The following is a 57,671-nucleotide window of genomic DNA, read 5'->3' on the forward strand; positions in this document are numbered from 1 at the left end:
ATGTCTATCCAGTCCTTGGCCGATTGAGCTTCATTTATCGGCTCTTTTTTTAAAAGAGACAGACTTTTTTCTAAACAATGAAAGAACCAGCTGCACGGGCAGCTGGTTCTTTTTTTTTCTTGAGGTCTTTGTTAATTTTATTAATAAAATGTAAATAAACCCATTGAATTCCAATTAGGCTAATAGAAGGGGAAAAGCTTTTTCACTTTGAGAAAAGCATATTTATCTATTTCTTACTGTTTGATTATTTACCTTTTTAAGGAAAAATAATCATACTTTTGGCTATCAACCCAATCAAATTTATTTTATAAATAAAACGTTAAAGTTTTCGTTGAATTTTGTTAAAGCGGCTTTTTTGACTCCTTTTTATGTTTAAATGTCCTTGAGAAAAGGAGGAAACTGGAATGAGTCACATTGAGCTTTCAAAGGTATCCAAGTCGTACGACAAACAGCGCAGCGTGCTCGAAGCAATCGATGTTTCGATTGAAAAAGGAGAGTTTTTTGTGCTGGTTGGCCCGTCCGGCTCGGGTAAAAGCACGCTGCTTCGCATGATTGCCGGTTTAGAAGACATCACGAGCGGCACGATACATATGAATGGACAAGTAGTAAACCACCTGCTGCCGAAAGACCGTCACATATCGATGGTGTTCCAAAATTACGCGCTGTACCCGCATCTTACGGTTGAGCAAAACATTTTGTTTGGCCTCGATGCCAAAAAAGTAAGCAAGGACACCCAAAAAAAGCGCCTTCATGAAACGGCGAATATGATGGGACTGGAAGATCTTCTGAAACGAAAGCCACGGCAGCTTTCAGGCGGTCAGCGCCAGCGCGTCGCCCTAGCCCGGTCCGTTGTCAGTGAAGCACCGCTTTGCTTGATGGACGAGCCCCTGTCAAACCTGGATGCCAAGCTTCGGGCGCACATGCGGATGGAAATTCGCCGGCTTCAAAAAAAGCTCGGCCTGACGATGGTTTATGTTACGCATGACCAGGTAGAGGCAATGACAATGGGCGACCGCATTATGGTGCTGCACGATGGGAAGATTCAGCAGGTCGGAGAGCCCATTACCTTATATAACGAGCCAGCTAATTTGTTTGTCGCATCGTTTATCGGTTCACCGAAAATGAATATGGGCAATGCCGTCATTAAAAATCATCAGGTGATCATTGAAGAGTCGCTGTCGATCCCGATCGAAGCAGCCGATATTATGGAGCTGCCGAAAAACCGGCGCCTGACAGCCGGTATCAGGGCCGAGCACCTTTATCAGGGTAAAGCAGAGGCAGACGCAGACGCAGACACGCACACATTGCCTGTGATCAATGTAGAACAGCTCGGCAATGAAACGATGGTTACCTTTGAAGTGGGCCGTGAATTCTGGACAGCCAAATGGCTTGGCCAGCACCCTGTCCGCGTTGGTGATCGCGCAGCCATTCGTTTATCTGCTGAAAACATCCACTTTTTTGATGCGGAAACGGGCGAACTGCTCAAAGCAGCCTCCGCTTCAGCGGCAAAAGAAGGAGTGGCTATATGAGCGAAGCGGCCGTTTCCATTCAATCAGAGGCGGCAGAGCTGATCGGAAAAGCAAAGCGAAAGCGGCGCATACAAAACACGGTAAAAGGGCTGCTGTTTTTGCTGCCATCGATCATTCTTTTTTCCGTCTTCCTGTTTTATCCGATGATCCGTACAGTTTATTTGAGCTTTTTTCTGACCAATACAAGCGGTATGCCGACTGTGTTTGTTGGGTTTGATAATTTTATCAACATTTTCACGTCGCCTCTTTTTCAGGACAGCTTGAAAACGACCTTCTTATTTGTGCTTTACACCGTTCCGGGTACGATTCTCGTCAGCTTGTTTCTCGCGGTGCTGGCCAATGAAAAACTGCGCGGCATCGGCTTGTTCCGGACTATTTTTTCTTCAACGATGGGCATTTCTGTAGCGGCGGCATCCGTTTTCTGGATGTTTTTATTTCACCCGACGATGGGCTGGCTCAACCAGTTCCTGTCCGTTTTCGGAGTGGAAGCAATCGGCTGGCTGACGGACCCGAAATGGGCGCTTTTCTCTGTGGCTCTTTCAACCATCTGGATGAACATCGGGTTTACCTTTTTAATTCTGCTAGGCGGTCTTCAGTCGATTGACTCGTATTTGTATGAAAGTGCAGATATCGATGGTGCGGGTTATTTTTACAAGCTGCGCCGCATTACCGTGCCGATGCTGTCGCCGACGTTATTTTTTGTCGTGACGGTCACACTCATTAATGCGTTTCAAACGTTTGGCCAGGTGGACATGCTGACACGCGGCGGTCCGCAAAATGAAACGAGCGTCATTGTGTATTCCATTTACCGGGATGCGTTTGTGAACTATCAGTACGGTACCGCGAGTGCGCAGGCGGTTGTTCTATTCATCCTGATTCTTTTGCTGACGCTTTTACAGTTTAAATGGGGAGAAAGGAAGGTTCACTACCAATGAGCATGCCTCTGTCTCAAAAATTGTTTTTATACGTCCTGCTCACGGTAGCCGCCATTCTTGTGTTTGCCCCGGCACTTCTGGCCCTGCTGATGAGCTTTATGCCGAGCGAGCAGATTTTAACCGGTACGATCATTCCCGATTCGCTGACACTTGATCACTACCGCAAGGCATTTGAGCGATTTCCACTGATGAGCTACCTGCTCAACAGCTTAATCGTTTCGCTGCTCATTACGGCCGGGCAGCTTTTATTAAGCAGCCTGGCGGCGTATGCGTTTGTGTTTTTGGAGTTTAAAGGGCGCGACACACTGTTTTTTCTTTTTATTGCAACGATGATGATTCCCTTTGAAGCTTCTATTATCCCAAACTTTCAAACGATTCGCGATCTGAACTTTTTAAACACGTACACGGGGCTTTCACTGCCGTTTTTTGCGATGGCATTCGGGACTTTCTTGCTGCGGCAAAATTTCAAGCAGATTCCAAAGGAATTAAAGGAAGCCAGTGAAATTGCCGGAATTGGAGACTTGAAATTTTATTTAACTGTAGTGCTTCCGGTCGCCAAAACAAGCCTTGTAACACTTGGCGTATATGGATTTTTAAGCGCCTGGAACATGTACCTGTGGCCGCTTCTAGCCACAACGGATGATTCCGTCCGCACCGTACAGATCGGACTGAAGCAGCTTCAATCACAGGAGCAGCTGAATGAATGGGGTGTCATTATGGCCGGCGGCATTATTGTCGTGCTTCCCACACTCATTCTCTTGTTTTTAGGGCAGAAAAAATTGCAAAAAGGCTTAACAGAAGGCGCATTAAAATAACGAAAAGGCGGTTAGGGAACATGAAAAAAAGATTAGCTTATGGATTACTCGGTCTTTCCATTTTTGCAGCGGGCTGCAGTTCAGCCGGTACTGAAGCTGAAAGCGGCACTGCGCCGAAAACAGAGGACGGCAAAACGGTTGTGACCTTCTGGCATGCGATGGGCGGGCAGGCACAGGAAGCACTGAATGAGACGGTCGCTGACTACAATGCCTCTCAGGATGAGGTACAGGTCAATGCAGAGTTTCAAGGGACATATGAAGAATCGCTGCCGAAGTTTCACAGCGTAGCCGGGACGGACCAGGCGCCAACTGTAATTCAGGTGCAGGAAATCGGATCGATGTCGATGATTAACAGCGGCAACATTGAGCCGATCCAAAAGTTTATTGATGAAGAGGAGTACGATATGAGTATTCTGGAAGAAAACATCAGCAATTACTACAAGATTGACGGTCAGTTTTATTCGATGCCGTTCAACTCCTCTACACCGGTTATGTACTATAACAAGGACGCCTTTAAAGCGGCTGGCCTAGATCCGGAAGCGCCGCCGAAAACGTATGAAGAAGTGGAAGCGGCAGCCAAAGCGATTACCGAATCGAACCCGGAAATGAAAGGTTTTGCACTGCAGGCGTATGGCTGGCTGTATGAGGAGCTTTTGGCCAATCAGGGCGGCCTCTTAATGGATAACGACAACGGCCGGTCTGACACACCGACAGAAGTGGCTTTTAACAATGAAAAAGGAAAATCCACATTTGAGTGGGTCAAACGCATGATTGATGCCGGTACCTTTGCAAACTACGGCACAAATGGCGACAACATGGTGTCCGGATTTTTAGCCGGGGATACCGCTATGTTTTTGCAGTCATCCGCTTCATCACGTGATGTGATCGATAATGCACCGTTTGAAGTAGGCGTTGCGTTTATTCCGCATCCTGAAGCGGAAGAGCGTCAGGGTGTCGTCATCGGCGGAGCAAGTCTCTGGATGTCAAGCGGCAAATCAGAGGAAGAGCAGCAGGCAGCATGGGATTTTATGAAGTACGTTCAAACGCCTGAAGCGCAGGCGAAATGGCATGTTGGCACTGGCTACTTTGCTATTAATCCGGCTGCGTATGACGAGCAGATTGTCAAAGATGCCCATGAAAAAATGCCGCAGCTGAAAACAGCGATTGAGCAGCTGCAGGCAACGAAGCCGTCTCCTGCTACACAGGGCGCGCTGATGGATATGATCCCGGAGGAACGCAAAATCATGGAAACAGCACTCGAAACCGTTTATAACGGCGGCGATGTAGACGAGGCATTTAACACAGCAGTTGAACAAGTGAATGCGGCGATTGAACAAGCGAACGCAGCCCGCGGAAATTAACGAAATAAAAGGAGAATAAAGCGCCTGCTTTATTCCCTCAGGCTGTTGACAAACGCTCACTTTCGGCGTCACTGGCCGGCTGTGAACGCTCATGACTCCCAAAAGGTCACTCCGCTTCCCAGCCGGCCAGCGTTCCTTAAAAGCCAAACGTTTTCAATCAGTCTGCTTTATTTTCTTTTTAGGATGAAAGGAAGGAAACACGATGAAGACATTGATTTACGGGCACCGTGGAGCGAAAGGGTCTTTTCCGGAAAACACCTTACTTAGCTTTCAACAGGCAATTGAGCAGGGAGCGGACGGCCTTGAATTGGATGTGCATATCACAATGGACGGTGAAGTGGTCGTGATCCATGATGAGACCCTTGACCGGACAACCGATGGCAGCGGTGTGGTGAGCGAGAAAACAGCAGCGGACATACGCACATACAGTGCAGGTGTTCGTTTTGCACATTTACCCCAGTACAAGCCGTTTTGGGACGAGGAAAGGGTGCCGTCATTGCAGCAGGTGCTCCAATATCTCGCTCCTTATGATGTAGAGCTGAATATTGAGCTGAAAACGTATAGCGTGCCGTACGAAGGAATTGAGAAGCGGGTGCTGGATGTGGTCCGGCGCTACGGGGGCGGACGCAAAATCGTGTACTCTTCTTTTCATCTGCCAACTTTAATCCGGCTGAGCAATCAGGAGCCGGGTGCTGAGACGGCCTGGCTGTTGAATGCACCGATCTCACGGCCGGGTGACTATCTTGATACGTTCGGCTTTGAAGCTCTGCATATAGGAAAAGAAGTCTTTTTTTCAAACGAAGCGCATTTTGCACGATGGGCCGACCGTCTGCGGGTTTGGACTGTAAATGACCCGTACGACATACAGCGGCTAATCACCGCCGGGGTCGGTTCCATTATTACCGACGTGCCTGACGTGGCTCTGGCCATCCGATATGAGCAGGAAACGGTCAGGCAGTAGATGGGTAACAGACAGAGAAGATAGCAGAGCGGCAGCGGCCGGACGGTAAGCACTCTGCCTGCACGTGTCAAATAACACCGAAGCGGTCTGCCACGTGAGCAGGCCGCTTTTTAGGAAACGGTGTAACCAAACGAAATTTTCCCCGTTTTTTGCCTCCTTTTATGGTAAAATGAAGGAAAAAGGAGAGTGGAAAAGTGAAGAAAATGGTTCAAGCAGCCGGAATGCTGTCGTTTTTAGCAGGCGGTCTGTCTTTTAGTGGACAAGCCTCCGCTGATGCCGCGGCATGCGCTCAGTATGGAAGTATACAGCCGGGCGTTAATCCGTCCTTTCAGCACATTAACTGCCTGCTGACAGCAGAAGCACTCGAGCAGGATATCCCGCCGGAGGTTGTCAAAGCGGTCGCGATGGAAGAAAATGCGTGGAAACAGTTTGATGAAAACGGAGATCCGATCGTTTCAGATGATGGCGGTATTGGTTTGATGCAGCTGACAAATCAGGCCGCCTTTGACCAGGAACGTTTAAAAACCGATATCGTTTATAATATCGAAAAAGGCGTAACCGTGCTCGACGAGAAGTTTAAAAGCAATGTCCCGAAAATTGCCGGTGACAGACGCGACGTGATTGAAAACTGGTATTTTCCTGTGATGGCCTATAACGGCATCAAGCCGGTCAACAGTCCGTTAAAGCAGGAAACAGGCGAAGTAAACGTGGAGGCTTATCAAGAAAAGGTTTTTGCTGAGATCAAAGCATCGAGTTTTATAAATGATCGATCATTTGCTGACTTTGGCTTTCAAACCTCGGATTTTCAGTATGATCCAGATAAGACAGACAACATCGTATTTAAGAAAATGAGCTATACGCCGACGGGCAGCTTGACGCAGACTACTTATAGCCTGCAAAAAGGCGATCAGGCCGTTACGGTAAATAATACGCCGGCGCTGCGCAGTGTTCCAGGCGGCGGAGCGGAAGAGATTCTTGAGGAGCTTGCTGAAGGAACTCTTTTAACCTTGACCGGACCGTTTCAATTTGACCAAAATCCAAACAGCACCCGGCAATTTGTCTGGTATCCAGTAAAAACGGCCGATGGCAAAACAGGCTTTGTTTCGTCTGCTTACCTCCAAAAATCGGACAAGCCTGCTGCTTCGCTGTTTAAAGATGTATCAGCCAATTACCGCTTCTACAATGATATCGCAGCCCTCAGCAGCCAGGACATTATCGGTGGGTACAAAGACGGAACCTTTAAGCCTGGCAAGCAAGTGACGCGCGGAGAAGCAGCATCAATGGTTGTGCGGGCGCTTGGATTGCCGATCAACGGGATGAAGCCTATTGAAGTCGCGAAAAAGCATGGGATTATAAACGGAGACAGGAACGGCCGTTTAGCAGAAGGGGAGCCGGTTACAAGAGCACAGGTGGCCATTATCCTGACGAATGCGTTCCAGTTAAAGGAAAGCGCTCCGATTTCCTTTACAGATGTACATGAACGAATGGCCGCATATGATTCGATCCGTCGTATCGTGGCAGCAAAAATTACCTACGGAGATGAAAACAACAAGTTTAATCCGGACCGGCCTGTTACACGCGGCGAGATCGCGGCCTTTTTAAACCGGACGCTTGAGCGGTAACCCAAAAGACCTGCCGATGGGCAGGTCTATTTTTTATTGCCAATTGTGCAAAATTCAAAATAAATGTTTTCGAGCGAAACAGCAAGGGAACAGAGAAAAGATTGACTATACAGGAGGGCTGCGTATGTGGAATGCACTAATGTGGGGCGGTATCTCCGGCTCGGCGGTTTTATTAGGCGCGCTTGCTGCTCTGTTTCTGCCAATTCAAAAACGAATCATCGGCTATATTATGGCGTTTGGGACAGGCGTGCTGATCGGAGCCGCTGCCTATGAGCTGCTCGGTGAATCGATAAAAGAAGGGGGATTTTGGGCGACAGGAATCGGATTTTTAGCCGGCGCTCTTGTATTTACACTTTTAGACATTTGGATTTCCAGAAAAGGCGCCAGTGAGCGGAAACGGTCACACGGGCAGTCTTCTGGCGGAAATTCGGGAATGGCCATTTTTATCGGAACGGTCATGGACGCGATCCCCGAGTCGATTATGATCGGGGCAAGCCTGTTAGCTGGAAAAGGTGTTAGCTTTCTTCTTGTTATCGCTATTTTTATCAGTAACGTTCCAGAAGGGCTCTCGAGTACGACCGGTCTTTTAAAAGGCGGCTATTCCAGAAAAAAAGTAATGGGGCTATGGGTAACGGTTCTTCTTATTTCTGCTCTTAGCGCCTGGAGCGGCTACTTTTTCCTTGAAGATGCCAGCCCGGCAGTGATGGCGGGGATTGCTGCTTTTGCAGGCGGCGGCATTATCGCGATGGTCGGCTCCACCATGATGCCCGAGGCCTTTGAAGAAGGCGGTCCGGCTGTCGGCTTTATGGCGGCACTTGGTTTGTTTGTCTCGCTTTTATTAAACGAATTATAAAAAGAGGGGAAGCCCTCTTTTTTTTATGTCTGCGCTGCATAGAAACGCTGCATAGAAAATCTGCTACACTGATAATAAGAGGTGGAATATATATGATAGAAGCAGAACAGTGGATCGAAGGGCTGATTGAGCAGGCGGGCTGGCTTGGGCCGGTTTTATTTATTTTTTTACATCTTATCCGCCCGTTTTTGTTTCTGCCGGTTGTGGTTGTTTGTGTAGCTGGAGGATATTTATTTGGGTTTCTTGGGGGAGCAGTTTATTCGATTATCGGCTTATCGCTGATGAGTGCCGTTTTTTATAAATTGGTCAACCACTTTCCGCGTGTGGGCGAACGGATGCTGAAGCTGAAGCGGAAAGTGGCGGGAGAGCGAAAAATGACGATCGGGCAGGTGATGGTGCTGCGGGTCATGCCATTCGTTCATTTTCATCTGCTGTCTCTTTATTTAATGGATATGACCAAATCCTACCGGGAGTATATGCATTATTCAGTGCTGGGCGTCATCACACCGGCTCTTTTATACACAGCGTTTGGCGAGGTTATCGAGCGGATGCCCTGGTATGAATCGCTTACCTTTTTAACGGTCCTGCTGGTGCTTTATGCGTTTTTAGAACGGCGGAAAAAACAAAAGCAGGAACAAAGCGAAGATTGAGTACTTATTTCATTATGTGCAAAATTCAATATTATTCTTTTAAAAAGAACAGCGAACCAAAAAGGTTTATTCTTTGTCAGCGGGGGAATACTTTTTCTGTAAAATAAAACGGATGGAGTGGATACCATGACACAAGATAAGTTCGAAAAAATGGATGAACAAACACCTCCGCAAACACAAAGCGAGCAGCCGGGTATCGAGTCGGAAATGACCCCTGAGCCGCTGTACGATGATCCAAATTACAAAGGGTCCGGCAAGCTGGCCGGCAAAACAGCACTGATTACGGGCGGCGACTCCGGTATCGGCCGCGCTGTTGCGGTCGCTTTCGCAAAAGAAGGCGCAAACGTGGCGATTGCGTACTTAAATGAAGAAAGCGACGCGAAAAAAACGGTTGACATTGTAGAATCCTACGGAGTAAAAGCGATGCACAAAGCAACGGATATCAGCAAGGTGGAAAACTGCAGACAGCTTGTAGAAGACGTGGTCGCAGAGTTTGGCGGTTTAAATATTTTAGTAAACAATGCAGCCAAGCAATTCCCGACAAAGGACTTTTTGGAGATTTCACCTGAGCAGCTGCAGGAAACGTTCCAAACAAATATTTTCTCAATGTTTTACCTGTCACAGGCTGCCCTGCCACATTTAAAAGAGGGCGATGCGATTATTAATACATCGTCTGTAACAGCGTACCGCGGATCACCGGAATTGATCGATTACTCCTCTACAAAAGGAGCGATTACGACCTTTACCCGCTCACTGTCCGCGAATTTAGCGGAAAAAGGTATTCGGGTCAACTCGGTAGCACCTGGTCCGATCTGGACGCCGTTGATCCCGGCTACGTTTGATGCGAAAAAAGTAGAGAAGCACGGTGCGTCTACACCGATGAAGCGCCGCGGACAGCCGTCTGAAAATGCGCCGGCTTACGTGTATCTTGCTTCAAATGATTCCACGTATGTGACAGGACAGACGATCCATGTCAATGGTGGCGATTATATTACATCTTAACACCAAAGCCCCTGCCTAAAGCAGGGGCTTTTATGTAAGAAAAGTTCACATTTCTATTGTGCTTTCTGGGATAAGGCTTTATTCTAGTAAAGTAATCTATTTTAAAAATAGAAATGGAGAGATGGCATTTGGAAGCATTTGTGACCTGGTTAAATGGCATTTTATGGAGTACCCCTGTTATTTATATTTTACTTGGTGTTGGACTCGTTTTCTCAATTTTGACAAGGTTTTTACAAGTTCGTCATTTGAAAGAAATGGTAAAGCTCATGTTTCAGGGCAAAAGCTCAGAAGCAGGTGTATCTTCTTTCCAGGCATTAGCCATTGCCTTAAGCGGGCGGGTTGGTACAGGTAATATTGCCGGGGTAGCGTCCGCTATTTTCTACGGCGGTCCTGGAGCGGTTTTCTGGATGTGGGCGATTGCTTTTATTGGAGCGGCCAGTGCGTTTATTGAATCGACACTTGCACAGATTTACAAACAAAAAGAAGGTGGCCAATACCGTGGTGGTCCTGCTTACTACATTGAAAAGGGAATCGGTATTAAGTGGTTTGCTGTTTTGTTTGCGATTGCTGCCTTGATTGCGATGGCTGTTTTGATGCCTGGTGTTCAATCGAATTCGATCGCCTCGGGTATTGAAAATGCATTTGGTTTAAATCCTGTTATTACTGGTATTATTACAATATTGTTTCTTGGCTTTATTATTTTTGGCGGCGTTAAACGGATTGCTAATGCTGCACAGGTCATTGTACCTTTTATGGCGCTTGGCTATATTCTGATTTCTTTGATTATTGTGTTAATGAATATTACAGAGCTTCCTGGCGTTATTGCTCTTATTTTCCGCAGTGCGTTTGGCGCTGACCAGGTTTTTGGCGGTTTGCTTGGAATGGCGATTGCATGGGGTGTTAAACGCGGTGTTTATTCAAACGAAGCAGGACAGGGGACAGGTCCTCATCCGGCAGCAGCTGCTGAAGTGTCTCATCCGGCGAAACAGGGGCTTGTACAAGCATTTTCTGTTTACATTGATACGTTGTTCGTTTGCTCGGCAACAGCTTTTATGATTTTGTTTACAGGTATGTATAATACAACAGCTGAAAATGGCACAATGATTGTTGAAAATCTGGCAGGCGTTGAAGTAGGCCCTGGCTTTACACAAGCTGCTATTGATAGTGTTCTTCCAGGCTTCGGCGCTGGATTTGTAGCTGTTGCGCTGTTTTTCTTTGCCTTTACTACCATTATGGCGTACTACTATATTGCCGAAACAAATATTTCTTATTTAATGAGTGGCAGAACAAATCCAATTGCGATCAATACATTGCGCGTTGTATTGTTGATCACTACGTTTTATGGAGCAACAAATGAGGCTGCTCTTGCATGGGCACTTGGAGATACAGGCCTTGGCATCATGGTCTGGCTGAATGTTATTGCCATTGTTATTTTAGCAAAGCCGGCGCTCATTGCCTTAAAAGATTATGAGGCACAGAAAAAGCAGGGCAAAGACCCGGTTTTTGACCCGAGGCCGCTTGGCATTAAAAACGCTGATTTTTGGGAAAACGATTATAAGCCAAATAGGGATGATCAAACTGTCTCACCTCAACAAAAAACAAGCGGTCCGTAACAGGACTGCTTGTTTTTTGTTGAACAAATTATTCAAATAAAAAATAATCCTGCTTTATTTCAAATACGTTTCCGTTTCCGGGACAATTTGCTAAAATAAGCAAGGATGAAAAAAAGGAGGGTTTTACATGACTGGTGATCAGCGGAAAAAGTTAATGATTTTAATGATCAATATGTTTATTGCCATCGGCAGCTTCGGCATTATTATTCCCATTTTGCCTGCATATTTAGATTCGATCAACGAGGGGGGAATGGCTGCCGGACTGATGATCGCTATTTTTGCGGGTGCGCAGCTTGTTTTCTCACCGATTGCCGGTAAATGGGCGGACGATTATGGACGGCGGAAGATGATTATTTACGGCTTGTTCGGCCTTGCGCTCTCGATGTTCGTGTTTTATTTCTTTGATTCGATTTGGATGCTCTACGCCTCGCGTGTGATCGGCGGAATTGGAGCGGCTCTGTTGGTGCCGGCTATTTTCGCTTATGTCGCGGATATTACAACGTTTGACCAGCGCGCAAAAGGCAACAGCTTAATTTCAGCCGCGATGTCGTTCGGAATCGTTGTGGGTCCTGGTATTGGCGGCTTTCTCGCTGACTTTGGCTTAAAAGCACCGTTTTTGATTTCAGCGATTGTGGCGCTGTTCGCGGTTTTTTTCTCGATTGTGCTTTTGAAAGAACCGGATCGCCCGGAGCAGCCGGCTGCAGCAGGTCATCCGGCCGAGGAGCCAATGATGAAAAAGCTGGCCCGCTCAGTTACGATGCCGTATTTTATTCCCCTTGTGATTACGCTTGTGATGAGCTTTGGCTTGATGGCGTATGAGTCGGTGCTCGGCCTGTTTGTCGACGATGAATTTGGCGCCACACCGCAGGATATTGCCCTGATGGTGACCTCTACCGGCGTTGTCAGTGTTCTTGTTCAATTGTTTGTGGTTGACCGGATTGTAACGAAATATGGGGAAGGAAAAGTATTAAATCTATTCCTGGCGGTAGCCGCTCTTGGATTCTTTATTTCCCTGTTTGCCGGAAACTACTGGCTGTTTTTCGGTATTTCATTGCTTATTTTTTGTGCCACATCGATTTTGCGCCCGGTGCTCAATACGCTTATTTCTAAAATGGCGGGATCGGAGCAGGGATTTGCGATGGGGATGAACAATATGTATATGTCGATTGGAAATGTGCTCGGCCCGACCTGTGCCGGCCTTTTGTATGATGTGAATATCTTTTTCCCATTTATGCTTGGTCTGGTGCTGCTTGGCCTGACGCTTATCATTACAATGATCTGGCAAAAGCGGTCTGTGAAACAAAATGCGCTGTCTTCTTCATAAGAAGGCAGCTTTTTTTGTCGAAAAAAGGCGATGAAACATGGATTGACAATCCATCATTACTGTTGTAAAATCACTTCCATTGACTTTTAGAACTGTACACAATAAAATTACAGTATGTTTTCAGAAAGGGGAACGCACGGTTGAATAGTAATTTCACCATCGCGGTTCATAGCCTTGTATACCTCGCTTATTTGCCGGGACATATGGCATCCAGCGAGACCATCGCTCATAATGTGGCAACGAATCCTGCCCGCGTCCGCAAAGTGATGAGTGCGCTCCGCAATGAAGGTTTTGTGAAAACAAAAGAAGGTGTCCGGGGAGGATACATGCTTGATGAAGATCCGGGGAAGATTACATTAGGACATGTATATGAAGCGATCGCACGTGGTGCTCTGCAGCCCAGCTGGCAAACAGGAGATCCAAAGTGTGGCTGTCCGATTTCTTCGAATACACAAACGGTGATGGACTTTATCTTCAAAGAAGCAGAGGATTCGTACGCATCCTTTCTACACCAATTTACGGTTGCGGCTGTTTTACTTCAAATTAAAGCAGGTACATGACCGGTAGAAGCAGGGAAGTGGAAAAATGGGGAACAAAACACAATTTCGTGTCGGTGACTGGGTACAGGGCGAAACGTGGGATAAACAGAGAATCTACGGATATGTCGTAAAAATAGAGAACCCGGAAGACATCACAAAAGTATATATTGTAGAGTCCGTCAACAAAGAATTAGAAGGACGAATGATTCGGGTGCTGTCCAAGTCTCTTCAGCTTGTGCCGGAACAAGAACCCGCAGAAGCGGCGCTTGAACAGCTGATTGATATGGCTCTTTTAACAAAAGATGAAGAATGGTTTGGGCAGCTGCTTCAGCAGCTGCAGGAACTGCGAACACAATATTCATAAACAGCGTCAGCTCTCTGCTCAGCAGAGAGCTGATCTTGTAAAGGAGACGTTCACATGAAATCAAAGTATACTTCTTTATTTGAAAAAACCACCCTGCGCAGTGGTCTTGAGCTAAAAAACAAACTGGTTATGGCGCCGATGACCAATTTTTCATCAAATGAAGATGGAACGGTAACGGATGCGGAAGTCGCTTATTACGCACGTCGCTCTGAAGGCGTAGCAGCCGTTATTACAGCTTGTACATATGTAACACCGAATGGAAAAGGATTTGAAGGAGAATTTGCGGCTGACCGGGATGAAATGATTCCAAGTCTTGCGAGTCTTGCTTCTGCTATTAAAGAGAGCGGCGCAAAAGCCATTTTGCAAATTTTCCATGGCGGCCGCCAGGTGCCTCCGCATTTAGTCGATGGAGACGTGGTCAGTGCAAGCAGCGTACCGGCTGAAGCAGAGGGAAGCCCTGTGCCGCGTGAATTATCTGCCGCGGAAGTCGAAGAAATCATTACTGCTTTTGGCGAAACCACCCGCCGCGCCATCGAAGCGGGGTATGATGGTGTGGAAATTCATGGAGCGAACGGCTACTTAATTCAGCAGTTTTTCTCTCCTCACTCCAACCGCCGGGAAGACCGGTGGGGGGACCGTCTGGCGTTTCCGCTTGCCGTTGTGGATGCCGTAAAAAAAGCCGCTTCACAGGCAGACCGTCCTTTTGCGGTCGGCTACCGCTTTTCACCGGAAGAGCCGGAAACACCGGGTATTACTATGGCAGATACGCTTGAGCTGATCGATGCCCTGAAGGAAAAAGAGCTGGATTATCTGCATGTATCCTTGATGGAGTTCTGGTCCGAGCCAAGACGCGGGGTGGATGACACACGTACACGCCTGGAAATCATTAAAGAACGTGCAGGCGAGGCGGTACCGGTTATTGGTGTCGGCTCGATTTACACAGCGGATGATGCGGTAAAAGCACTGGCGACGGGCGTCGATTTGATCGCGATCGGCCGCGGGCTTATTATCGAACCGGATTGGGTACAAAAAGTAGAGAGCGGCCGGGAAGAAGCTATTGCCGTGAAGCTCGATAAAGACGCGCAGGAGCAGCTTGTCGTGCCAGACCCGCTCTGGCAGGCGATTGTGAACACACCGGGCTGGTTCCCGGGCGTATAAGAAAGGGTGCATGGTTATGCCTTTTATTACAGTGAAGGTGCTGGAAGGAAAAACACCTGAACAAAAACGGGAGCTTGTCCAGCGAATGACAGCAGCGGTACAAGAATCATTTGATGTGGATGCGGACAAGGTTTTTATCTTTTTTGAAGATTTAAAACCGGGTGACTACGGCAAGCAGGGTGAACTGCAATCCTTTAAAGAAGAAAAATAATCGGGCAGCCCGGAGTGATCCGGGCTGTTTTTCTGTATAATAAGCAAAAGGACACACCAAAAAGAGGAGTCGTTATGACCGATACATTTCAATCATTTTCATTACACAAAGATATTTTACGAGCACTTGATTCACTTGGCTATCAGCAGCCAACCCCTGTTCAGGCTGCGGTAATCCCTGAATCACTTAAAGGGTCCGATTTAATTGTCAAGTCACAGACCGGCAGCGGAAAAACAGCATCGTTTGCGATTCCGCTCGTGCAGCTGACCGATTGGGATGAAAACAAGCCGCAGGCACTTGTCCTGACACCGACGCGGGAGCTTGCGGTTCAGGTAAAAGAAGACATCACCAATATCGGCCGGTTCAAACGAACGAAAGCGGCTGCTGTATACGGGAAATCACCGTTTGCCCGTCAAAAGCTGGAGCTAAAACAAAAAACGCATATTGTCGTCGGCACACCGGGACGAGTGCTTGACCATATCGAAAAAGAAACGCTTGATACGAGCAAAATCCGCTTTCTTGTCATTGATGAAGCGGATGAAATGCTGAATATGGGCTTTATCGAACAGGTATCATCGATTATTGAGCGTCTGCCAAAAGAGCGGGTGACCATGCTGTTTTCCGCCACTTTCCCGGAAGACATTGCCCGTCTCGCAGACACGTATATGAAAGAACCGAAGCGGATTGAAATGGCGAAAGAAGCGGCGGCTCCATCGATTATCCATGAGCTGATTCATGTGGCGGAGGAAGCCAAAAACCGTGTGCTTAAAAACGTGTTAACAGTAGAAAATCCGGAAAGCGCCATCCTGTTTTGCCGGACACAGGAGCGGGTAGAAGCGCTGTTTGACATGCTCGATGCAGCCGGTATTTCATCTGGCATGCTTCACGGCGGCATGGTACAGGAAGACCGGTTTATGGTGATGAATAAATTTAAGCGGGCGGATTTCCGCTACCTGTGTGCAACCGACGTTGCGGCGCGCGGCATTGATGTGGAAAATATTCCGCTTGTCATCCACTTTGACGTACCGCTCGAGCGGGAAGCCTATGTGCACCGCACCGGCCGTACCGGGCGTGCCGGCCATACAGGCAAAGCGATTACGTTCATGGCCCCGTTTGAAGAAAAATTTATCGAACCGATAGAAGAATTGATCGGATTCGAGCTGAACCGGGTAGAACCGCCATCTGAGAAAGCAGTAGAAGCGGCAAAACCCGCATTTGAGGAAAAAATGGCCGTGCGTCCTGAGCGAAAAAGGGACAAAGGGGAACAGCTCAACAAGGACATTATGAAGCTGTACTTTAATGGCGGCAAAAAGAAAAAGCTGCGTGCGGTTGACTTTGTCGGTACCCTTTCTAACCTGCCGGGCGTAGAAGCAGCCGACATCGGCATTATTACCATTCAGGATAATGTTACCTATGTAGAGATTTTAAATGGGAAAGGGCCGGCTGTGCTCCGCGCGATGAAAACAACGACGGTAAAAGGAAAGCAGCTGAAAGTGCAAAAAGCAAGAGGCTGATCTCAGCATGTAAAGCATGTCCGGTACAATATACCGGGCGTGCTTTTTAAGTATGAGTGAATGGAGTTTAAAATTAAGATAATCGTTTTTAAAAAGAGTGAACATTTCGCACCGTTTTAAAAAGCTAGACCCCTCTATTGACTGGAGCAGCCAGGAGTCTAGCGCAGCTTGCACGTTGTACTAATACGGAAAAGGTATCCGTTTTGCATGTTACTTTCTCTACGTTTGATGTTTCGAAAGCCCGCGGAATGAGTGCGTTCATCGATTTTGTGGCATAGTCATTCGTCCGGTAGCTTTAAAAAACCATAGCCTGCTTCCACTGCGTTATGTTCATCTGGTTTTCCCTTAAAAGCGAGGTCTCGAAACAATAGTCATGGCCAAACAGCTTATTATATTCCTATTTCCCGCATTTTTGCGGTGATTGCTTTGATCCTGTCCTCCATACCGGTGCCATTGAATTTCTTAAACCGCAGTTCACTCACAATGCTTCCGTCGCACATAAACATAATACGCTCCGTCCTGGCTGCAACCTTTGCGTCGTGAGTGACAAGCATAACCGCAGTTCCTTCTGTATTTATGTCGGAAAGTATATCCATGATTTTTTGTGCGGATGTTGAGTTAAGCGCGCCAGTCGGCTCGTCACCGAAGATAATTTTCGGCTGGCTCATCACTGCGCGGCATATTCCTGCACGCTGAAGCTGCCCTCCCGAAACCTCGGTAATATCACGCTTTTCCAGTTCGCTAATCCCTACTTTTTTCATAAGCGCTCGTGCTTTTTCCATCGTCTTCGCAGCGTTTTTCTTGTTATCCCGCATGGCGGGGAGAATAATATTATCGAGAATATTCAGGTTTTTGAGCAAAGTCGGCTGCTGAAAAACAAACCCCATTTTTGTTCGGCGTATGTCGCTAAGCTCCTTTTCACTAAGTGCTGATAGATTTCTGCCATCAAACAAAACCGTTCCGCTGTCAATGCTGTCCATTCCACTCACCGCATACATCAGAGTTGTTTTTCCTGAGCCTGAAGGGCCCATAATTGAGATGAATTCTCCCTCATTAATTTTAAGAGATACGCCACCCAGAACAGGGTGTGTTTCATTTCCTGCGCTGAAAGATTTGACTATGTTTTCACCGATAATCATCTTCATCATCTACTCCTTCATATTGGCGGCTATTTTTATTTGTCCAGCACCCCATGTGCCAAGCATGGTGGCGATCAGCACCGTGCCTATCATCAACAGCAATGGATACATAGAAAGTGGATGATCCACAAATTGAAACGAAGATGCCCCGAACGATGAGATAACCGCGCCCGCAAGTACTTCTCCAAGAGTGTTGGCGAGCAGTGTCCCAAGAACCATTCCTGCCATCAGGACAAAGACCGAACGCGAAATGTACTGCATGGCAATATCCGAGTCCGTAAAACCCACCGATTTCATGACAGCAATGGAGTAGCTGTCCTTTGCGACAAGCATTTTCATAAACAAAAGAATAACCAATCCCGCGATCATCAGCGCAACAGCAATGGACGTATCGGAGGCCTTTCCAACGGAGCTTATGGTCGAGCCGAATGTCTGTGCAACATATTCATCAATGTGCGAAACCTTCGCGAAATGAAATCTGTCCGCATATTCTGAAGTCTTGGCTTCAGCCAGAGACGGATCAGAAAGCTTTGCGTAAATAACGGACCACATAATATCCGCCGAGTCGTCGGAGAAAACCGCTTTTGCGGTTTTGCCACCGTTCGTAACGTCGGAATACACCCCGCGCACCGTGAAATCTTTTTCCTTGCCATCAATCACCAGCGTCATGACATCGCCGACTTTTATCCCCAGATCATCAGCGTTCATCGTTGAAAGCGCAATTTCATCCTCTGCGACGGGCGCTCTGCCTTCGGAATATTGTACGGGGAGTACCGAATGGTCGCCAAGCTCAATTTTTATTCCTTGCTCCGTTCCGTCTGCCGCCTTTGCGTTGAAGGTTTTGGTCGTAAGCACCGCATACTTAGAGATAGAGCTGTCGCGCTCCATCACCTTTACAATTTCTGCTGCTTTTTCGGAAATATGGCTGGTTTGCTGAATATCAATGCGCATATCGCTGCTTCCTATCCCCATGTACGTAATAAAGCTTTTAGAGGAAATCGTATTGTACAGATTTTGTGGAACGATAATGATAAAGGTCGAAATGATGAGCACGGCAAGCATTGTGGCGTAGAGGCTTTTTCTTGCTAAAACATCTTTTACTCCCAGAAATGTATTCGTAGTAAGCAGCCTGTTTCTACTTAGGCGGAAATGTTTTGCGCCTGCGGCTTTTCCTTGTGAAGTGCCAAATCGTATTGCGTGTGCGGCCGATATTTTTCGAAATCGTTTCAGCACGTGGTTTACATAAGCAATCATGGCAAGGAAAACAATCAGTATACCGACTATTCCGAAAACGAAAGCGAAAGAAGCATGTTCACTTTCTCCCATATAAAGTCGTATATTTTCAAGAAGCAGGCCCCTGAAGACAAATGAAAGGGCAAATCCAAGCATACAGCCAGCTGCTGCAATCACCGCGTATTTCACTAGATAAATCTTTTTTAAGTCAGAAGCCTGCAGCCCAATTGCTTTCATGACACCTATTTCACGGTAGTCGTCTTCGATTTTTGCAAGGAGCGTAAAGTGTATGCACATAAAGGTGATGGCAACGATTAGTGTACTGACAAGAAGCAGAACCGCGATCATCAGCCCATCAGAAATAGCATTAAGCATTTTAAAAAGAGGGTAGGTGATGGTCGGTCCGTTTGCTTCAAGCCCTGCAGAGGTGTAAGCCGTTTCGAAGGTGCTTATTTCAGACATGTTCTTTAATCTGAATTCAATCAGATATTCCGTGCTCCCACTGTCCTTTATTGCTGCATAATCGTTTTCGCTTACAAGAAACCTCTTTGACGATGCAAGCAGCGAATTCATCTGTGAGTCACGGAGAAATCCCGCCACAGTCAATTTCTTTCCGTTTATCGAAATCGTATCACCGACTTTTCCAGTGCCGTCCTTCATGTAACTTACTGGAATATAAATTTCTCCATCGAAGACCGTTATAACGTTTCCGTCAAGATCAAGGAGGTAATCAAATTTTTCGCTTTGTGTGGTGAAGCCGTTATCCTGAACACTGTCCGCAAGGGAGTTTCCGTTAATGACAATCTGTGCACCGTCCACATTGAGAAATTCAAGCACCTGAAATTCATCGACAAGGCTGTTTTGCTCCGCAAAATCTGCAAGCCGTCTGGTATCAATAGCACCTGAATGCATCTGCATAAAATGCGGTGTTTTCGCTTGATCCATAAGCATATTTATCGAGCCTGAAAGATTGACGACAAGGATCGCCGAGAGAGAAACAAGCATAGCCGCTACGGCGACAAATATCATGGTTGTCATGGTTATCAGTTTGCTTTTTAACATGTCATTACGGATTATTCTGTAATACATACGCCACCCCTGTTTTTAAGGTTTTTAACCGATTTCAGGCTGTACAAAATGAAAGCAACATATCGCAAAATCCCGCTCATCATAATGAGTCATCTCGTTTTCTGCCATGAGATTTAAAAGGGTGGGGACATCAAAGCAAGAAAAGTGGCAAGTGCTATTGCTCTTTCCGTCTGCCCGAAAACATAAATCCTACATAAACGCCAAGGCGGCTTTTTGCAGGTGAAATAAGCTGTGCTGGCCGCAGAAGAAGTTTCTTGCATTACCCATTGCCGCTGTCAAACATCCTCATCATGTACGTAAGACTTCCGCTTTCAACACCGAGCAGTCTTTCTGCGTTGAAAATAAACGCCTGTATACGCGAAGCACGCTCTTCATTCGTTAAATTAACTAGTTCCTCATCAAAAATGGTATTCGTATACGCCACAACCATTTCCATGCATTCATACGGATAGGGCGTGCTGAACAGTCCCTGCTCAATGCCCTCCCGGATTATGTCCGTGAGGATCGGTGGAACTTCGTTGATGATGACCTTTTGTATTTTCTGATGCATAAGCGCGTTCTGAGGCTTGTGAATATGCTCCATAATTTCTTTGTCATTTCCGCCACTTATGTTCAATGCCATAACCACACGGATAATGCGTTCAGTCACGGGTATGTTCTTGTCTGCGGCAACCTCTTTCGCTGCTCCTAAAAGAAGGTCAGTGTGCCGCTCAATCAAGGCATTCATAATCTCCTCTTTTGATTTAAAGTGATAGTAAAGCGTTCCCCGTGCAACTCCGACTTTTTCGAGAATATCATTTGTCGTTGTGCCATCAAAGCCCTTCTGACCGAAAAGCTCAGCAGCAGCATCAAGGATTTCATTTCTGCGCTCCTCGGCTTTTTTTGTAACTCTCATTTTTACACCTCCTCTTTATAGACCGTCTGCCTGTCGGTTTTATGCTTTTATAATATCATACTACTGGTTGAAAATAAAATTCAAGTAAAATTTTTACAGATTATCCGTACGTGAAAACCCACCAGAGGCAATAGCCTGCCTTTAGGCGTGGGAGAAGTCAAGAAGCTGTCCTTTAATGGCGGCAAAAAGAAAAAACTGCGTGCCGTTGATTTTGTCGGCACTCTTTCCAATCTGCCAGGCATAGAAGCAGCCGACATTGGCATGATTAGCATTCAGGACAATGTAACCTATGGAGAGACTTTTTGTATTGCCCTGCAGCACCTTTGACAGCATAATCCGGTTGTAATTCGGATGCGGTTCCTCTCCAAAGACGGTCAGGTCAAAACGGTCCGTACCCAGTGCCAGCATTTCTTCTAAACAACGAATACCCGCCTTGCCATTACCGACCAGCACCACTTTTTCTTTCATGGAAACCTCTCCTTTATTTTTGTTAAGGTAATCATAAAAGAAAAGACCGGTATTGAATTTGAAAAAATCACAATCGATACGGAAATGTGTGGTAGCTTTGTGGACAAAAGAAAAAACCGGAACGAGCTGTCCGGTTTTTACGAATCGATTTTTTTTACGCCTTTTATAAGCAGCCATTGAAGAGGGAGGCGGCCCCACAGTAGCCAGGCGGGCAGCTTCCGGTCGCCGAGCGGAATTCTTTTCGCTGCCATGAACACATTCGCCGGAAACACCGCCGTTAAAAACGCCGGCATCGTTTTGGTCACAAAGGAGGTGCCGCGGTTGAGCAAAAGAAAAACACCATACAGCACTTCAATTACACCGGAGATGGCAACAATCGCTCGTTTAAAAGGCAAAAAGCCTGGCACGATCGCTTCAAAACCTTTCGAGCGGGTAAAGTGGGCGATTCCAGCAAACAGGAAGCCGGCGCCGTACAATAATCTGATGATCGTTTTCATAGGTTATTACACTCCTTTTCTCTTACGGTAAAAAAGGCGGGGAGGGTTGTCAAATAAAACGAAAAGAACTATTTTTACGAGAAATCATTCCAATCAGCTATGCTGCCGACTAATAGGCCTGCCACCGCACGTATACATATTCGCAAGGATAAGAAAAACACCGCCATGCACGGCCGCATGACGGTGTTTTTTTTGATTAAACGGTAAACTTACGGACCACCTGCTGTAGCTCCTCGGCCATGACAGACAGTGATTTCGATGCTAGATTTACTTCTTCTAAAGAAGCAAGCTGCTCCTGGGTCGCGGCGGCCACTTGTTCAGCGCTTGACGCGTTGTTCTGGGCCACCTCTGAAACAGAATGAACGGATGAAGTCAGCTGCTTCACAATCGCTTCTACCTGGGCGGCAATTGAAGAAACATCGTGCACGTGCGGGGTTATCTGCTCCATGCCGTTTAAAATGCCGGTGAATTTCTCAGACGTATCATCCGACAGGGAAATGCCTGTTTTCACACTTTCAGACGCCTGGCTCATCAATTCAACCGAACGCTGCGTGTCTTTTTGAATAACATTAATCAATTCGGCAATCTGGCCGGCCGATGCTTGCGACTGCTCGGCCAGCTTTCTAACTTCACCGGCTACAACGGAAAACCCTTTTCCATGCTCGCCGGCGCGTGCTGCTTCAATCGCTGCGTTTAAAGCAAGCAAATTGGTCTGATCAGCAATCGAAGAAATCACGTCAATAATGGTATTGATCTGAGCTGAACGGCTGTTTAATGATTGAATCATTTCATCCGATGCTTGCACATGAGATTGAATGTCGTTCATTTGGGCAACGGTGCGGCGGACAGATTCTTCTCCTTCAGACGCATGCGCCATCGCCTCCGCTGCTGAAGCGGCCATCACACTGGTGCTGTTTACAATTTTGCCGGCACCGGTACGAAGCTCGTTCATATCCTCTACAATCATGGCGAGCGCGCTTGTTTGCTGGTCGGCGCCTGCGGCAACCTTTTGAATCGAATCGGCTACATGTCCGGTTGCAGCGGTTGTTTCATCTGCCGAGGCCGTCAGCTCCTCGGAAGCGGCCGCCACCTGCTCGGTATTGCTGTCTACCTGGCCAATGAGCTCACGCAAATTTTGCGACATCCGGCTAAAGGCCCGTGATAAATCACCGATTTCATCCCTGCGGTCGTTCGCTTCGATCGATTGAGTTAAATCTCCCTCGCTCAATGTTTCAGCGCTTTCTTTAAGAGACAGGAGCGGGCGCGTAATCGAACGGATAATCAGCCAGACAAGGGCCGCGCCCACAAGCAGTGACAGCAGGATCGTGGCGGCTGTTTTCCATAAAATCGGCTGGGCCGCTTCCGTGATTTCACTAGAAACCATCGTTCCGCCAATTTTCCAGCCGGTTGTTTCATTGGTTAAAAACGTCATAAATTTGTCCTGGCCGTTGAATGTGTAATCAAACGAGCCGGATTCGCTGTCGTACATCCGGCCATACAACGCGTCGGTCGCTTCCGCACCGAATTCTTCCGTCGGATGAACGATAAAGTGGCGCGCTCCATCAAGCAAAATTGGATAGCCTTCTTTACCGACTTTAATAGGACTCGTCATATTCGTCAGCGCCTCCATCGTCAGGTTAATCCCAATGACGCCGCCCTTGTCAGCGGTCTGCCGGGCAATGGTCACAACCGGCGAGCCGGAGGAAGAAACGTATGGCGGGGTAATGATGGTGTCACCACCAGCGTCAAGAGCCTGTTGATACCACGGACGCTCCCGCGGGTCATAATCTGCTGCAAGCTCCTGGCGCGGCTCCTGCACCATGACACCATCGGCCGTGCCAACGTAAATGCTGACTACTTCGGGATGAAGCTTTGCGTATTGGTCGAGACGAAGGCGCAAGGCCGGACTGTCTTCACCCTGTATCGATTTTGCGGTAACCAGTTCACTGTAAACTTCCGCATCGTGGGTTTTCATTCCAACATAATCGGTAATAAGCCGGTCCAGTGTTAAAATATTTTCATTTGCTGAAGCCAGCATTTGCTTTTTTATTTCATTTTTTGCACTGTTATAAGCGGAAAAGCCAATTAAAAAAGAGGGAATTAAAAGAATAGCTAAAAAAGAAAGGATAAGTTTTTTGCGTATGGTCCACTTCATGATGTTGCTCCTTTTTGTATGATGATTTTATTTTAGCGTTTAAATGGAAGGAAGCAATGATTTTTTATGAAAAAAACGTGACTTTTTTAATAAATAAAAACCCGGACCTAAGGCATGGGTCCGGTAAAAGTCGTTACGTTATTTTTTTGTAGAATGAATCGTCGTACACCTGTAAATGAACATCTGCTTCAATGTCTTCATTTTGAAAAGCGGCCGTTTTCATGCCGGCTGCCCGGGCCGGGATCAAGTCAAGTGAGCGGTCGCCAATGGCCCAGTCCAGTCCGTATTTTTCCTGCAGATACAAATAAGCGGCGGCATCCGGCTTGCGCGGAAATCCATCTTCCTCCGGACTGATAATTTCAGTGAAATAATGGAGCAGTCCAAATTTGGTTAACAAGTTTTTGGTGGATGCTTTTGTCCGATGTGTCACGATCACATTCACGTCCGCCCGGGCAAGCACGCGGTCAATGCCATCGAAGGGGAGGCAGGCTGACTCCGATTGTTTATGATCCAGCTCTGCAAACATCGCCCGAAAATCTTCTGAAATGCCATAATGTGCAAAAGCAAGCTTTGAATTTTTTTTCAGCCAGCGAAGCGCTTCAGCCTGGTCGACCGGCGTACCGTGTGCGGCTTCGTGCACCGCGGCAAAGCTCGCTAAAATGGCCGGGTATGTATCAAAAATCGTTCCGTCTAAATCCCAAAGTAGTCTCATGTAGTGGTTCTCCTTTTTTATTCATATAAAACTGATAGGCGCCTTTACCGCTTTGCTTCACTTCGTACATCGCCGCGTCTGCTTTTTTCAAAAGCTCATCCACGTCTTCACCATCCTGCGGGTACAGAGCGATGCCGATGCTTGGTGTTACAACAAGCTTTCTGCCATCTATGTAATAGGGCTTACTGACGGAGCGCAGCAGCCGCTCCGCAATTCTCTCTACTTCTTCCCGGTCCGTAAATCCGCTCACTAGGGCTGTAAATTCGTCACCTCCCTGGCGTGCAGCCATATCGCTGGAGCGGAGGGAAGCAGACAGCCGCTTGCTGACCGAGACAAGCAGCGCATCACCTGCATCGTGGCCCAGTGTGTCGTTGATCGCTTTAAAGCCGTCCAGATCCATGTACAAAACGGCAAAGGCTTTTTCTTTTTCCAGAACAAGACTTGCTATCTTCTGGTTAAAGAACAGCCGGTTCGGCAGGCCGGTCAGCGCATCGTGATACGCCATATGCGTCATTTTACGATGCTGCTTTTTTTGATCTGTCACATCTTTACCAATACCGTAAATCCCGATTACTTTTCCGTCAACGATAATGGGGATATTGGTTATACTCATAATCAGCTCATCGCCGGTCCGGCTGCAAAGCGTCATTTCATATTGACGGGCACTGCCTTTTAAAAGAAAAGAAAAATGCTCCAGCACCTTTTTCTGATCTTTGCTTGCAATAAACGACTTACTGTGCAGGCCAATCACATCTTTTTCGTTTGAAAAGCCAAGCAGGTTTGCAGCGGCCTGATTCACGGATTGAAAACAGCCGTCAAGCTCAATTGAAAAAGCGGCCTCTGGATAATAATCAAACAGGGAACGGTACCGCTGTTCATTGGCGGACAGCTCCCGGGAGCGCTGGAGCAGCTGATCATACAGCCGCTGGTTTTCTACCAGTGTCACCGCCTGGCGAATCATCAGCAGCACAATGGAAATCGAAGCGCCAATTGTCAGGGCATTAAAGCCAGAATAAAAGAGCATAAACGCAAACAGAACGATTACCCCGATATAAGGCAGGGAAAAGCGCACGATGCCCATCTGTTTAGACATCGTGTGTGATTCAGACGGTGCCCCGCCATACAAATGACCGGCCAGTGCGATCAATAAAGTAGATAGAATATACATTGGATCGGTAATGTTGCCGGACTCGTAGCCGTTATGGAAAATCATGCTTAAATACAGAATGTCAGCTGTAATTTGGACGAGCAGCCCCAGCAAAATAAGCCCCATTTCCTTTTTAGCATGCGACTCGTTCAATCCGAAAAAGAAAGTGGCGGCGGCCAGCAGCATACCGATATCTGAAACAGGGTAACACAAGTTCACCAGCAGATCAAAGAGTGACGCCTCTAGCTCTCCTACCATATTCCGAATAATAAAATGCCAGATAAAGCTGACAGCGACCGTCATCGTAATGAGCATATCAAATACCATGCGGACAGTCTGAGCCGCTTTGTGCTCCTGCTTAAAGCGGACAACAAGAGCGAGAATGTAGCAAAAAGCCTGCGCTACATAAAAAAAGTCTAAAAAGCCGGCAATCGGGATTTCCTGCCCCAGAATGGTTTCATACCAAAACCATAAGCATTCTGACAGGAAATAAAAGGACAGGCCGGTGAAAATTAATTTCCAAAAAAGCGGCTGTTTCATAGCGTTAGCCAAAAGAGCTCGTAAAAGCCAGTAGCCGGCAATACCAGGGGCGACAATTGACAGCACATTGCCACCGAGTGTTTTTGCCCAGTCATCGTTTTCAAACGAAAAAAGCCATACATAATAAATGGCTGTGATAAACAAAATAAAAACAAGGTACCGCTTATTCAAAAAGCCATCCTCCGTCTCAAGCAACATATTTTATCATTTTAACATAAAAAAGAACTGCTTCGGCAGGCCGTTCTTTGATTTTTAAAAAGATTCTGTCACGCTGTTTAATGTAGCGGCTGAACCGGCTCTCGTTCAATTTCCTGAATGACGCTAAAAAAACGGCTACAAACTGCAGTTAATTCTGACAGTTTGTTTCTCTGTATCGCTGAACAGGGAAAGAAGCGTCGCAAAATCCTGATCGGTTAGCCCCATCATAAAGATTGGGGGCGCAGAAATAGAACCGAGTGCAATTGGGATATGTGAACTGCCTTATTGTGCTATTTTGTAGGGAAATAGTGTAAATGTTCCAGCGTAAACCAGCTATTTTTTTTAACATAATTTTAGGTGTTTTTTGACTGGAAGAACATAGAGGACAAAAAGAATACAGGAAAAAGCGGATTTGAAACACGAAGCAGATTTGTCGGAAAATACTTATTTTTTTATGTAAACGGTTTATCCGAGAAGAATACTTGCTATTTTGTTCGGAACGCGTTATCTCTATATAGAGAGATAAATTGTTCGACCACAAGGAGGAAATAATGTCTAAAGTAATTGCGATTAACGCAGGAAGTTCATCATTAAAATTTCAGCTTTTTGAAATGCCTGAAGAAACGGTACTTACAAAAGGCCTTGTTGAAAGAATCGGCTTAACAGATTCTGTTTTTTCTATCACAAAACCGGACGGTACAACGGATACGGAAGTAACCGATATTCCCGATCATGCGGTTGCCGTTCAAATGCTCCTGTCAAAGCTTGTATCACACGGGATTGTGGCGTCACTTGATGAAATTAACGGCATCGGCCACCGTGTCGTTCACGGCGGCGAAACATTCAGCGATTCAGCTATCATTAATGATGCGACACTTGCAGAGATTGAAAAATTGTCTGAGCTTGCACCGCTTCATAACCCGGCAAACGTAACAGGTATCCGTGCGTTCCAATCGGTACTGCCAAACGTACCTGCTGTTGCTGTATTTGATACAGCGTTCCATCAGACAATGCCAGAAAAATCATTCCTATACAGCCTGCCATACGAGTACTACAAAGAATATGGCATTCGTAAATACGGATTCCACGGAACGTCTCATAAATATGTGTCTGAGCGCGCTGCAGCCCTGCTTGGACGTCCAATCGAGCAGCTTCGCTTAATTTCCTGCCACCTTGGAAACGGCGCAAGTATCGCCGCAATCGAAGGCGGAAAATCCATCGATACATCAATGGGCTTCACGCCGCTTGCTGGTGTGGCAATGGGTACACGCTCCGGGAACATTGACCCGGCCCTGATGCCGTTTATCATGGAGAAAACAGGCCAGACTGCAGATGAAGTCCTCGATACATTAAACAAAAAAAGCGGTATGCTCGGCGTGTCCGGCGTATCAAGCGACCTTCGCGACTTGTCTAAAGCGGCAGAAGAAGGCAATGAGCGTGCAATCACAGCGCTTGAAGTATTTGCAAGCCGTATTCATAAATACATCGGCTCTTATGCAGCCCGCATGTCTGGTGTAGACGCGATTATCTTCACTGCTGGTATTGGGGAAAACGATATTGCTTCTCGTGCCCGTATCATGAACGGCCTAGAATTCATGGGCGTTTACTGGGATCCGGCCCTGAACAATACGCGCGGCAAAGAGCAGTTTATCAGCTACCCCCACTCACCAGTAAAAGTCATCGTCATTCCGACAAACGAAGAAGTCATGATTGCGCGTGACGTTTCTCGTCTGGCTGGCGTGTAAGATGTTAAATCAACGTTTTGCATGAATGACTGATCATGGTTACAGATCAAGCAATGAGTTTTTAAATAGAACAGTTGGTGAAATAAAACCATGACCAGAATTTCACCTGGACCCTCTTATGTGTTGAAAGCCATCACACAATAAGAGGGTTTTTTTATGGGTAAAAAAGAAATGATACCACTATCAGCTGAAGCATAAGCCGTTTTCTTTGAGGTGCCCCTAGATATAAAAACAACCATAAAAGCAGTGGATTTCACAGCGGGAATCTCACTGCATTTTACTGTTTCAGATGGGAAGGAACGTGTCCGAGGTTGTATACCATATGTAAAATGTACATCGTGATCACAGTCGCTTGAAGAACGGATAAATCGTTTGAATGGCGCAGCGGCAAAATACTCGACCATTATTTGAGTTGGTTTGAATTTGTAAACCAAATCAGCCATCGTAATGGTGACACAACGGTTAGCCAGATGATGGCTGATAGCTGCCTGTTTTCAACGAGTGCGGCCTATGATAAACTCGGGTTATCAGGATTTTCCAATTGGGCTTTACACTTATAATTGTTGTTAAGCGTAAGGGAGGGATGTTTTTTGGGGAAAGGAACCATTTATAAAAGGAAAGGGAAAAGGCTTATTACTCAACACTACGATCATTATCTAAAGTCGTTTGATTTTGATGTCGAGCAGATATATGTTGATACAAGCTATGGTAAAACACATATTCTTGTAGCAGGACCACCGGAAGGAAAGCCTGTTTTTATATTTCAGGGTGGCAATTGTATAAATCCAATGACTTTATCCTGGTTTTTACCACTCATAGATAAATATAGAGTTTATGCGCCAGATACAATTGGTCATCCAGGATACAGTAGTGAAAAGAGAATTTCGGCGAAGGACAATAGTTTCGCCCAGTGGATAAAGGAACTAATGGATTACTTTCATATAGATAGTAGTGCATTTGTTGGTCCATCCTACGGTGCAGGTATTATTTTGAGATTAGCCACATTTATGCCGGATAAAATTGACTGTTCTGTATTGGTGTCGCCAGCAGGAATAAAATTAGGTTCTAAGATAAGAATGATTAAAGAGATCTTACTTCCTTTAGTCTTATATAATGGTACTTCATCAACAAAATATCTTAATAAAATTACTGATACGATGTCAGACAATAGTATGAAAGAAATGGATAAAAAAATTATTGGAGATGTATTTAAATATATTAGGCTTGAACAAGAAATGCCTAAATTAACTACGAAGGAAGAATTGTCTCATTATAACTCGCCCACTTTAATCATAGCAGGAGAAAAAGACATCTTTTTTCCTGAAAGTAGATTACATAAAGCTGCTGGAAACATCATTCCAAATTTGGTTGCATTTAAGACCTATGATATGGGGCATTTCCCATCTGAAGAACATCTGATAAAGATTAACAATAATATTGCAGAGTTTTTAAATGATTATTACTAACCCTGTACCTGTATTTTTATTAAACGGATGGGAGCTTTAAGGTAAAAAGAGGACTCTTTATGAAAAGATAAGGAATAATAAACCTTTTATGGCATTATATAAACAAGAGCTTATCCAGTAACGGGGGTGGCGGTGCGCTTGTCAAATGGCAGGGATAAAAAAAGCGAGTTTCCTACGCAAAGAACCTGTGGCGTGTGGTTAATGTACATAGGTATTATCACTATTTTCTCAGCCCTTGCAGGAGATCATTTGCTGATGCAGCCTTTTATTTTAGGAATAGGTTATTTGATCGGTTTTTTTGGTATACTCGTATTGCCTTTTGTGAATCGAAAGCTGGCATTTGGAAAAAACACAAAGTTTCAGGATAGAATGGATAACATATCTACCGTGTTGAACGTACTTTTATGTACAGCCTGCGGGATGATCATCGGTTTTGATGATGTAAGACTATTCTGGTTAAGTTTATTTATTGCAGTGGGCATTCACTTTTTTGGCTTTTATTTTTCCCAGGGCAAAATAATGATTCTTTTAGGAATACTCACCATTATAAATGGCATTATGGGACTCGTACTGATAAGTGTTCCTTTTCTTGTCTTCGCCTTGATAGATGGTATGGTAAAGTTACTTATCGGGATGAAAATGCTCACCATAAAGCGTGCTGTGAATGTGATTAACTAGCGAAAGCAGTTTGTCAGCTGTCCGTAAAAGTCACCGTCATTCCGGCAAAAAAAGAAGTCAGAATTTTACCTTTGCCCCCTCAGTTGTTATATAATAAATAAGGAAAGTTAGCAGGGTGCTTCTAAAGGATTACGAGGAGATAAAAAATAAGACAGAGTAAATCCAACAACCCTATGATATCAACTGAATATATGTCCCAGTAGCTCAGCAGGATAGAGCAACAGCCTCCTAAGCTGTAGGTCGTAGGTTCGATTCCTATCTGGGACGCTAATGAAAAGCGGGTTGAACCCGCACTGCATCAACCTCCTATATCGTTACGTGAAACGGTCAGTCCAGCGGTCATCTAAGAAATGACACCGCAAATTGGATTGTTTCACAAAACGATTATAGGAGTTTTTTTGTGACCAAAAGAAAATGAATTTTTGACGTTAATGTAGATGCAAAAAAGCTGTCAGAAGAGCCGTCTTCCAGCCGTTCTGTCGCAGCCCTGGAACGTAATGCTAGATTCATCCCTTTCTGTTCTGCTTATTATTTCTCCCTCCCTACTTGCATTAAACAAACCTGCACTGCTGAATACATCCCTTTGTTCATTTACACTACCGCTATCTATCTTTCTCACAAGCATAGTTGTTGAAATGAAAAAATTTAAAGTATATAAAGGGCCTTTTTTCATACTTTTTTTAGCTTCCCTGTGCGTTTCTCTTTAACGAACTTTGAACCAGCCACGTATGATATAGTAGGACATTTAGTCCTATAAAAGGAGGTGGATTTCTGTGAATATGAAACATGATACATGCAGCATTTTTGAGGTTTTCCTGGGATTCTTAGTAGGTGTCGTGTTCCTGCTGCTAACGGTATTAGGGACACCATCTTTAATCACTGGTTTCTTCGTGCTCATTGGTCTAGGAGGCATTGGTACTATTTTCAACATCATTATTGCCGCACTGGGCTTCCTTGCTACTTTTTTCTTTGGGCTATGTATATTTAAAAGAGTTTGGCGTTGCTGCTTTGGGAAATAAGGCGGATATGAATAGATCATTTCAGTCTTACAGCATCTGATCTTGTTGATGCGCCCTCTCCATATAGATTATCCTGATTGCCATCAAATTTGATAGCTTTTAAAAAGTCTGATTATGAATGAAAAATGGAATCATTCAACGACTGGATAGTCATGGGGGAAGGTAAAAGAAATCGCGACTTTCCACCTGGGGGCTTGCAGACGGGAGCAGCAGACAACTAATTTTAAACAGAAGGGGAGGTCCCAAAAAGGCAGCCCTTTTTGTCTTTTACATACATTTGAGATTATACGGGTTAAGTAGTGATAAAAACGGATGGGGTCTCTTTTTCTTTCTATCACCAGGGGACAGCGATCCATACTTTTCAGGAGGTTTTCTGAAAAGGTAAATTTGTTTGGTATTTTTCTGGTACAATTAACTCTAGTAACTTACATATAAGGAGAAAAAAACCATGAAAAAGCCATTTAATGTTTTAGCCACTGGGCTGCTTGCAGGAACCATGTTTATGTCATCCATTTCACCAGCATTTGCCGAAACAGAAGAGGATGGTTCCGCTGCCATTCCAGAGGAAAATACATCAAAGCCATCACAGCCGACAGATGACCTGCCGCCATTGGATACAGGCAGAGGGGTGACAAGATTTACAGATGTACCTTCTAAAACAGAACTGGCTTATGCTGTACAATTTCTTGACCAGAACGGGATTGCAAGAGGCTATACAAAAGGCTACCATACAGTGTTTGGCGTAAACGATCCTATTAAACGGGTAGATTTTGCGGTGATTCTTGGCACATATATGCCAATTGACACCGATGTTCCGAATGCTGGCTTCAAGGATCTTCCGGCTCGCGCTGTGAAGCTTGTATCAGCGCTTAAATATAAAGGAATTGCCAACGGTAAAACGGCTGCATATTTCGGGGCTGCGGAAAGCATCACCCGCGGGGAAGCGGCTATTATGCTGTATAATGCGTTTAAGGGCTACTTCGATATTTCCGGGACCGTTAAAAATCCATTTACAGACGCTGTGGGTCGTTATGCGGAGCCTGTTCGCATCCTGCACGGGGCAGGAATCATCAAGGGCATCAGCAGCACCGAGTTTGGCACAAACGACAGCATTACCCGTGGTCAATTTGCCCTGTTAATTCACCGGATTTTTCAGCAGGAGCAAAAGCTGCGCGATGAAAAGAAATCCGGATTTGTTGCGTTTGGCGACAGCAATACATCTGGCTCATACTTTGACGAACAGTTTCCAGCGTATGCAGGGAAGAAGTGGACAGACCAGGTAGCGTCTGTTTATGGAGATGGAAGGGATGATACGGTATATAATGCAGGAGCCAGCGGAGACGAAACGAACGATGCGATGGCACGCTTCAAAACGGAAGTGCTTGACGCCAAACCTCAATCCGTCACACTCATGTTTGGAATCAACGATGCCCTGCTGAAGTCGAATGGTCAGCCGCAGGTAGACAAAGAAAAGTTTAAACAGAATCTCACCTATATGATTGAGCAGCTCCGGGTAAGAAATATAAAGGTTGTTCTGATGACCAACACACCCGTTGTAGAAAAAACGTACTATGCGCTTGAGCTAAAGGATGGCAGAAACGTGGCTCCTTTATACGCAAATAAAGGCGGCTTGCGCAGCTGGATGAACAGCTACAATGACATTATCCGTGAGATTGGACCAAAACTGTATGTTCCCGTTGTAGACGTTCATAATATCTTAGCTGCCAAAGCGGGAGCATCAACGGACGCAGTGCTAATCAAAAGCGGATACCTTGATGGTGCAACGGGTATTCACATGACCCCAAAAGCCAATGACATTATTGCGGCTGAAGTTAAAAAGGTCTTGGCCGTGGATGAATATTTCCCATCGGAACGGGATGGCTTATCTATGAACATAGAAAAAACATCCTATCAACTGAGCGAGATCAAATCTACGCCGATAAAGGTTACGATTAAAAATGAAAGTGACGTTACGTATCGTTACCAGCCTGCATTCACCATTCAAAAACTGACAGGATCTTCTGACTGGGTTACGCTTGATTACGGTTCAGAATTTGTTCCCCAGGAAAAGATGTATGCCATTGAAGCACACAAAACTGCCTCAAAAAATATATCGGTAAAAATGGATCTTCCGGTTACAGAGGGAAGGTATCGTATCATTCAGGAATTTGAGAGCAAGGATGGCCATGTAAAGCTGTCAACAAAATACTTTACTATCACAAATATCCCGGAATAAGGAAAGCGGCTATAGGCCGCTTTTTCTATTGAATTCAACCATGCATAAAGTTTCACCCCAGTGCGGCGGCATATTAGTGGAACAAATTCACGTTGCGGGGCAGCATTTGCATGATCTGTACACGGGAAATTCTTTCAGCCAGTTGCTTTTACACGAAATGAATCAAAAGAAAAGATGTAAACCATACAAAGTGCTGGCTTACATCTTTTTAGGATATCCTATAAAACTGTTTGAATCATTTTTACTCCGTGGCGCTCAAATGCGGCCGCTTCTAGAAGGGACATACCCTGCGCCTCAGCAGCTCTGGCCACTTTTTCTGAAACCTGTGGTGCAAGATTTGCAGGAGCAGCAAAAGACATTTCTCTTGCGCGCGCAGCGTTTCTGCGCTGGAACGGTCCCCAGATGGCAAAAGTTTTGCCCGGGCTTTGAATATTGACAAAAAGTGTATTTCCATCTGGTGAGAAGGTTGGACCACATAATTCAGAGTCACTCAGGCGATTGGCGGCAAAAGGATAAACCTTGCCTTCCGGGGTAATGCCCATAATGCGGTCTTGTCCAGAACCATCTTCTGCATACCAAAGGTCGCCCCATGGAGTACAGCAAATATTATCTGGATATTCCATTTCCCGTGCATCATTTCCTTCATAGAAAAGCTCTAATGTATTCGTGTGAGGAACATAACGATAAACGCGTCCAAGCTTTTTCTCTCCAGCAGAGGTGTCATCGAACCAGAAAACACCCTCCTGGAAGAACGCTCCCTCTAATCTGCTGAATTCAATGCAGTTTTGTGCCTTAGCGTCCTCGCGGCACAAATGAGGATCTAGTTCCTTCCAAACAATTTTAAAGGTTTGTCCTGTTTTAAATGTGCTTGCTGCTGGGTCCGTTACTGCTTCAATGGCTGCTGCATAAAGCTTGCCGCCTTTTTGCAGTGCACCTGGTTTTTGGCTTGTGTCATTCGGAACAAAACGGTACAAGTAACTCGGGCTGGCATCTTCCGTTAAATATACATATCCTGTCGCCGGGTCGATCGCGCAGGCTTCGTGAGAAAAGCGTCCCATATCCTTGATTGGGGTTTTGGACATGTCGTTCTCGGGCTGCTGCGGGTCCACTTCGAATACATATCCGTGTGTCGCAGAACGTGTTTCTTCACAAGTCAGCCAGGTACCCCATGGTGTCGCTCCTCCTGCACAATTTCGGATGGTTCCGGAAGAGGTTACATATTCTTTAATGACTTCTCGATTTGCACCAACAACTAAGCCTGTTGTACCACCTTTAGCGGATGGATCAAAAGGGTTCGTTCCAACCACCGGATTGGCTGCACTTGTGCCCAATTCATGATTGCGAACAAGAATGGTTGTATTATTAGGTCCTTCAAAAGCAGCCATTCCATCAAAGGCTCCAGGGATTTTTGCGCCGTTTGTCATTTGACCGCCCTCTTGGGAAATAATTTTATAATGAAAACCCTTTGGAAGATCAAGAATACCCTTTGGATCCGGAACTAAAGGTCCATACCCGCCAAAGCCGCTGGTTGGATTATTGGCTGGATTAGTAATGGTATCAGCAAACACTTTTGAACCGAGTGATAATGCGCCAGTCGATCCAAGTGTAAGAGCAAGTGCGCCCATTCCTCCCGCTTTTAAGAACTTTCTTCTATTCAAGTCATGATTAGGTGTTTGATTAGTCATAAAGTACATGTCCCCTCACCAATAATTTTTTAAATCTAGTAATAGATTAAAGGGCAATTATTAAGGGGAAACCGGGGCTTTGTAAAAGCCCGGTAAATAATAAGTTAAGAAATACTTCTATTAGACTCAGGTTGTTTCGTTTCTTTTGAATCCGTTTGGGACATTGTAATAACCTTGCCATTCATTTTTACATGAAAGAAGAGGGTGACTGTGTCAACTGGTTTGATAAGCTCCGTATCTACGGAATACCAGGTTGCATGATTCCAGCAGAAATGAACCTCTCCACCTGAATCAAAGATTTTGATGGAGAGGTTCATGTGGACTATTTATATCGCTTTGATTTTCAGGAAGATCATCAATGTAAAGCATTTGCATATCCTTCTGGACCTTTTTAGGTTTATCGATGGAATTTGCAGGTATGAAGGAGTGGTCTAACCAGTAGAGAGGTAAATCAAGTTTTCGGGATAATGAAATGAGCTTTTGTTGGAGAGTCTTTTTTTGAGAAGAGCTCAAATAATCGACAAGGTTACTATGAGCCATATCATCTATTTTATCTAAAAGATAAAGCAGCCCTTCAAAAACATGTTTATGCATGATTGGCGAATACTTATATTTTAATGCTTTTGTAAAAACAGTATCTTTAACGGCCATATCAATAGAATGATTGTTATCAATCATTTCATCCATGCATTCCTTTTCTTTTTCTTTGGAACGTTCATCGAATGGATCGAGTTTTGTTGATTTTTTCATGTTTCTTCCGCTCATATACTTCTTAATCGTTTTCTTCTCAACAGTGCATTGTTTAGCTATTTCATCTTCATGGTAGCCAGCGTCCAGTAAGAAAGTAATCATCCGTTCGATTTCATCGCTTGTTCTTTTCTTTATTTTTAACTCGGTACGCAGACGTTTTAACACTCGAGCATCTGGCGAGGTAAGGTTTTCTACCTGGCACATAACAGAAGGAGTATTTAAGTCCTTTAAAGCTCGAAATCGACGGTAGCCTTCGACTAAAACAAATTGATTTGTTTCTATTTTCTCTACAATAAGCGGTTTGTTTAGCTCGGTTTCCTGGATGTCTGTAGTAAGACCAAAGTCTTCAAGATCACTTCTAAACGCTTCTTCTTCTTTAATATAAGACAAAGGGACATTTCTAAATTTCATACGAACCACCCACTTGTTTTTATTTATTAATAAATATTCAGTGAGGGCTTGTTCTATAACTTGGGGAGTTTTTTACCATAAACAAGCAGGCTCGCCCTTTGTTGCCTCGTTACCAATGAGAGATAGAATACAGGCAGCTACACGTCGTACATATGATGACACGCGGGGAACATTACGAAGGATGCTCATAATCAGTTAACCAAACTTTTACAATCTTATCATTTGTTTCTTGTTACAATGAAAATAATAGAAGAAAGGGGAGAACCTTCATGTCAGCAGAAAAACAAGCCACAAACAATAGCACACGACTTTTTGTTGATCCATTCACTAATATTCATTTGTCAATGACGGGCGATAAGGATGCAATCGAAGGAATCGATGCTCAGGTTAGTGCGATCAAGATGTTGCTGGGGAATATCGCTTTTGAAGCTGAATACAACAGTGACCCAGAAGCGTGCCCAAAAGGATACCTTTCTGTTTTAGATGAGATCGGAAGGCTGCTGAGGACCCGCATGGACGTTTTCCCGAAGGAACAGCGCAATATTGAAGTGGTTCGTAACTTTTTGAATGGGATGTTATTGAGTAGACTGTATGAGCAGAAATCGTATGAGGATATTTTTGATCAAGGCAGAATAAATGATGGAGAGCAGGCGACTTTGGCTGCAGGCGGTAATGGTAATAAGAGATAAATAATACACCGAGAGCGGCTGGTTCATTACCAGCCGCTTTTTTTCACGGTTCTGTATACCATTTCTTTGTATGAGGAATGCTTTTTAATTTTCCTAAAACGAAAAGGATAATTATATAACGATAAGAATATAATATTAAGCAACAATATTTTATTGTTAAACGATAAAATGCATGGTAAAGTCAAATTAACAATAAATAGGTGAGGTGTGTTTGATGAAAAAAGGGTCAACGCTCTTTTTGAAGATAGTTGTTTTTATGGTTGGAATTCCTGTTCTTGCTTTGTGTATATTCTGGCTGCCCGGGGTCGCTGCTAGAGATGCAGCAGCACATCCAGAGACTGCCTATTTGCAGTATCCATTTTTGATCGGTGCGTATATAACGGTCACGCCGTTTTTCGTTGCTCTGTATCAGGCTTTCAAGCTTTTGAGCTATATTGACCAGAACAAAACCTTCACGGAATTATCGATCAGCGCTTTAAAGTATATAAAATATTGTGCCATCACCATCAGTTCCTTGATTGCAGCAGGAATCATATCGGGAATTATATTGAGTGCAGGTAAAGGCGAAGACATAACGGGTTTTATAAGCCTTGGCTTCATTCTCACTTTTGCTGCCATGGCGATTGCCGTTTTTGCGGCTGTTCTGCAAAGGCTTTTACAGCATACCGTCGATATAAAATCAGAGAATGACTTGATTGTCTGAGGTAGAAACAAGGGCTAACCTTTCGATACTGAAAATGGAAAAGCAAAGCGGTTCGATTTTCAGCTTTAAAAGCGAAGGGCAGTGAAGCGCACAAAAAAGCCACGGATGTCACTCCGCAGCGGGAAAAAAGAAATGGGGGTAATGGTTAGTGTGAAAACCATGTTTACCGTTACCCGCTTTGACAATAAAATAAACCGCATACAAAAAAGTCTGCGGAAAACTCCGCAGGGCCGTACACCTGCGGAAATGGCGTTAACAGGTGATGCAATCCATTGTTTCGGTTTTTTTGTTTCTGGATTTAATTGATGAATGTTTATCAATCTTTATGAACTATTTTCAAAGGAAAATTGAATATTTAAGCAAATAAACCCTATAGACTGTGGAGATTCACCTAAAAAAAGGTTTCTGAGAGATTTTATAATAGCCATTTCTAAAAAGGATATTGCCTTTATAACTGAGTTTACTACAAAAAATGTTGACTGGAATTTAATAGGTGATGCCACTTTTCAAGGTAGAGAAAAAGTTGTTCATGCATTAGAAAATAAAATTACTTTGGGAATAGCTGAAGTAGAAATACTTAATATCATTACACACGGTAATACAGGAGCCGTTAATGGTACTGTAAAGTTAGAAGACAACAGTATATATTCATTCTGCAACGTGTGTCATTTCGTTAGTGCAGGGAAAAAAACGATCAAAGAAATAACATCTTATGTAATTAAAAATGATAAGTGAATGGGTTTGTTTATGAAGCTAACGAGTGCTTTTGTTTAATATCCAACATTATTAATAAACCGAAAATGTACTGCTATAAACAGCATTTCTCAATTGCTAAATATAGGATTGTAAAGGGCGGCTTGCAAAATGGCACTTTTACGAAAGTTTTCGCGGGAATGACATACAATTTCTTATACGTTTTACCTGCACCGGGTTCCTAAAGTGCGGTTTTTGAAACACATCCAAACGCATAGCCAGCGAAACAATGGGCTTTCTGTCTTCCGGTTGAGTCATAAATCGCTGTGCATCAGTGTGCCTTTTACCGGCTGAATGCCCGCAAAACAGAGACCTTTGGAAAACTCGGGGGGTCCGGGATTTCCTGATTTTAGCGACTATAAGGAGAACGTTCGTGAAAACGTCGCCAATGAGTTTTTTAAAAGATAATATGTCCGAACAATCGAAAATGGCTGATGTAGTGTTCACACCACCATTCTATCGTTCTGAAATGAAGAATGGAACGTTCTTTTATTACCCCTGAACTTATGGAACGTTTTTAATATACGTACGTTAACGATAAGAAAAGGAGCGATCACAATGACGGTATTCGGTTACGTGCGGGTGAAGTCAATGGATCAATACGAGGATCGCCAGCTCGATAAGATGTACGCAAGAGGCGTGAAAGAACGCAATCTATACATCGATAAGGCCGGCGGAAAGGACTCCAATCGTCCGGAATACGCAGTGCTGCGCCGTGCGTTACAGGAAAGCGACCTCGTCTACATTGACACACTGGATCACCTGGGCCGTAACTATGATGCCGTTATTGATGAATGGCGTTACATTACTCGTGAAATAGGCGCAGATATTATCGTGCTTGAAAACGAAGTGTTATTTGACAGCCGTAAATTCCGTGAAATGGGCGAGGCGGGCAAGCTGATGGAAAACCAATTTCTATCACTTCTGGCGTATATAGCCGAGCAGGAACGGAAGAAGATACGGCAGCACCAGCGTGAAGGCGTTGATTATGAGAAAAAAGCAGGCAAGCACCTCGGTCGTCCTGTTGAGGAATTAACGGACGAACAGCATAAGATATGGACGGACGTGTATCCGCGCTGGAAGGACGGCCAGGTAAAGGCTACCGAGTTTATGCGTTTGCTTGATGTAAAAAAGACGAAGTTTTACCGGCTTGTAAGACAGTACGAAGAAAGAGAAGCATCGGCAGAAGAGTAACCGTTGTTTTTTATTAGCGCCGATCCCCCGAGTACCCCCTCTGAATATGCCGCATTTGCTGCGCGGAGTTTACGCGCTACAAAAACTCTTTGACTTTTTTGGTGGAATAATGAAATGAAATACCTTCCCATGTATGAATTTGATAATGCTTGTCTACACTTATCTAAACAAAATAGGGAGACGATGAACGTGAGAAAAGCAGAAAAAGGTAAAATGGTCGCTGCGCTTATTGTATTCAGTTTGACCACAGCGTTGCTCGTGTTTGTATCTGCGAAAGAGCCGGCGCAGGAGCATCCCGGTACGGTAGACGAAGTTTTGTCGGAGAAATTTACTCAAACATTGCGGTCAAATTTTGCAAGCAACGATGGCATTGCCCTATTTGACCGGGTTGAAATTGTGCCGAACCAGCATGTCGCAAAGATCTATTCGACGATAGCGTCAACAGACGATAAGGAAATGCGTCAATTGGCTGTGAATCAACTTGGCTCAATGGTAGTTAATCATTATTACTATCACGCGGAATATCGTGCTTTTATCGACTTGAATAACGTTCGTGTCTATGGGAGCGACAGTAAAGATCTCGGTTATACATTCAACGATTCGCTTTTAGCATCGGACCAATAGTAACAGGGCAGCCACCGCTTGAATAGCCGGTGGCTTTTCAGCAGGTATCTGGAATTTGCACGTACTAGGAGAGACTGTCACACAAATTAAGAGGCTCGAAGGTTTACATAGCGTGGTATACCGGAATGTTTCGTTGTGACTGGTTGTGGTAATATCCTTAAAAAGGAGGCGGAAAAATGCCGAATTATAAGGTTCAATACTACGAAAAAATACCAGCAAATTTAAAAACCATTGAGGTCACAGAAGAAACCGCAGCCAGAGCGAAAGAAGCAGCAATGGACAGGCTGGATAACCAATCCGGTGTAGGGCACTATACCATCCATAAAGTAACTTTAGACTAGAAACGTTGAAACACCAATGTTTACGGGGCTTTTCACTTGGCTGTTTTCTGAAAAAAATCACATTTCTTGCGAGTTTGAGGATGCTGCTGAATTGATTTTTCATTTTTTCGGCAGCATTCTTTTTCATTTTTTCTGTAACGTGCGTATACACATTGTTTCATCATGGCAGCCATATCAATCTCTGCCTCCGCCATCAAAAGCAAGCTGCTATTAATATTTGGTTCTTTAATGGTGAACAGCAGCCATTCACAGTCAAAGGAACCTCGTCCTAAAACATAGCTAACAATGTGCAGAATTCAACTTAAATATACAGTGAGGGTTGTTAGATTATAAAGGGTGATCACACAAAAGAATAGCGTCATTCCATAACTGAACGTCGCTTTGGATTTGTTTTTGATTTCAGAGTTACTGTATTACGCTGAAAAATTGCATAAAAGGGCAGCTTCTTTAATCATTGAGTTGAAACCCGCTTTAGGGAACATACTAAGAAAAGCTCTTTAGATGGTGATGGCTTGAAAAAGAAAGTTATTTTGTTTTTAAGTATCACATTTGCGGTCATGGTGACAGTGGTTGTTATTCGAGATATGTTAAATGGAAATTTCTCTACCTGGCCCGCTGGACTGGGCACGATTTTCTGCGGTACACTGCCCATTTTCCTTTTATTTTAAAAAAAGACTCCTTTTCACTTGCCTTCGATTATCAGCTGCTATTTTTTACGCTTTTTTTAGGAGCTGTCTTGAAGTTTTATGATCGGTTTTCATGGTGGGATACAATGCTTCATTTCTTTGGGAGTGCTTTTTCGGGCTTTATTGGTATAGCTATTTACAATTTTCTTTTGCCAAAGAGGTTACAAGAGGCGTCTCGCGATGGATGATCTTTTTGTTTGTTTTGTCATTTGCAGTGATGATCAGTATTCTGTGGGAAAGCGCTGAGTTTGCCGGGAAAGTTGCCGGTGAAAGCCATAAGGATACGATGACGGATTTGATAGCGGGTTTGGCAGGAGCACTGGTCATAGCCAGTTATGCAGGGCTTAGAAATGATCTAATGAAAAGCGGAAAACTCAGCATTTGGTATTGACAATGCCAGGTGCGGACGTTTATTGAAACGGAATACGGCTATAAATCAGGAATTAACTCGTATAGCAGGGCATGATAAAAAGCCCCGGTTTTAAAATTGGGGTATTCATTTTGTTTTCATTCAGCAAACAGTGACAGGAGAAGCGCTACCTTCTGTAAATAATTTCTTGAAATAGCCTGTAGTCTGTTGGAGTAAATAGATCATGTTCAGAAATATAATCTAAAATTTTTAGAGAAATTAAAACCTCTTTATATCCTCCTTTTTGTGTAAGGATAACAGTGTATAAGAATAGGATAAACGATTCTTTTCCGCTAACTCTTAAAACATACTTAATATGAAAATCAAGCTCCTTTTCATCTAATATATCCCGTTTTAAAAAAATAAGCTCAAATAGGAGGTAAATATCGTCCATCACTTTATGAAATTCTCTAGAAACATTCCTCTCCTTATATACATAATCAACATAAGCCGTTTCGAGAGCAAGATAATGAATTTCAAAAAATTTGCGATGCCATTCTTCTGTATCTATACTAAATGGAATGCTATCGATGGATTTTTTATAAGAAGAATTATTTGTGAGTGCATTTTGAAGAAAGGAATCGAAAAAAATATAAGTGGTCATTAAGCTTTCGGTGCTTGCTAAATCATTTCCCAGGTGAAAAAAAGTATTCTCGAACCTTGAAAATTCCCCTTCTTTATTCTGAGTATCTATTTGTTTCTGAATTAATCTATTAGACTTAATTACATATAGAACTGTTGCAAAAGTAAGAAAAGGAACAATACTTCCACCCCAAAAATCTCCGTATACCCCCATGCCGCTCATATCAATATGAAAAACTTTAACTGTAAAATAACCCAGTATAGGAGATACGATGGCGAGAATTAAAAATAACGCAGCAAATCCTGATAGAGCGAAATCTTTTAATTTATTCAATTTTATTCTCCCTCATTTTAAAAAGACTGGCCGCAGCCCAGTCTCAAATATTTATGTGCTATATCCTTAAAAAACCTTTATTAACAATTCTCTTACCTGTCGCGGTCAAGCTCCATAAACATACTTGTGAATGTGAACGTTCGGGCTTCCGGCACGATGTATGGATCGCAGTGCCTGGCTCAGAGGCTGCTAACAAGAAGACGGCTTGGGCTGAAAAACTGATGGCTCTATTTGTATAAATTGGAGAAAGGAGAAGAAGTCAAAACCTATTCATCCGCCCTCAACCTGCTGCATTAGGAAGCAGGCGGTGTTATAAAGAGGAACGCACTCACTTCACACAATGAAACATAAGTGAAGGTAGGAATAGGCTCATCTATATCCCTGAGTACGAGGATATAGGAATCCACTCTGATTAATCTGCCGGTGAATTCAATGTCGTTTTTCGTAACGACCGTAATAACCTGACTTTCTAGTTTTTTTAATTCTCTTTCGATTCCCGTGATGCAGCAGCAGTCACATCGCTCCTTCTGCTGCTTCCTATCTTGATCTTCTGGTGAAGAGGAAGACATTTTTTTCATCACTCCTTTCTTTACTAGCTTATGAAGTAGTGTTCGAGCTTGTAACCATAATGACCTAGAGTTACATTGTTTTTATATGATTTATAGTTTTAGAAATGGAGCCATCCGCAGTGCCGTCGGTTTTACCATTCGTTTGCGGATAAGACACAAAAGCACATAAAAAAAACCGCGGAAAATTCCACGGCAAAGGGCTGGTCGATATGTAACAATCAGGAGATGGCAGACAAACCACGGTTCCTTCTTGACTGCCTCGATAGAGATATACCACGTTTGTCCAAATAATGGACGCGATGTCAGAGACCATTTCTATCTGACAGAAGCGCCATTACGAAGCGATTGTGAACACAAGGGAGAATCGCAGGAATGGCGCCGTATCATTTAAACTAGCATTTACGGAATGAAGCACCAACGATGATTAAAAGAATGAACAACACTACAATCAAGGCGAAGCCGTAGCCGTAACCGCCGCCGTAGCCACCGCCGTAGCCGCCTCCATAACAGCAGCCGCCGCCGTAACCTCCGAAGAAACCCATATCCCTCCACCTCCTTTATAGAAGAGTAGCGAAGCAACTATATAAATTAATTTCTCTGAATTAATTTATAATCATTGAATCTATACTATAGGATATGAACAGAGAGCCGCCTCGGCTTAAGCATTTGCCCTATTGATCGTTTTTTGTAAAAGAAAATCAGACATTCACTCGTTTTATTGGTACCATGTATTCGGCGAATCGACATTGAAAAAAGTGTCGGATCCAGCCCATTTTCGCAATGAAAAGAACGGGCTGGATGGCCATGAGATGGTTGTGCCTGAAAAAACCGGGATACTGAAAACGTTCGATTTCTATAATCACTGAGGCATACGCCGCTGCTATATTGCTGATACGGCATAAACTAAGAAAGACATTTCTATCCCTGTTCAGACTGCAATGGGCATCCATTGCAGTCCTTTTTTATGGGGCAGTCAGGCTAGTCAGGCCACACGCTAACCTGCATTTCGAGTGGCTTAATCAATGAGAGGACAGGGCGAAAATACAAAAATGACTATTCCAGCATCATTCGGCATGTTATTTCGTATTCACCGGAGATGTTCCGCCAATTTTAAGCTGATACACAATGATGATAACCATAATAACTGAAATAGTGGTCATATAAATTACATGTGCTTTTTCGGATGACAGCATTTCCTTTACTTTTTTCCTTTTCTTCACTCGCTTCACTCCGATCTTTCTTGTAGTCGTGACCGGTGAGCGCTGCAATGTCTCGATCACGTTTTTCCGTGTGCTCGAGGCAGGCATGATCGTTAGGAGCATCCCTGTTTCGCATAGAAGGATGAAGATTGTGACCCATCTGAATTCCTTGCAGGCGTTCGTTTATATATATTTTTTACATTTCTTTTCATTCGTCACCACGCCCATAATATCATGATTCTCCATCAGGCTTTCGCCCGGCTCCATCGGCCGCTTTTGTATAGCGGACACTAAAAAAGGACTCAGCCGAGTCCTTTTTGTGGAGGATATCTGTTCAGAACCTTACAAATCGTACACGACCCCTGTCAGTTCTTCGGACACATCCCACAACTTCTTCATTGTCGTTTCGTTATAAACTCCTTTAGCAGGCACTTCGAGAGCAGGAAGTCCTCTGTGGTTTCCTCTTCCATCCGGCCCAATATATTCTCCGCCTTTTAATGTTGCTTCGGTCGCAGCGTAGAGGGTAGGCAGGGCGCCCATCTCCGGCGTCTGAAAAAACTGATGGAGCAGGAAGTTTACGACCGGCTGCATGCGTTTCCCTCCGGCCTTGAAGAGGTTCGTCGCACTAATTCCCGGGTGACAAGCTATACTCATGGCATTTACTTGGGCCCGTTTCAGCCTGTTGTCGAGCTCACGCGCGAACAGAAGATTCGCGAGCTTGCTTTGTCTGTAGAACTTCATCGCTTTATAGCCTTTCGAGCCATCCAGATTATCAAAGTAAATGGACGCTTTTCTGTGTGCGATGCTGCTCAGGGTAACCACACGAGCAGAAGGCGTTTTCTTTAGCAGCGGCAGCAAATGGCCGGTCAGGGCAAAGTGACCCAGATGGTTTCCGCCAAATTGCAATTCGAACCCGTCTTTCGTTTTCTGATAGGGAGGAATCATCACGCCTGCATTGTTAATCAGGATGTCGAGCCCATCGAAGCGCTCTTTGTATGCATCAGCAAATTCCTTTACGCTGGCAAGGTCCGCCAGATCCAGCTTCATAACCGAAACCTTTGCTTCCTTGGATTCTTTCTCGATATTTTGTGCCGCTTCTTGGCCTTTTTCCTCGTTCCGGACCGCAAGCACCACACGGGCACCCTGCTTTGCCAGAACTTTAGCAGCCTCGTAGCCGATTCCGCTGTTTGCGCCGGTAATAATCACATTCTTATTTTTCACCGCTTGTTGTGCCAAATCCATTCCCCCATTAACGTAGGATCAGTCGCTATGAATCCAATAAAAATCGGACCCTATACGGGAAAAATGATACCTATGAACAGTAAAGAAAGCAAAGAAAATATACTATTCAGGAAAATGGGAGGGGAGCGGGCTAGTTTAAAAAGGAATTTCATTTTCACAGGAAGAATAAAAAAAGACTATTTGAACATTTTGATACAGGTTAGATCAAACAGAAATGAAAGTAAAATAGTAAAAGAATTCATGCACTATCCAAACAGCTCGATAACAAAGGATAACATTTTGCCCCTAACTATCCTGGTATTGATAAAAAACGAAGAGAAATTCTATCATTCATCGAAGGAGAAGTTGGTATCAATCCTTTAAAAAGTAGATATGGTCAGATGATACCTTACAGGAACTTGCGAAAATGCTTCGTCTCTATCATGATTGGGTAAGCGCCTGAAACTATTTACTCGGCAAAAAGCTGTTGGGGGAAAGGAGCAAAAAATGACTTTGTTAGACTATATCCATTTAGATTTCGATACTCCAGTTTTAAAGCAGCTACCTTCACCGTTTGTTTCGGCTGCTTTTCTGCTTCATCCATTTGTTCAGATGCCTGCAGGCTGGGAACAGGAAAAGCGAAAACACCCATCTCACCATATGTATCCGGATGATGAAGAAATCATACAGTTAGGGAACCCAGTGTCATGGAAAAGCATTATGCAGCGGACCGGCTTAGCATCATTTGAAGAAGTGGCTCTTGCTTTATCGGATGGCTGGCTTCATAAGAAGTATGCAAAACCCATTTTAGCTAAAAAACTAGAGGCGATCTTTCAGCAGGATCTTTATTGTCCAATGGAAGATAAGATATCCATTTTTTTAATAGAGGATATCTTAAAGGTACTTGCTTCAAAAGGAGCGGAATTTTTCTTCTATACAGACCCCATTGAAGAAAAAACAGAAAAAATGAACATCAAGAAAGTGTCGCCGGCGGAAATACCTGGTCTGACACTATGTGAAATATTGCTTGTAGACGAAAAGAAAGAATTTGCTTTCATCAGTGAATATGATGCGTATACAACGTTATTTTTATCTAAAGAAGAAAACATTCACACACTTATTAAGGAAAAAAGATGGGAAGCAGTTATTTGTGATAGTGAAACGATGCCTGCCTGGTTTTTACCAAAAGAATAATGTATTTGGCTTTAACAAAGTCCAATACCTGCTGCCATAGATATAGTCGGGTTCTTTCATTATCATTCAACAGCTGATCCATATTGTTGAGTAAGGTTAGACTCTTCCAGACAATAAAATACTATTTTTCAACTATATAAGTTGAATTAAACTTTTTACATGGACCATTTGATATCCTGTAAGAATGCTTTTAAATAAGCATCATAATGGGCTGCGGGCTGGCGGCTGCACTAACAGTAGGGGCGAACGCTGAACCACCATTACTTTTTGCTGTCTGTTTCAGCCTGTCTGCTCGTCCTGCGGTAGTCTTCGCCGACAGCCCTCCGCCCGCTTTTTTAGAAAAGAAGCGACTATGAATAAATATTGGCGCTTCATTTCTTTTGATAGGAGAATAATAACAAGTCTTACTGTTTTTCCTCCTCACAAATGCGGCAGGCGGAAACGAGCTCAGCGCCTGCCCCATGGAACGCGCAGCCCCCGCGAATGCCGCTTCACTTACCTGTGCTAAGTATTGTTCTCCTACGCTTTTTCTGAGAAGCAGTATGTAAAATCAATCCTTCAACTTATATAGGTTCTGTTAAAAAAGCCAATCTTCCTGCTTAGAAAAATTGGCTTTCGTTTTATCATTTATATTTTCATATAAGATGTTCCATTGTTACCGAAATCACTTCAAGCCAAAACCACTTATTGGATGCGGCACATAGGGTTCTTCTAACAATGCCACTTCTTCAGGGGTTAATTCAATTGATAGAGCGGCTGCAGCATTTTCAAGATGAGATGTTTTCGTCGCCCCAATAATAGGAGATGTTACCGGTTCTTTTTGAAGCAGCCAAGCAAGTGCAATTTGAGCACGGGGAACCCCATGTTTTTCTGCAATTGCTGCAACCTGCTCTACAACGAAGCGATCTGCATCGGCAGTCGCATCATATTTAGCCCTCTGAACCTGGTCAGTTTCAGAACGAAATGTCGTTTCCGACCAATCGCGGGTCAGCCTTCCTGATGCAAGCGGGCTATAAGGGATGACCCCGATTTTTTCTTCCTTGCAAAGAGGAATCATTTCCCGCTCTTCCTCTCGGTATAAGAGATTGTAATGATTTTGCATGGATACAAACCTGGTCCACCCATTCCTCTCTGCCACCTGGTTCGCCTTCAAAAACTGCCACGCCATCATGGAAGAAGCACCAATGTATCTGGCCTTTCCAGACTTCACGACATCATGCAATGCTTCCATTGTTTCTTCAATTGGCGTATTGTAGTCCCAGCGATGAATCATATACAGGTCTACATAGTCTGTTCCAAGCCTTTTTAAGCTGTTATCTATTTCACTCATGATGGCCTTTCGAGAAAGTCCGCCACTATTTGGACCATCATGCATTGGGAAAAACACCTTTGTAGCGATGACAACTTCATCTCTATTGGCATAATCGTTCAAAGCCCGTCCCAGAATTTCTTCACTTGTTCCTCCTGAATATGAATTCGCTGTATCAAAAAAGTTGATCCCTAGTTCAAGTGCTTTTTTAATAATAGGACGACTTTGTTCTTCATCAAGTACCCATTGGTGGATCCATCGCTTTGCATCACCGAAGCTCATACCGCCAAGACAAAGCCTGGATACATCCAATCCGGTATTTCCAAGTTTTATGTATTTCATTTGATTCTCCCTCTCTTATATTTATTCATCATGGCCATTTCAGTTATTTATTATTTTACAACAACTAAGAATGAAACCTTTATCCCGTTCGTCTCAAGTTTTTGCTCAATCCTATCAAAGTAATATACACGATAGAAAAAACTGCGATAAAATAACACTATCAAAGAGAAAGAAGTAAGGAGAATCAGATATGTTTGAGGGAAACAAGCAGCAGGAACTTGCCGATATCATCGAGCGTTATACCGGGCAGGATGGTGTTCATCCGACTCCTATTCCATCCCTATTTCTTATCCGCGAATCGATTATGACAGAACCCATTTCTAGAGTGAATGAACCATCCTTTTGCATAATCGTCCAGGGGGAAAAAGAAGTATTGCTGGGGAAGGAACGCTTTCGGTACGGTCCTGCCAATTATATCGTCGCATCCGTTGACCTGCCGGTTACCGGGCAAGTTATGGAAGCCACTTCAGACGTTCCCTATTTGGCTCTGAAAATTGAGTTCACACCGAGTCAAATCCTGGAGATTGTAAGAAGGACTGAATTCCGAAATGAACTGAAAAGGAACACGAAACGAGCTATGTTTGTCGACAAAGTAGAGCTCTCTCTGTTGGATGCAGTAATCAGGCTAGCTCGTTTGCTGGACGATCCAAAACATATCCCGGTACTTGCTCCTTTATTCACGAAGGAAATTCTTTATTGGGTTCTACAAGGAGCCAAGGGAGAAGCGCTGGAACAAATGGCGTTAGAAGGCAGTAATGCCGCTCGAATCAAAAACATTATTGAACATATAATCAGCCATTATAATGAGTCCTTTAAAATTGAAGAGCTTGCGAACTTAGCTAATATGAGTGTGGCGTCGCTTCATCGGCATTTTAAAGAGGTAACGGCTATGAGTCCGGTTCAGTTTCAAAAGCAACTAAGATTACAGGAGGCCAGGCGCTTATTAGTAGGCGAGACAACAGATATTGCTGATATTGCATTCCGAGTAGGCTACGAAAGCCAATCGCAGTTCAGCCGTGAATATTCCCGTATGTTCGGTGTTCCACCTAGAGAAGATATAAAGCGACTGAGAGAAAAAATTAGCACTTGAATCTCCTGCTCAACGGGGTCAAATCATTGGAAGCTGCACTAATCAGGAATATGGTCTCTTATTATCTCGCTAAAATATAAAGTAAGAATAACGATATGTAAACGAACAGCTACATTAGTTCATGTAATCGACCGAGTAGGGGGAGAGGGTATGGTTGACCCCTGTGGAGAGTGCTTTTTAGATGTTTGGTATCGGTTTGTCATCGCCATGAGCACGAGGGGGGAGTGAATAACAAGTATTCCTGGCAATCTATAAAGAGGCACGCCTAAACCGCGTGCCTCTTTATTTAATGGAAATTCGATCTGTTGATCTTGAAAATGGTTATTGCAGACCAAACAGAAGCCGAAGCTGACGTCAAATTGGCCATAGCCTGATTTGGACGCATTGATGTGTCGAACAATATTGCAGGTAATTTCTCGCGGCTTCTTTGAGGAATTGATTAAAAAAATAATCCATCATACATTTCAAGCTTTTCCTATACATCTGACAAGGAATTTGTAAATTTCGACTGAATTTCTTTTAAAAACAAATCAGCTGCAGCGGAAAAGACCTGATGTTTTTTCCAAACAATATTTAAGCCAGCTTCAAGTCTTGGCTCTAGCGGCTTAAAACAAAGGTTACTGTCGTTAGACGTATTCACTAGTTTATCAATAGTGACGGCATAACCGATGCCCTCTTCAACCATAATAGCCGCATTGTATAGAAGATTGTATGTAGTCACGACGTTTAATTTAACAAAATCTTCACCAAACCAATCCACAAATTCATTTTTAGACAATGTTTGCTGCATAGCCTGTCGTGAAAAGATTAGCGGAACATGTAATAAATCAACTGCTTGAATGGTATCTTTGGAAGCAAGAGGACTATCTTTTCTCATCACAACGCCCCAGACATCTTTAGCTGGCATATTGATATAATTGTATTTTGATAAATCGGCTGGTTCAATTAAAATACAAAAGTCGAGCAATCCCTTGTCAAGCCGTTCCGTTACATCGTCTTCGTTTCCACTGTAGAGGTGATACCGTATATTTGGATAACGTACTTGTAAATCCTTTGCTGCTCGTGCAATCTGTTTCATGGCTTCTGTTTCCCCGCTACCTATGTAAACATCACCACTGATGGTTTCTTCCATAGAACTAAATTCTGCCTTCAATTTATCGACCATATCAATGATTTCTTCTGCTCTTTTTCGCAGGAGCATTCCTTCATCTGTGAGAATGACACTGTGACTACGGCGAATAAACAGTTTTTTCCCTAACTCTTGTTCAAGATCTTTTAATTGTCTTGACAAGGTTGGCTGTGTAACATGCAAAAAATCAGCTGCCGCTGTTATGCTTCCTTCTCTTGCAACAGTAAGAAAATAGCGCAAAACTCTAAATTCCATCCAATATTCCTCCTTCATCATGCTTTAGTATATACGTTATTGATATGCTTATAAAGCATATCTTGATATATGAAATGAGTATTTGTTATAAGAGGAGAGTGTAGTTAAAATAAATAACGAGCAAGTAAACAGTTCCCAAAGTGTTAGGGACACTTTTTTTGAGATAGGAGTTGTTTTTATTTTGGCTAAACAAAATAAGTTGTTGATTTTCATTTTAACAGTGGGTGTTTTTGGCATTTTAAATACGGAGATGGGGGTTATTGGGTTATTGCCTTCCATTGCTGATCACTTTAATGTCAGTATATCTCAAGCAGGATTGACGGTGAGTCTTTTTGCTCTTGCTATTGCGGTATCCGGACCAACGATGCCGTTATTGTTTTCCGGAATCAATCGTAAGAAGGTCATGTTACTTGTATTAACTGTATTCGTTGTGGGAAACATCGCATCCGTATTTGTTACGAACTTTACCCTTTTATTAATCATTCGTATCGTGCTAGCTCTTTTCCATCCGGTTTATTGTTCCATGGCCTTTACTGTAGCTGCTTCCTCAGTAAAACCTGAAGAAGCTCCCAAAGCTGTTTCTAAAGTATTTATCGGAGTATCTGCCGGTATGGTAGCCGGCGTACCGATCGCAAGTTTTATTGATAGTGCCCTTTCGTATGAAATGGCGATGGCGTTCTTTGCTGTTGTAAATGTATTTGTATTGGTCGCTACATTGATTTTTGTGCCATCTATGCCCGTTGAAGAAAAACAATCTTACGGTGAACAACTTGCTGTTCTAAAAAAACCTATTATATGGGTTTCTATCGTAGCTGTCATCTTATTAAATGCCTCTGTATTCGGAGTATATAGTTATATTGCTGAACACCTGGAAACGGTTACCCAAATGTCTCCGAATACCATCAGTTTAACGTTATTCGTTTTCGGTGGAGCTAATATTATTGGGAACATCGTTGCAGGGAGGGTACTCACTACTAGTCCTATTAAGTCCATCTTCATTTTTCCTTTGTTATTGAGTGTCGTTTACATTTTTTTATTCTTTACTGGAGAGCTTGCCGTACCTGTGGTCATCATCACTTTCCTCTGGGGACTGCTGGCTGGAGGAATCATGGCCAATATTAATCAATACTTGATTTCATCTTCAGCTCCAGAAGCGCCTGATTTCGCCAATGGGTTATTTATATCAGCATGTAACGTAGGAACAACAGCTGGCTCAGCTGCAGGCGGGTTATTGATAGCACAAATGGGCACATCATACGTCGTATTTGTAGGAATTCTATCCGTAATCCTAAGCCTCGCTGTTATCCTGCTAAGAAACAATATGTTTAACGCTTCAAGACAAGCGAAAAAGCATAGAGAGAGAGCTTCTGCCTCTAATTAATCAGAAGCACAGGGACGGTTATCCTGCTTCCAACTATGTTTTCAACTATAGAGGGCAGACCCTCCCAGTGGACTGTCCACCAGATGTTATAGATTTTAGGAAAAGTTCTTGACTTAAAGTTAACTCTAGGTACTACGCTATCCTATAGTACGTGTTTTAAAGATACAATCAACCAATAAATAAAGGAGCTGTTACCTATGATTTTAAAAGAAAATTATCGTCTATCTAATGGAATTGAGATTCCTGCATTAGGTCTTGGAACATGGATGATCGATAATGGCGATGTCGTACAGGCAGTGGTAGAGGCTGTGAAAATCGGGTACCGCCATATTGATACAGCACAGGCATATGCTAATGAAAGTGGTGTTGGAGATGGGATTAGAGCCTGTGGTGTGAACAGAGAGGATTTGTTTATAACGACAAAACTTGCTGCAGAAATAAAGTCATATGAAAAAGCTGTTTCATCGATTGATCAATCACTGAAGACGATGGGACTTGATTATATTGATATGATGATTATTCACAGCCCACAACCATGGAAGCATTTCGGTGACGAAGATCGTTATTTCGAAGGAAACCGTGAAGCATGGAGAGCTCTTGAGGAAGCGTACAAAGCAGGAAAGCTTCGTGCCATAGGTGTATCTAATTTTCAAAAAGAGGACCTGGATAACATTTTGAGTGATTGCATAGTCAAACCGATGGTCAATCAGATTTTGGCGCATATAAGCAATACACCGATAGAATTGATTCAATACACTCAAGAACAAGGCATTCTTGTGGAGGCCTATTCACCGATTGCCCATGGAGAATTGTTGAAAAATCAAAGAGTTGTAGAAATCGCAGAAAAATACGGTGTTTCAGTACCTCAATTAAGTATTCGATATGCTTTGCAGCTTGGTCTTCTTCCGTTACCTAAAACGGCAAATCCGGAACATATGAAAAGCAATGCAGAAGTAGATTTCGTTATTTCCGAAGAGGATATGAAGTTCCTGGAAAATATTGAACGTATCAAAGATTACGGTGAAGCAAGTATAATGCCTGTATTTGGTGGAAAGCTGAAATAATGGGTTACTGAAAAACTCATTAATTTTAGTAGATTTATAGAGTAAAGATTATATATGTGCAAAATAAATGGCATGTTTAGGGGAAGGTCAGATGGCGGTTATCATTTGAATGAAAAGAATGGACATAAACGATAGAAATTTCAGCGGTCAGCAAAAGTTATTTCTGGCCGCTGATACACTTTTGTGGGGAAATCATTTCGAAATCAGCTTCAAAATGTTCAGATGAGGAGTGAAAAATTGAATACAGTAAAAATTGCAGGAAGAAACGTTTTTCCCATAGGTTTAGGCACTTGGAATATGGGAGACAAAGCAGATAAATTTGAACAAGAAGCAGAAGCAATAAGAGTGGGTCTTGATCATGGGGTTCAAGTTATTGATACGGCTGAAATGTATGGTGATGGAAGGGCAGAGAGGTTAGTTGCTCATGCTATGAAGCCTTATAACCGGGAAGAATTATTTCTCATCTCAAAAGTTCTCCCTTCAAATGCCTCAAAAAAGCAATTACCGATTAGTTTAGAAAATAGCTTAAAAAGGTTGAATACAGATTATATAGATCTATACTTACTTCATTGGAAAGGGAATATCCCTATTGAAGAAACGATTGAAGCCCTGGAGAAAGGAAAAAGTCAGGGGAAAATCAAATCATGGGGTGTTTCTAATTTAGATGTTGATGACCTGGAAAAAATAATGAAAGTACCTGATGGAATAAAATGCGCAGCCAATCAAGTACGTTACAATTTGGGAGATCGAGGGATTGAATTCGATTTAGTTCCTATGATGAACAAGCTTGAAATGCCCTTAATCGCCTATGCTCCAGTTGCTCGGGGAGATAGACTTGGCACGAACCTGACGCAACAAAAAGCGTTAAAGGAAATTGCCGAAAAACATCGTTCCGATCGTTTTCAAATTTTACTGGCCTGGTGTATTCGAAATGGTCAAACCATTGCGATACCGCAATCCAGTAATACCGCTCATGTGATAAATAATGTGAAAGCAGCTGAAATTCAATTAACACAGCAGGATTTGAAGCAATTGAATTCAATTTATCCAAAACCAAGCATGAAACAGCCGCTTGCTTTATGGTAAGAAGATGTAGAAATTACTATTATGATTCTATCAGTTTGTAGACAAAGTCTGTCTTTTTCATAAAAGAGCCGATAAGTGAAACTTGGCGGACTTTGCCCACCTTAGGGCTGTGCGGAAGCTCCCTCGGCTGCGCCTGTGGGACTTTTTGACAGGTGGTAGGTAAATCACTCATCTATAAATATCCAGCGCTTTGTTTAATCTTACTAGTGCCTCGTGTACTTCTTCTCTTAATTGCTGCTCGGAAATTTCAAAAGCGGTTTCTTGACCTGGAAGACACTCATGCCAATAACAATCAACCGATTCGAACACATCATTTAAAGGGCGAAATATTTCATCGCTTAAACCGCCTGTCTTTTTCAAGAAAGTTTCAAAATAAGTTTGTTCAAATTCTTCCACCGAAATAGCATCATTTAAAAAATCCTCTATTAACTTTTTACATTTATAAACGCTCACCTTCCTCCTCCTTTTCTTCTCGCTCTTTTAATTAACACACAATTTTCAACTTAACAATTTCCAATCAAAATCTTTTACATCCTGCTTGTTCGGTTTTCTTACAAATTCGATACAATCCTCTTGGCAGGCCCGGTACTTAATGAAATTTTGTTGTGCTTGTCTTAACGAAACATCATTTGCCCCACCTTCAAAGTCGGGGTCTCTAAATTGAACACCATCATCTTCCCAAAAGCATATTTGGCAAATCTCGCAGGTATCTGTCGGTTCTTCATCTAATGTTTTATATCCACAACAAGGGCAAGTATATTTTCATATTTTCACCTCAATAATTTCTATGTGTTTTTTGACGTAATTCTACTATATACATGAAATAACTCGCTTTACATAGTAGTTTATTTTTATGAGCAACCGTACTAACATTAACTTAGATAGCAGTTGACCGATACTGTTGAGTAAATTTTCATATAAAAACAGCGGGAACCAAATAGTTCTCGCTGTTTTGTACGTTATTTAATTGGGACTTTCATGAATCGTTTTGGAAATTTAATGGATTTATTTTCGCTAACAAATGTTGAGCCTAAAAGAAGCGTCCCACCAAGCATTTGAGCAGCTGTCATTTGTTCTTGCAAGATAACTGCGGAAATCAAGATCGCTACGAATGGATCTACATAGCTTAGCATGGCAATGCTCTGCCCCTTTAGTTTTTGCATTCCCGAGAAAAATAACCAAAATCCAATACCTGTGTTTACAATCCCTAGTAGGACGATAAAAGGAATGGATGATCTTGTTACTTCTAAAATACTGATTCTCTCAGTAAAAAGCACATATGGTAAAAGAAGTAACGCAGTTGTTCCAAGCTGGATGATGGTAATTTCTAGCTTGTCCATATTGTAAATGAATTTATTTAATAACATTAATGCAGCGTAAAATGCAGCTGCAAATAATCCAAAAAAGATCCCCAGCAAGTCCTCTTTTCCAGATGCACTGATGCCGTTTCCAACAATCAATAACATACCTAGTATCGCTACACCAATACAAACCATCTTTTTGAGAGGTAATTGTTCCTTAAGGATAATTGGGGAGAGAATCATGACAAACACAGGGGCAAAGTAATACCCTAATGTTGCGTTAGTGACTGTCGTATGATCGTACGATTGATAAAGAAAGATCCAATTTCCACCCAATGCAATACCCGAAAGAAATAAAATGAAAGCATTGGCTTTCACTAATTTCCATGGAATAGATTTTTTCATCATGAAAAATACAAACGTTAAAAATAGACACCCAATGGAACTACTTAGTAAAGCTGTTTCACTCGAAGATAAATCAATGTATCGTACAACCAAACCAATTGTACCGAAAATAATCATTGATAATATAAACTGAATTTCAGGTTTCATCGTCTACTCCTTTGAATCTGCGAAACAGCTTATATTCCGCAGATTCTTAATCTGTTTTTAATATAAGCTTATTCAGTGCTGACTCAACAGCTGGAGTAAACGGCGGAGGTGATGTTGAAAACGGCTTCCAAGTGTATAGATTTATATTTGATAATGACATCATAATCCCCCTGTTTCTATTAGCATATTTTGATGATAAAAAGTTAATCATTTTTTATGGCCCAATCTTTTTATTCTCTCAGTGTACAATATAAAAACCTATCCGACTAGCGAGTGCAATAAGAAAAAACAAGATGGTTATTACGCAACAGTTCGTCCCTATAAAGGAACAACACTATTCACGGATTGAAGATTAGCTGACAGCTGACTGAAAAGCCTGAAATAGAAATACAGGGGCTAAATTTTAAAGCGTGACAAAGCCTTTTCATGGGTATGGGAAAAACATGTTTTTGGAATTAATCTACAATTCTTATCAAATTTTCATTTTTCGGTGGTATGCTGGATAGAAAGGGGGCCATTACGATGAAAAAAATCGCGCTGGGGCTGATAGTGGGTACATTGCTTGCTGGATGTAGTGATGCAGCTCCGTCAGTACCAGAAGAAGAGCCAAAAGGGCAGGAGCAAGCATCGGAACAGGAGAAAAAGGTGTTTGTGGAGCTGGAGCAGACAACAGATGAAACGGCAATTCGCGATGCGGCGTTCGAAAAGGTGCTGCAGGACGAGACACTGACAGGCGGTTATTTAGGCAAAGTGACGCCGGAGCTGAAAGAAGATTATGGCGTGCAGTCCATTGAATTTAACGCGGTAACGGACGCGATCCAACATATTTACGGGAATTTTTATGAGCATGGTATTTTGTACTTGAAAAATCAGGAATCCGGTGCCCGGGAATCTGGTGTCTGGGTCGGCATAAAAAATCCGGATGAGAGGGCGGAGGAGCTGGCTCGCCGGCTGCAAAAACAAGTCGATGAAGGCAAAATTTTGGCCAAATACATTCACTTGTTTGAGAGCGAATACAGTGATCGGGACAACCAGGATCTCATGTATGAAGTGTCGAAAGCGATCAAGCCGATGAAGGACGCAATGCCGGAGCCGGAGCGGGTGGCACTGAGTATGAGCGTGGATACGATCACGAGAACCATTGAAATCG

The 57,671-nt window shown here is 43.6% G+C and carries 54 protein-coding genes, 1 tRNA gene and 4 pseudogenes (1 of these 59 running past the window's edge); 38 read left to right on the forward strand and 21 right to left on the reverse strand.

Translation table 11 applies throughout. The features are described from left to right. Positions 1-404: 404 nt before the first annotated feature. The 16 genes from VP97_RS04490 (at position 405) to VP97_RS04565 (ending at position 16,451) form a co-directional block, all read left to right on the forward strand. Positions 405-1,529, forward strand: a complete 1,125-nt coding sequence (locus VP97_RS04490; RefSeq protein WP_050180496.1) for an ABC transporter ATP-binding protein — start codon at positions 405-407, stop codon at positions 1,527-1,529. Then, positions 1,526-2,464: a carbohydrate ABC transporter permease gene (locus VP97_RS04495; protein ID WP_050180497.1), complete on the forward strand. Its 939-nt coding sequence runs from the start codon at positions 1,526-1,528 to the stop codon at positions 2,462-2,464. The genes VP97_RS04490 and VP97_RS04495 overlap by 4 nt, the downstream gene beginning before the upstream one ends. Continuing rightward, positions 2,461-3,279, forward strand: coding sequence for a carbohydrate ABC transporter permease (locus tag VP97_RS04500; protein ID WP_050180498.1), 819 nt, complete (start codon positions 2,461-2,463; stop codon positions 3,277-3,279). The genes VP97_RS04495 and VP97_RS04500 overlap by 4 nt, the downstream gene beginning before the upstream one ends. A 20-nt stretch (positions 3,280-3,299) precedes the next feature. Then, positions 3,300-4,640 (forward strand): ABC transporter substrate-binding protein, encoded by a 1,341-nt coding sequence (locus VP97_RS04505; protein ID WP_050180499.1) that lies wholly within the window; start codon positions 3,300-3,302, stop codon positions 4,638-4,640. Between the two features lie 202 nt (positions 4,641-4,842). After that, positions 4,843-5,601, forward strand: coding sequence for a glycerophosphodiester phosphodiesterase (locus VP97_RS04510; protein ID WP_050180500.1), 759 nt, complete (start codon positions 4,843-4,845; stop codon positions 5,599-5,601). Positions 5,602-5,804: 203 nt separating this feature from the next. Next, positions 5,805-7,223, forward strand: a complete 1,419-nt coding sequence (locus VP97_RS23150) for an S-layer homology domain-containing protein (RefSeq protein ID WP_245629838.1) — start codon at positions 5,805-5,807, stop codon at positions 7,221-7,223. A gap of 124 nt (positions 7,224-7,347) precedes the next feature. Beyond that, positions 7,348-8,076: a ZIP family metal transporter gene (locus VP97_RS04520; protein WP_050180501.1), complete on the forward strand. Its 729-nt coding sequence runs from the start codon at positions 7,348-7,350 to the stop codon at positions 8,074-8,076. 92 nt (positions 8,077-8,168) lie between these two features. Then, positions 8,169-8,726, forward strand: a complete 558-nt coding sequence (locus VP97_RS04525; RefSeq protein ID WP_050180502.1) for a TVP38/TMEM64 family protein — start codon at positions 8,169-8,171, stop codon at positions 8,724-8,726. A gap of 126 nt (positions 8,727-8,852) precedes the next feature. Next, positions 8,853-9,728: an SDR family oxidoreductase gene (locus VP97_RS04530; RefSeq protein WP_050180503.1), complete on the forward strand. Its 876-nt coding sequence runs from the start codon at positions 8,853-8,855 to the stop codon at positions 9,726-9,728. Positions 9,729-9,856: 128 nt separating this feature from the next. Next, complete coding sequence (locus tag VP97_RS04535) at positions 9,857-11,341, forward strand: alanine/glycine:cation symporter family protein (RefSeq protein ID WP_050180504.1); 1,485 nt, start codon at positions 9,857-9,859, stop codon at positions 11,339-11,341. Between the two features lie 127 nt (positions 11,342-11,468). Then, entirely contained in the window at positions 11,469-12,665 is a 1,197-nt protein-coding gene (locus VP97_RS04540; protein WP_050180505.1) for an MFS transporter, read from the forward strand. 140 nt (positions 12,666-12,805) lie between these two features. Next, positions 12,806-13,225 (forward strand): RrF2 family transcriptional regulator, encoded by a 420-nt coding sequence (locus VP97_RS04545; protein WP_050180506.1) that lies wholly within the window; start codon positions 12,806-12,808, stop codon positions 13,223-13,225. A 25-nt stretch (positions 13,226-13,250) separates the two neighbouring features. Then, positions 13,251-13,568 (forward strand): RNA-binding protein, encoded by a 318-nt coding sequence (locus tag VP97_RS04550; RefSeq protein ID WP_050180507.1) that lies wholly within the window; start codon positions 13,251-13,253, stop codon positions 13,566-13,568. A 54-nt stretch (positions 13,569-13,622) separates the two neighbouring features. Further along, positions 13,623-14,726, forward strand: coding sequence for an NADH-dependent flavin oxidoreductase (locus tag VP97_RS04555; RefSeq protein ID WP_050180508.1), 1,104 nt, complete (start codon positions 13,623-13,625; stop codon positions 14,724-14,726). Between the two features lie 16 nt (positions 14,727-14,742). Continuing rightward, positions 14,743-14,937, forward strand: a complete 195-nt coding sequence (locus VP97_RS04560) for a tautomerase family protein (RefSeq protein ID WP_050180509.1) — start codon at positions 14,743-14,745, stop codon at positions 14,935-14,937. Positions 14,938-15,011: 74 nt separating this feature from the next. Next, complete coding sequence (locus VP97_RS04565) at positions 15,012-16,451, forward strand: DEAD/DEAH box helicase (protein WP_050180510.1); 1,440 nt, start codon at positions 15,012-15,014, stop codon at positions 16,449-16,451. A gap of 389 nt (positions 16,452-16,840) precedes the next feature. Here the strand turns inward: VP97_RS04565 and VP97_RS04570 are convergent, their stop codons facing one another. From VP97_RS04570 to VP97_RS04580, 3 genes are all read right to left on the reverse strand, one after another. Next, positions 16,841-17,599, reverse strand: coding sequence for an ABC transporter ATP-binding protein (locus tag VP97_RS04570; protein WP_050180511.1), 759 nt, complete (start codon positions 17,597-17,599; stop codon positions 16,841-16,843). Beyond that, complete coding sequence (locus VP97_RS04575; protein ID WP_050180512.1) at positions 17,600-19,912, reverse strand: ABC transporter permease; 2,313 nt, start codon at positions 19,910-19,912, stop codon at positions 17,600-17,602. Positions 19,913-20,171: 259 nt separating this feature from the next. Then, positions 20,172-20,807 (reverse strand): TetR/AcrR family transcriptional regulator, encoded by a 636-nt coding sequence (locus tag VP97_RS04580; protein ID WP_050180513.1) that lies wholly within the window; start codon positions 20,805-20,807, stop codon positions 20,172-20,174. A 156-nt stretch (positions 20,808-20,963) separates the two neighbouring features. Here VP97_RS04580 and VP97_RS23155 point away from each other — a divergent pair. Next, positions 20,964-21,098: pseudogene (locus VP97_RS23155) on the forward strand (DbpA RNA binding domain-containing protein); the annotation flags it as partial. Here VP97_RS23155 and VP97_RS24885 read toward each other — a convergent pair. The 5 genes and pseudogenes from VP97_RS24885 to VP97_RS04605 form a co-directional block, all read right to left on the reverse strand. Then, a pseudogene (locus tag VP97_RS24885) lies at positions 21,096-21,275 on the reverse strand (hypothetical protein); the annotation flags it as partial. The pseudogenes VP97_RS23155 and VP97_RS24885 overlap by 3 nt on opposite strands. A 137-nt stretch (positions 21,276-21,412) precedes the next feature. Next, a complete protein-coding gene (locus tag VP97_RS04590) occupies positions 21,413-21,772 on the reverse strand; it encodes a DoxX family protein (protein WP_050180515.1) in 360 nt (119 codons plus the stop codon). A gap of 196 nt (positions 21,773-21,968) precedes the next feature. Next, on the reverse strand, positions 21,969-23,927 hold the full coding sequence (locus tag VP97_RS04595; RefSeq protein ID WP_050180516.1) for a methyl-accepting chemotaxis protein: 1,959 nt from the start codon (positions 23,925-23,927) through the stop codon (positions 21,969-21,971). Positions 23,928-24,060: 133 nt separating this feature from the next. After that, positions 24,061-24,639, reverse strand: a complete 579-nt coding sequence (locus tag VP97_RS04600; protein WP_050180517.1) for an HAD hydrolase-like protein — start codon at positions 24,637-24,639, stop codon at positions 24,061-24,063. Continuing rightward, a complete protein-coding gene (locus VP97_RS04605) occupies positions 24,602-26,497 on the reverse strand; it encodes a DUF4084 domain-containing protein (RefSeq protein ID WP_050180518.1) in 1,896 nt (631 codons plus the stop codon). Before VP97_RS04605 ends, VP97_RS04600 begins: the two co-directional genes overlap by 38 nt. Before the next feature lie 578 nt (positions 26,498-27,075). On the opposite strand from VP97_RS04605, the gene VP97_RS04610 reads away from it, so the two are divergent. From VP97_RS04610 to VP97_RS04635, 6 genes are all read left to right on the forward strand, one after another. Further along, a complete protein-coding gene (locus VP97_RS04610; RefSeq protein WP_050180519.1) occupies positions 27,076-28,269 on the forward strand; it encodes an acetate kinase in 1,194 nt (397 codons plus the stop codon). Positions 28,270-28,859: 590 nt separating this feature from the next. Further along, positions 28,860-29,735, forward strand: a complete 876-nt coding sequence (locus tag VP97_RS04615) for an alpha/beta fold hydrolase (RefSeq protein ID WP_050180520.1) — start codon at positions 28,860-28,862, stop codon at positions 29,733-29,735. Between the two features lie 138 nt (positions 29,736-29,873). Then, a complete protein-coding gene (locus tag VP97_RS04620; RefSeq protein WP_050180521.1) occupies positions 29,874-30,413 on the forward strand; it encodes a DUF6609 family protein in 540 nt (179 codons plus the stop codon). 193 nt (positions 30,414-30,606) lie between these two features. Then, positions 30,607-30,680: transfer RNA gene (locus VP97_RS04625), tRNA-Arg, on the forward strand. Between the two features lie 506 nt (positions 30,681-31,186). Next, on the forward strand, positions 31,187-31,432 hold the full coding sequence (locus VP97_RS04630; protein ID WP_425388442.1) for an ABC transporter: 246 nt from the start codon (positions 31,187-31,189) through the stop codon (positions 31,430-31,432). Between the two features lie 448 nt (positions 31,433-31,880). Continuing rightward, entirely contained in the window at positions 31,881-33,668 is a 1,788-nt protein-coding gene (locus VP97_RS04635; RefSeq protein ID WP_050180522.1) for a GDSL-type esterase/lipase family protein, read from the forward strand. 218 nt (positions 33,669-33,886) lie between these two features. On the opposite strand, the gene VP97_RS04640 is transcribed toward VP97_RS04635, so the two are convergent. Both VP97_RS04640 and VP97_RS04645 read right to left on the reverse strand, forming a co-directional pair. Beyond that, on the reverse strand, positions 33,887-35,353 hold the full coding sequence (locus VP97_RS04640) for an alkaline phosphatase PhoX (protein ID WP_050180523.1): 1,467 nt from the start codon (positions 35,351-35,353) through the stop codon (positions 33,887-33,889). A gap of 291 nt (positions 35,354-35,644) precedes the next feature. After that, the gene (locus VP97_RS04645; protein WP_050180524.1) at positions 35,645-36,514 is read right to left on the reverse strand and encodes a ParB/Srx family N-terminal domain-containing protein; all 870 of its coding nucleotides are present in this window, start codon (positions 36,512-36,514) and stop codon (positions 35,645-35,647) included. A 269-nt stretch (positions 36,515-36,783) separates the two neighbouring features. Here VP97_RS04645 and VP97_RS04650 point away from each other — a divergent pair, with 269 nt between their 5' ends. From VP97_RS04650 to VP97_RS04675, 8 genes are all read left to right on the forward strand, one after another. Beyond that, positions 36,784-37,203 (forward strand): hypothetical protein, encoded by a 420-nt coding sequence (locus VP97_RS04650; RefSeq protein ID WP_050180525.1) that lies wholly within the window; start codon positions 36,784-36,786, stop codon positions 37,201-37,203. Positions 37,204-37,417: 214 nt separating this feature from the next. Continuing rightward, the gene (locus VP97_RS04655) at positions 37,418-37,906 is read left to right on the forward strand and encodes a DUF2975 domain-containing protein (protein ID WP_050180526.1); all 489 of its coding nucleotides are present in this window, start codon (positions 37,418-37,420) and stop codon (positions 37,904-37,906) included. Positions 37,907-37,987: 81 nt separating this feature from the next. Further along, on the forward strand, positions 37,988-38,212 hold the full coding sequence (locus VP97_RS04660) for a hypothetical protein (protein ID WP_050180527.1): 225 nt from the start codon (positions 37,988-37,990) through the stop codon (positions 38,210-38,212). Positions 38,213-39,217: 1,005 nt separating this feature from the next. After that, on the forward strand, positions 39,218-39,853 hold the full coding sequence (locus VP97_RS04665; protein WP_050180528.1) for a recombinase family protein: 636 nt from the start codon (positions 39,218-39,220) through the stop codon (positions 39,851-39,853). Between the two features lie 189 nt (positions 39,854-40,042). After that, positions 40,043-40,477, forward strand: a complete 435-nt coding sequence (locus tag VP97_RS04670) for a hypothetical protein (protein WP_050180529.1) — start codon at positions 40,043-40,045, stop codon at positions 40,475-40,477. 176 nt (positions 40,478-40,653) lie between these two features. Next, entirely contained in the window at positions 40,654-40,818 is a 165-nt protein-coding gene (locus VP97_RS23695) for a hypothetical protein (protein ID WP_156153413.1), read from the forward strand. A gap of 512 nt (positions 40,819-41,330) precedes the next feature. Then, complete coding sequence (locus VP97_RS23700) at positions 41,331-41,486, forward strand: hypothetical protein (RefSeq protein WP_156153414.1); 156 nt, start codon at positions 41,331-41,333, stop codon at positions 41,484-41,486. 91 nt (positions 41,487-41,577) lie between these two features. Then, a complete protein-coding gene (locus tag VP97_RS04675; RefSeq protein ID WP_050180530.1) occupies positions 41,578-41,895 on the forward strand; it encodes a DUF2238 domain-containing protein in 318 nt (105 codons plus the stop codon). A 145-nt stretch (positions 41,896-42,040) separates the two neighbouring features. Here VP97_RS04675 and VP97_RS04680 read toward each other — a convergent pair whose 3' ends face one another. The 5 genes from VP97_RS04680 to VP97_RS04690 all read right to left on the reverse strand — a co-directional run bounded on the left by VP97_RS04680 (position 42,041) and on the right by VP97_RS04690 (position 45,833). Further along, entirely contained in the window at positions 42,041-42,829 is a 789-nt protein-coding gene (locus tag VP97_RS04680; RefSeq protein WP_050180531.1) for a hypothetical protein, read from the reverse strand. Between the two features lie 293 nt (positions 42,830-43,122). Next, complete coding sequence (locus VP97_RS04685; RefSeq protein ID WP_050180532.1) at positions 43,123-43,398, reverse strand: LSm family protein; 276 nt, start codon at positions 43,396-43,398, stop codon at positions 43,123-43,125. 392 nt (positions 43,399-43,790) lie between these two features. Next, positions 43,791-43,940 (reverse strand): YjcZ family sporulation protein, encoded by a 150-nt coding sequence (locus tag VP97_RS23160; protein ID WP_082220229.1) that lies wholly within the window; start codon positions 43,938-43,940, stop codon positions 43,791-43,793. Positions 43,941-44,474: 534 nt separating this feature from the next. Then, the gene (locus VP97_RS23705) at positions 44,475-44,618 is read right to left on the reverse strand and encodes a hypothetical protein (protein WP_156153416.1); all 144 of its coding nucleotides are present in this window, start codon (positions 44,616-44,618) and stop codon (positions 44,475-44,477) included. A 321-nt stretch (positions 44,619-44,939) separates the two neighbouring features. Beyond that, complete coding sequence (locus VP97_RS04690) at positions 44,940-45,833, reverse strand: oxidoreductase (RefSeq protein ID WP_245629835.1); 894 nt, start codon at positions 45,831-45,833, stop codon at positions 44,940-44,942. A gap of 233 nt (positions 45,834-46,066) precedes the next feature. On the opposite strand from VP97_RS04690, the pseudogene VP97_RS24890 reads away from it, so the two are divergent. Then, a pseudogene (locus VP97_RS24890) lies at positions 46,067-46,275 on the forward strand (aminoglycoside phosphotransferase); the annotation flags it as partial. A 50-nt stretch (positions 46,276-46,325) separates the two neighbouring features. Continuing rightward, the gene (locus tag VP97_RS04700; protein ID WP_050180535.1) at positions 46,326-47,012 is read left to right on the forward strand and encodes a DUF2711 family protein; all 687 of its coding nucleotides are present in this window, start codon (positions 46,326-46,328) and stop codon (positions 47,010-47,012) included. 190 nt (positions 47,013-47,202) lie between these two features. Here VP97_RS04700 and VP97_RS04705 read toward each other — a convergent pair whose 3' ends face one another. Both VP97_RS04705 and VP97_RS04710 read right to left on the reverse strand, forming a co-directional pair. Next, positions 47,203-47,475, reverse strand: a complete 273-nt coding sequence (locus tag VP97_RS04705) for a hypothetical protein (protein WP_050180536.1) — start codon at positions 47,473-47,475, stop codon at positions 47,203-47,205. A 201-nt stretch (positions 47,476-47,676) separates the two neighbouring features. Further along, positions 47,677-48,663 carry an aldo/keto reductase gene (locus tag VP97_RS04710; protein ID WP_050180537.1) on the reverse strand — a complete coding sequence of 329 codons (987 nt, stop codon included), beginning with the start codon at positions 48,661-48,663 and terminating at the stop codon, positions 47,677-47,679. A 190-nt stretch (positions 48,664-48,853) separates the two neighbouring features. Here VP97_RS04710 and VP97_RS04715 point away from each other — a divergent pair, with 190 nt between their 5' ends. Then, on the forward strand, positions 48,854-49,753 hold the full coding sequence (locus tag VP97_RS04715) for an AraC family transcriptional regulator (protein WP_050180538.1): 900 nt from the start codon (positions 48,854-48,856) through the stop codon (positions 49,751-49,753). Between the two features lie 475 nt (positions 49,754-50,228). On the opposite strand, the gene VP97_RS04720 is transcribed toward VP97_RS04715, so the two are convergent. Next, complete coding sequence (locus VP97_RS04720) at positions 50,229-51,137, reverse strand: LysR family transcriptional regulator (protein WP_050180539.1); 909 nt, start codon at positions 51,135-51,137, stop codon at positions 50,229-50,231. 181 nt (positions 51,138-51,318) lie between these two features. Between VP97_RS04720 and VP97_RS04725 the strand changes: the two genes are divergently transcribed. The 3 genes from VP97_RS04725 to VP97_RS04735 all read left to right on the forward strand — a co-directional run bounded on the left by VP97_RS04725 (position 51,319) and on the right by VP97_RS04735 (position 54,668). Beyond that, a complete protein-coding gene (locus VP97_RS04725; RefSeq protein WP_050180540.1) occupies positions 51,319-52,518 on the forward strand; it encodes an MFS transporter in 1,200 nt (399 codons plus the stop codon). Positions 52,519-52,715: 197 nt separating this feature from the next. Then, positions 52,716-53,582 (forward strand): aldo/keto reductase, encoded by an 867-nt coding sequence (locus VP97_RS04730; RefSeq protein WP_050180541.1) that lies wholly within the window; start codon positions 52,716-52,718, stop codon positions 53,580-53,582. A gap of 237 nt (positions 53,583-53,819) precedes the next feature. After that, positions 53,820-54,668 carry an aldo/keto reductase gene (locus VP97_RS04735; protein WP_245629836.1) on the forward strand — a complete coding sequence of 283 codons (849 nt, stop codon included), beginning with the start codon at positions 53,820-53,822 and terminating at the stop codon, positions 54,666-54,668. A gap of 168 nt (positions 54,669-54,836) precedes the next feature. Here VP97_RS04735 and VP97_RS04740 read toward each other — a convergent pair whose 3' ends face one another. From VP97_RS04740 to VP97_RS04745, 3 genes and pseudogenes are all read right to left on the reverse strand, one after another. Further along, positions 54,837-55,121, reverse strand: coding sequence for a colicin immunity domain-containing protein (locus tag VP97_RS04740; RefSeq protein ID WP_050180543.1), 285 nt, complete (start codon positions 55,119-55,121; stop codon positions 54,837-54,839). Between the two features lie 45 nt (positions 55,122-55,166). After that, positions 55,167-55,430: pseudogene (locus tag VP97_RS23165) on the reverse strand (CPCC family cysteine-rich protein); the annotation flags it as partial. Positions 55,431-55,627: 197 nt separating this feature from the next. Then, positions 55,628-56,521, reverse strand: a complete 894-nt coding sequence (locus VP97_RS04745) for a DMT family transporter (protein WP_050180544.1) — start codon at positions 56,519-56,521, stop codon at positions 55,628-55,630. A gap of 522 nt (positions 56,522-57,043) precedes the next feature. Here VP97_RS04745 and VP97_RS04750 point away from each other — a divergent pair. After that, a protein-coding gene (locus VP97_RS04750; protein ID WP_050180545.1) for a DUF3221 domain-containing protein crosses the window boundary here: on the forward strand, positions 57,044-57,671 show its 5' portion. It continues 587 nt past the right edge of the window; only the first 628 of its 1,215 coding nucleotides appear in the window; its start codon is at positions 57,044-57,046; its stop codon lies beyond the right edge, outside the window.

It is taken from the genome of Domibacillus robiginosus, assembly GCF_000966195.1.
GTDB lineage: Bacteria > Bacillota > Bacilli > Bacillales > Domibacillaceae > Domibacillus > Domibacillus robiginosus.

What these genes read in the sequence shown, in the direction of transcription:
- VP97_RS04490 (WP_050180496.1), top strand. Translation starts at nt 405, where the DNA reads ATGAGTCACATTGAGCTTTCAAAGGTATCCAAGTCGTACGACAAACAG.
- VP97_RS04495 (WP_050180497.1), top strand. Translation starts at nt 1,526, where the DNA reads ATGAGCGAAGCGGCCGTTTCCATTCAATCAGAGGCGGCAGAGCTGATC.
- VP97_RS04500 (WP_050180498.1), top strand. Translation starts at nt 2,461, where the DNA reads ATGAGCATGCCTCTGTCTCAAAAATTGTTTTTATACGTCCTGCTCACG.
- VP97_RS04505 (WP_050180499.1), top strand. Translation starts at nt 3,300, where the DNA reads ATGAAAAAAAGATTAGCTTATGGATTACTCGGTCTTTCCATTTTTGCA.
- VP97_RS04510 (WP_050180500.1), top strand. Translation starts at nt 4,843, where the DNA reads ATGAAGACATTGATTTACGGGCACCGTGGAGCGAAAGGGTCTTTTCCG.
- VP97_RS23150 (WP_245629838.1), top strand. Translation starts at nt 5,805, where the DNA reads ATGGTTCAAGCAGCCGGAATGCTGTCGTTTTTAGCAGGCGGTCTGTCT.
- VP97_RS04520 (WP_050180501.1), top strand. Translation starts at nt 7,348, where the DNA reads ATGTGGAATGCACTAATGTGGGGCGGTATCTCCGGCTCGGCGGTTTTA.
- VP97_RS04525 (WP_050180502.1), top strand. Translation starts at nt 8,169, where the DNA reads ATGATAGAAGCAGAACAGTGGATCGAAGGGCTGATTGAGCAGGCGGGC.
- VP97_RS04530 (WP_050180503.1), top strand. Translation starts at nt 8,853, where the DNA reads ATGACACAAGATAAGTTCGAAAAAATGGATGAACAAACACCTCCGCAA.
- VP97_RS04540 (WP_050180505.1), top strand. Translation starts at nt 11,469, where the DNA reads ATGACTGGTGATCAGCGGAAAAAGTTAATGATTTTAATGATCAATATG.
- VP97_RS04550 (WP_050180507.1), top strand. Translation starts at nt 13,251, where the DNA reads ATGGGGAACAAAACACAATTTCGTGTCGGTGACTGGGTACAGGGCGAA.
- VP97_RS04555 (WP_050180508.1), top strand. Translation starts at nt 13,623, where the DNA reads ATGAAATCAAAGTATACTTCTTTATTTGAAAAAACCACCCTGCGCAGT.
- VP97_RS04560 (WP_050180509.1), top strand. Translation starts at nt 14,743, where the DNA reads ATGCCTTTTATTACAGTGAAGGTGCTGGAAGGAAAAACACCTGAACAA.
- VP97_RS04565 (WP_050180510.1), top strand. Translation starts at nt 15,012, where the DNA reads ATGACCGATACATTTCAATCATTTTCATTACACAAAGATATTTTACGA.
- VP97_RS04570 (WP_050180511.1), bottom strand. Translation starts at nt 17,599, where the DNA reads ATGATGAAGATGATTATCGGTGAAAACATAGTCAAATCTTTCAGCGCA.
- VP97_RS04575 (WP_050180512.1), bottom strand. Translation starts at nt 19,912, where the DNA reads ATGTATTACAGAATAATCCGTAATGACATGTTAAAAAGCAAACTGATA.
- VP97_RS04580 (WP_050180513.1), bottom strand. Translation starts at nt 20,807, where the DNA reads ATGAGAGTTACAAAAAAAGCCGAGGAGCGCAGAAATGAAATCCTTGAT.
- VP97_RS04590 (WP_050180515.1), bottom strand. Translation starts at nt 21,772, where the DNA reads ATGAAAACGATCATCAGATTATTGTACGGCGCCGGCTTCCTGTTTGCT.
- VP97_RS04595 (WP_050180516.1), bottom strand. Translation starts at nt 23,927, where the DNA reads ATGAAGTGGACCATACGCAAAAAACTTATCCTTTCTTTTTTAGCTATT.
- VP97_RS04600 (WP_050180517.1), bottom strand. Translation starts at nt 24,639, where the DNA reads ATGAGACTACTTTGGGATTTAGACGGAACGATTTTTGATACATACCCG.
- VP97_RS04610 (WP_050180519.1), top strand. Translation starts at nt 27,076, where the DNA reads ATGTCTAAAGTAATTGCGATTAACGCAGGAAGTTCATCATTAAAATTT.
- VP97_RS04635 (WP_050180522.1), top strand. Translation starts at nt 31,881, where the DNA reads ATGAAAAAGCCATTTAATGTTTTAGCCACTGGGCTGCTTGCAGGAACC.
- VP97_RS04640 (WP_050180523.1), bottom strand. Translation starts at nt 35,353, where the DNA reads ATGACTAATCAAACACCTAATCATGACTTGAATAGAAGAAAGTTCTTA.
- VP97_RS04645 (WP_050180524.1), bottom strand. Translation starts at nt 36,514, where the DNA reads ATGAAATTTAGAAATGTCCCTTTGTCTTATATTAAAGAAGAAGAAGCG.
- VP97_RS04650 (WP_050180525.1), top strand. Translation starts at nt 36,784, where the DNA reads ATGTCAGCAGAAAAACAAGCCACAAACAATAGCACACGACTTTTTGTT.
- VP97_RS04655 (WP_050180526.1), top strand. Translation starts at nt 37,418, where the DNA reads ATGAAAAAAGGGTCAACGCTCTTTTTGAAGATAGTTGTTTTTATGGTT.
- VP97_RS04665 (WP_050180528.1), top strand. Translation starts at nt 39,218, where the DNA reads ATGACGGTATTCGGTTACGTGCGGGTGAAGTCAATGGATCAATACGAG.
- VP97_RS23695 (WP_156153413.1), top strand. Translation starts at nt 40,654, where the DNA reads ATGCCGAATTATAAGGTTCAATACTACGAAAAAATACCAGCAAATTTA.
- VP97_RS04675 (WP_050180530.1), top strand. Translation starts at nt 41,578, where the DNA reads ATGGTGGGATACAATGCTTCATTTCTTTGGGAGTGCTTTTTCGGGCTT.
- VP97_RS04685 (WP_050180532.1), bottom strand. Translation starts at nt 43,398, where the DNA reads ATGTCTTCCTCTTCACCAGAAGATCAAGATAGGAAGCAGCAGAAGGAG.
- VP97_RS23160 (WP_082220229.1), bottom strand. Translation starts at nt 43,940, where the DNA reads ATGGGTTTCTTCGGAGGTTACGGCGGCGGCTGCTGTTATGGAGGCGGC.
- VP97_RS04700 (WP_050180535.1), top strand. Translation starts at nt 46,326, where the DNA reads ATGACTTTGTTAGACTATATCCATTTAGATTTCGATACTCCAGTTTTA.
- VP97_RS04705 (WP_050180536.1), bottom strand. Translation starts at nt 47,475, where the DNA reads ATGGGGCAGGCGCTGAGCTCGTTTCCGCCTGCCGCATTTGTGAGGAGG.
- VP97_RS04710 (WP_050180537.1), bottom strand. Translation starts at nt 48,663, where the DNA reads ATGAAATACATAAAACTTGGAAATACCGGATTGGATGTATCCAGGCTT.
- VP97_RS04715 (WP_050180538.1), top strand. Translation starts at nt 48,854, where the DNA reads ATGTTTGAGGGAAACAAGCAGCAGGAACTTGCCGATATCATCGAGCGT.
- VP97_RS04720 (WP_050180539.1), bottom strand. Translation starts at nt 51,137, where the DNA reads ATGGAATTTAGAGTTTTGCGCTATTTTCTTACTGTTGCAAGAGAAGGA.
- VP97_RS04730 (WP_050180541.1), top strand. Translation starts at nt 52,716, where the DNA reads ATGATTTTAAAAGAAAATTATCGTCTATCTAATGGAATTGAGATTCCT.
- VP97_RS04745 (WP_050180544.1), bottom strand. Translation starts at nt 56,521, where the DNA reads ATGAAACCTGAAATTCAGTTTATATTATCAATGATTATTTTCGGTACA.